A 55,568-nucleotide genomic window follows, 5' to 3' on the forward strand; every position below is an offset into this window, starting at 1 on the left:
TTCTCGAGGACCTGCGTTACGGCGTGCACTACATGTTCGCCAACGACAACAGCGTGATCGATAACATAACGCGCCGCACCCGTACCGGCTTCGCGCTGATGCAGAGCCGCAAGCTGGTGGTGATCGGCAACCGCTCCGAACAGGATCAGAACTACGGCATCCTGATGAACTACATCACCTACTCGACGCTGAAGAACAACTTCGTCAGCGACGTGCAGCGTGGCGATACCGGTGGCGACAGCATGATCAGCGGCGGCGAAGGCAAGGCGCTGTTCATCTACAACTCGCTGTTCAACACCATCGAGAACAACCACTTCGAGCACAGCAACCTGGGTATTCACCTGACCGCAGGCTCGGAGGACAACAAGATCAGCGCCAATGCCTTCGTCGGCAACGAGCAACAGGTCAAGTACGTCGCCACCCGCACCCAGGAATGGTCCGTGGACGGGCGCGGCAACTACTGGAGCGACTACCTGGGCTGGGATCGCAACGAGGATGGCCTGGGCGACGTGCCCTACGAGCCCAACGACAACGTTGACCGCCTGCTGTGGATGTATCCACAGGTTCGGCTGCTGATGAACAGCCCCAGCATCGAGGTGTTGCGTTGGGCACAGCGCGCCTTCCCGGTGGTCAAGTCGCCGGGGGTGCAGGACAGCCATCCGTTGATGCATCTGCCGACCCAGAAATTGATGAACACCACGCAGGAGCCGTCCTCATGAATGCGGTAGAGATCCAGGGCGTCAGCCAGCGTTACGGCAGCATGACGGTGCTGCACGACTTGAACCTGACCCTCGGCGAGGGCGAGGTGCTGGGCCTGTTCGGCCACAACGGCGCCGGCAAGACCACCAGCATGAAGCTGATCCTCGGCCTGCTGCAGGCCAGCGAGGGGCAGGTGCGGGTGCTCGGCCGCGATCCGCGCACCACCGACGTGCGTCGCCAGATGGGTTATCTGCCGGAGAACGTGACCTTCTACCCGCAGTTGACCGGCCGCGAAACCCTGCGTCATTTCGCCCGGCTGAAGAGCACGCCGCTGGGGCAGGTCGACGATCTGCTCGAGCAGGTCGGTCTGGCTCATGCTGCAGACCGGCGGGTGAAAACCTATTCCAAGGGCATGCGCCAGCGTCTCGGCCTGGCCCAGGCAGTGCTCGGCCAGCCGCGCCTGCTGCTGCTCGACGAGCCGACGGTCGGTCTCGACCCGATCGCCACGCAGGAGCTGTATCTGCTGATCGACCGCCTGCGCCAGGGCGGCACCAGCGTCATCCTCTGCTCCCACGTGCTGCCGGGTGTCGAGTCGCACATCAACCGTGCGGCGATTCTCGCCAAGGGTCGCCTGCAGGCGGTGGGCAGCCTGGCCCAGCTGCGTGCCGAAGCCGGCCTGCCGGTGCGCATCCGTGCCAGCGGCATAGGCAGCAGCGAGCACTGGCGCCAGCGCTGGAGCGACGCGGGTCATAGTGCCCGCACGCTGAGCGAAACCAGCATCGAAGTGGTAGCGGTCAACGGCCACAAGCTGGTGCTGCTGCGCGAACTGCTCGGCGAAGGCGAGCCGGAGGACATCGAGATCCACCAGCCCTCGCTGGAAGACCTGTACCGCTATTACATGGAACGCGCCGGCGATGTGCGCACCCAGGAGGTCCGAGCATGAACCAGATCTGGAATATCGCCCGCAAGGAACTCAGCGACGGCCTGCGCAACCGCTGGCTGCTCGCCATCAGCCTGCTGTTTGCCGTACTCGCGGTGGGCATCGCCTGGCTGGGCGCCGCGGCGTCCGGGCAGCTGGGATTCACCTCGATCCCGGCGACCATCGCCAGCCTGGCCAGCCTGGCCACCTTCCTGATGCCGCTAATCGCGCTGCTGTTGGCCTATGACGCGATCGTCGGCGAGGACGAAGGCGGCACGCTGATGCTGCTGCTGACCTATCCGCTCGGCCGTGGACAGATCCTGCTCGGCAAATTTGTCGGCCACGGACTGATCCTCGCCCTGGCGGTGCTGATCGGCTTCGGCTGCGCCGCGCTGGCGATTGCCCTGCTGGTCGACGATATCGAACTGGGCCTGCTGCTCTGGGCGTTCGGCCGCTTCATGATCTCCTCGACGCTGCTCGGCTGGGTGTTCCTCGCCCTGGCCTACGTGCTCAGCAGCAAGGTCAGCGAGAAGTCCAGTGCGGCCGGGTTGGCGCTGGGCGTCTGGTTCCTCTTCGTGCTGGTCTTCGATCTCGTGCTGCTGGCGCTGCTGGTGCTCAGCGAGGGCAAGTTCAGTCCCGAGCTGCTGCCCTGGCTGCTGCTGCTCAACCCCACGGACATCTATCGCCTGATCAACCTGTCGGGCTTCGAGGGCGCCGGCAGCGCGATGGGCGTGTTGTCGCTGGGCAGCGATCTGCCGGTTCCCGGCGCGGTGCTCTGGCTGTGCCTGCTGGCCTGGGTCGGCGCCTCGCTGTTGCTGGCCTACGGCATGTTCCGTCGGCGTCTGACGTGATCCCAACGTACAAGGAGTCTCCTATGAATCGGCTTTATCATCACGGTATTCGCGCGCTGTTGCTGCTGGCCCTGGGCCTGGGGCTGGCCGCCTGCGGTGAAAAGGAGGAGGTCAAGCAGGCGCTCGATCCGGTGGCCTTCCACGAAAATGACGAATGCCATGTATGCGGCATGGTCATCAGCGATTTCCCAGGGCCGAAAGGCCAGGCGGTGGAGAAGGGGGGCGTGAAGAAATTCTGTTCCACCGCCGAGATGCTCGGCTGGTGGCTGCAGCCCGAGAACAAGCTGCTCGATGCGAAGCTGTACGTACACGACATGGGCAAGAGCCAGTGGGAACACCCGGACGACGCGCATCTGATTGACGCGACCAGCGCCTATTACGTGATCGGCACTTCGCTCAAGGGGGCGATGGGTGCATCGCTGGCGAGCTTCTCCGACGAGGCGGCCGCGCAGAAACTCGCGGCCGAGCATGGCGGTCGCGTGCTGCGCTTCGAGCAGATCGACCAGGCCTTGCTGCAGGAGGCTGCGAGCATGCAGCACGGGGCGATGCATGATGAACACGCACCAGCGCAACACGACAACGCACACGCCGGTCACTGACCGCGTCAATCCAACGAGGTGAGTTAGTTATGGGTATCAGCATCTGGCAACTCCTGATCATCCTCCTGATCGTCGTCATGCTGTTTGGCACCAAGCGCCTGCGTGGCCTGGGCGCGGATCTGGGCAGTGCGATCAGCGGGTTCCGCAAATCCATCAGCGACACTGAGAGCGCCTCGTCGACCGAGGCGATCAAGCAGGACGCCAATCGGGTCTGACGCCAGGGCGTCCAGATCCGGCATCGCCTGGCCTGCATCGGGCCAGGCGATTCCCCCGCTACCCCGCAGCAACTGCGGGTCTTCGCGGCGCCGCGCACCGCTTTCGCGGTGTTCGCCTGCGCAAATTCGCCGTCGCGCCGCGATTTCTCTTCGATATCCCGTTCCGCCTGCAACGCTGCCAATCTCAGTCCCGGCGCTGCGGGGATTTCTGACCGTCCGGGAAAAAGCTGATTGCAATCAAGTCTGTCGAGGGCTTCTAACCTGTAGAAAGTAACCCTGGCTCCCGATGTCGTGGGAGCACACATGGTTCCGGTCAGCTTGCACCATCCTGGCGCATCTGCCGGGCATGAGAACGATCTGGAGGCCTTCCGTGCAAGTTATCGATCGGCGAAAAGCCCTGAGTATCCCGCCCATCTGGAGGCTCGCGTTTCGCCCATTCTTTCTCGCCGGCAGCGTCTACGCGCTGCTGGCAGTTCCGCTCTGGGTAGCCGCCTGGACCGGCTTCTGGCCAGGCTTGCAACCCACCGGCGGCTGGCTCGCCTGGCATCGCCACGAAATGCTGTTCGGCTTCGCGATGGCCATCGTTGCCGGTTTTCTGCTCACCGCCGTACAGACATGGACAGGCCAGGTCGCGCCGTCCGGCAACCGGCTGATGGCGCTGGCGCTAGTCTGGCTGGCGGCGCGTCTGGGCTGGCTGTTCGGTCTGCCGCTGGCGTTGCTGGTGCCGCTGGAACTGCTGTTTCCGCTCGCCGTCGCGCTGCTGATGGCGCAGATGCTCTGGGCGGTGCGGCAGAAGCGTAATTACCCGATCGTGGCGGTGCTGTCGTTGATGATCGCGGCCGACGTGCTGGTGCTGGTGGGGCTGCTGCAGGGCGATGACGGCCTGCAACGCCAGGGCGTGTGGGCCGGCCTGTGGCTGGTGGCTGCGCTGATGGCCCTGATCGGCGGACGGGTGATCCCGTTCTTTACCCAGCGCGGTCTGGGCTGGGTCGAGGCGATCAAGCCGTGGGTCTGGCTGGATGTCGCCTTGCTGGTCGGTACGGCGCTGATTGCGATCCTCTACGCGCTGGGACTGGGGTTGCAGGCGCATCCGCTGCTGGGGCTGCTGTTCGCCGCAGTCGGTGCTGGACACCTGCTGCGTCTGGCGCGCTGGTACGACAAAGGGATCTGGGGCGTCGCGCTGCTGTGGTCATTGCATCTGGCGATGCTCTGGCTGGTGGTGGCGGCGTTCGGCCTGGCGCTCTGGCATTTCGGCCTGCTGGTCAATGCCAGCCCGGCGTTGCACGCGCTGAGCGTCGGCTCCATGAGCGGCCTGATCCTGGCGATGATCGCACGGGTCACCTTGGGGCATACCGGCCGGCCGCTGCAGCCGCCGGCGGGAGTCGTCGCCGCCTTCGTGCTGTTCAACCTGGGCACGCTGGCGCGGGTGTTTCTCACGGCGGTCTGGCCCGTCGCCGGACTCTGGCTTGCGGCGCTTTGCTGGACGCTGGCCTTCCTCATCTATGCCTGGCGCTACGCACCGATGCTGGTGAGTGCACGGGTCGATGGCCATCCGGGCTGATTTCACCGGCGTCGGCGATTTCGCCGGCGCCACGGAGGACGGATCGAACGAGCGAAGGCCGTCTTTCCTTCTGAGGCACCAATCCGCTGTCGGCCGCCGTGCCGGCAGCCGTGGGCTCGGCCGCGCCGAGCAATGGAGTAAACGATGAAAAGCGAATTCCTCGATCGTCTGGCGGTGATCACCGGAGCCAGTTCCGGTATCGGTCTGGCGCTGTGCGCCGCGTTGCTGCAGCGCGGCGCGCGGGTACTGGCTATGTCGCGTACCCTGGGTGGGCTCGAGCCGCTGCTACAGTCCTATCCCGATCAGTTGGTCTGGCTGCAGGGCGACGTGACCCATGCCGACGATCTGCAGGCATTGAGCCGGCGGGCCGCGGAAATGGGACCGGTGAGCTATCTGGTGCCCAATGCCGGCATCGCCGAACTGGCCTGCGGGCTCGACATGCCGGCGTTCGACCGGCAGTGGGCGGTCAACGGTGCCGGTGCGCTGAATACCCTGAATGCTCTGCGCGGCGAGCTGGCCAAGCCGGCCTCGGTGGTCTTCATCGGCACCTTCCTCACCCGTTCGGCCTTCCCGGGGCTGGCGGCCTATATCGCCAGCAAGGCGGCACTGGGCGCGCAGGCGCGGACCCTGGCCGTGGAGTTCGCGCCGTTGGATGTGCGCATCAACATGGTTTCGCCCGGGCCGACCGCGACCGCGATCTGGGGCAGCCTCGGGCTGACCGACGAGCAGCTCGACGAGGTCGCCGAAAGCGTCACCAAGCGCCTGCTGCCGGGGCATTTCCTCGAGTCCTCGGCCGTTGCCAACGTGATCCTGTTCCAGCTCTCGCAGGGCGCGCGTGGCGTTTATGGTCAGGATTGGGTGGTCGACAACGGCTACACCGTCAGCTGAAGGGGTGACCCTATGTGGTTCAAGAACAAGGCAGCGCTACGCCTGCAGCAGGAGCTGGACGCACTGCGCGCCAGCCATGCCGAGCAGGCCACGCGCATCGCCGGGCTGGAGCAACAGCTGCAGCAGGCCGAAACCGCCAGCCGGAGTGGCCAGCGCCAGCTCGACTATTACCGCGGCGTGTCCGCCAGCCTGACGCGCTTCAGTGTGTCGGTTGCGAACCTGAGCGAATCCTTCGAGTTCCTCACCGGCCAGCTGGGCGAGAACAAGGGGCGCGCCGGTGAAGTTGCAGCGGCAGCGCTGAGCAACCAGAAGCACTTCGGCGAGCTGCAGGGCCGCGCCGCGGAGATGGAAAGCGGTCTGGACCTGGCGTCGCGCAAGGTCGATACCCTGGCTGAGCGCTCGCAGGAGATCAATGGCATCGTTGATCTGATCAGCGGCATCGCCAGCCAGACCAACCTGCTGGCGCTCAACGCGGCCATCGAGGCGGCGCGTGCCGGCGAGGCGGGGCGCGGCTTTGCGGTGGTCGCCGGGGAAATCCGCAGCCTGGCGGAAAAAACCGCGCTGGCGACCGACGACATCGTGCGCAAGATCGGCGAGGTGCAGGCCGAGATTCGCAACGTGCACGACTACATCCAGCTGCAGGGCACTCATGCGCAGGGCTTCAGTCGTACCACCGAGGATGCGGTCGGGGCGATGCGCACCCTGCATCAGCTGGCCGGCGCGATGCGCGAGAGCAGTTCGGCGGCTTCGCTGCGCGCCGGGGTCGAGCTGGCCAACCTCGACGAGCTGTCGCTGAAGTTCGTGGTCTACAACCACCTGCTCGGCGAGCGCTCGCAGCAGGCGCCACAACTGCCCGGCGAGCGCGATTGCCGCTTCGGACGCTGGTATTACGGCGAGGGCAATCGGGACATCCAGGCGCTGGACTGTTTCGCCCAGATCGAGCGGCCACATACCGCGGTGCACGCGCAGGGGCAGGCAGCGATCGATGCATTCGGGCAGGACTCGCTAGAGAACGCGCTGCGCCATCTGGAGCGGATGGAGGAGGCCAACCTGGAGGTGATGCGCATCGTCAACGCCGTGATCGAGCAATACGAGCGAAGCGTAACGCGGGCTGCCTGAATCCGCCGAGGCGTTGCGAAGCACGATAGGTCAGTCGTAAAAATGACCAAACGCATGTTTGTGCAATTTTATTGCACTCTCCCTGCAATACTATTCGTTAGAGATTATTCAACTGCCCGCTGACAATGCGCAGGCATTCCGTCTGCGCGACTCACCGTCGCGTCCGAACATGAACCGATCCCTGGAGGAGCGGCGAGTGAGTACGGTGTGCCGGTCCGTCGACCATTGGAAGTGTTGCGCCTGCAGATTTCTATGCTCGTTCACCGGTGCCCGTGCTGGCCCGCCCAGCGAGCATGAGCGAACAGCACAACCCTGAAGCGATCGCCTACAACTACCACGTGGTGCGGCAATTCACCCTGATGACCCTGTTTTGGGGCGTAATCGGCATGGGTCTTGGGGTGTTCATCGCGGCGCAACTGGTGTGGCCACAGTTGAACTTCGATCTGCCGTGGACCAGCTTTGGGCGGTTGCGGCCCATCCATACCAATCTGGTGATCTTCGCCTTCGGCGGCGGCGCGCTGTTCGCCTCGTCGTTCTACATCGTGCAGCGTACCAGTCACGCCCGGCTGATTTCCGATCGGCTGGCCAGCGTGGTGTTCTGGGGCTGGCAGGCCGCCTGCGTGGCGATGCCGGTCACCTACGCGCTGGGCTACACGACATCCAAGGAATACGCCGAGATGGAGTGGCCGATCGCGCTGTGGGTCACGCTGATCTGGGTGCTCTACGCCTACCTGTTCTTCGGCACCATCGCACGCCGCCGGATCGGCCACATCTATGTCGGCAACTGGTTCTTCGGTGCGTTCATCATCGTCACCGGCATGGTGCACATCATCAACCACGCGCTGATTCCGGTGAGCCTGCTCAAGTCCTATTCGCTGTACTCCGGCGCGACCGACGCCATGGTGCAGTGGTGGTACGGCCACAGCGTGGTGGGCTTCATCCTCTCGGTGGGCTTTCTCGGCATGATGTATTACTTCGTGCCCAAGCAGGCGGGGCGCCCGATCTATTCCTACCGGCTGTCGATCGTGCACTTCTGGGCGATCATCTCCATCTACATCTGGGCCGGCCCGCACCATCTGCACTACACCGCACTGCCGGACTGGGCGCAGAGCCTGGGCATGGCGATGTCCATCATCCTGCTCGCACCGAGCTGGGGCGGCATGATCAACGGCATGATGACCCTGTCGGGCGCCTGGCATAAGTTGCGCACCGATCCGATCCTGCGCTTTCTGGTGGTGTCGCTGGCCTTCTACGGCATGTCCACCTTCGAGGGCCCGATGATGGCGATCAAGACCGTCAACGCTCTGTCGCACTACACCGATTGGACCATCGGCCACGTGCACGCCGGTGCGCTCGGTTGGGTGGCGATGATCTCCATCGGCTCGCTGTACCACCTGATTCCGCGGCTCTGGGGCCGTGAGCAGATGTACAGCGTCGGTCTGATCAACGCGCACTTCTGGCTGGCGACCATCGGCACCGTGCTCTACATCGCCTCGATGTGGGTCAACGGCATTACCCAGGGTCTGATGTGGCGCGCGGTCAACGAGGACGGCACGCTCACCTACTCCTTCGTCGAGGCACTGGAAGCCAGCCATCCCGGTTACCTGGTACGCATGACCGGCGGCGCGATCTTCGCCGCGGGCATGTTGCTGATGGCGTTCAATACCTGGCTGACCGTTCGCGCAGCGCGCGAAGAGCCACTGACCGGCGTGTCGCCGCTGACCGTGGCCGGCTGATCGCCTCACCGTTTTCCTCACCTGTCCAAGGACGGACTTTTTATTCGCGCGCCCTCGCGGCGCCTCCCCCGATCGATCCGCCAAGCAGTAAACATGCACGACTCCCTCAGCCTGTGGTTCCGCTCGTTCATCCCCGCCCCCCTGAATGCTTCTCCGAAGGAATGGCTGCGCGCCGCCTTCGGCATCGCCCTGGTCATGCCGCTGGTGTTCTGCGCCGGTTACTGGACCGTCGGCACGCCGCTGACCCTGCAGATCATGGGGCCGGCCGGGGCGTCGGCGGTGCTGGTGTTCGTCGCCTCGTCCAGCCCGTTCGCCCAGCCGTGGGCACTGCTGGCTGGCAATGTGGTCGCCGCGCTGATCGGTATCGGGCTGGGCATGAGCGGCCTGCCGAGTGTGCTTTCGCTGGCGCTGGCGGCCTGTCTGTCGCTGATCTGCCTGTTTTCCCTGCGCTGTCTGCATCCGCCGAGCATCGCGCTGTCGCTGGTGGCGGCGGTCGGCGGCGCGGAGGTGCATCAGCTGGGGTTCGTCCTGATCGGCCCGGTGCTGTTCTATTCGTTGCTGCTGGTGGCGGTTGCGCTGGTCTACAACAACCTCACCGGGCATCCCTATCCGAAGCCGCGGCTGAGTCGCGAGAACGTCCATCACACCCATGACCTGCCGCCCAGCGAGCGCATGAGCTTCACCCATGACGACGTCGACCAGGCGTTGCGGGAGTTCGGCGAGTATGTCGACGTCACCCGCGACGATCTCGAACGCTTGATCAAGCAGACCGAGAAGCACGCGCTGCGCCGCAGCATGGGGGAGATCACCGCGGCGCACGTGATGTCGCGCGATTTGCGCTGGCACACCCCGGATACCTTCATCGAACAGGCGTGGCAGACGCTGCAGGCACATCGGCTGCGCTCGCTGCCGGTGGTGGAGGGCGACGATCATCGACTGGTCGGCATCGTGACGCAGGTGGATCTGCTCAAGCACTTCCACCCGCAGCCGGGGCGGCTCAGCTTCGGCCAGTTGAACTTCCTGCGCGGCACCAAGCTGCGTGCCATCATGACGTCGCCCGTGGTGTCGGTGACGGCCGATACGCACATGGTCGAGCTGGTCTATCTGCTCTCCGACCGCGGCCTGCACTGCCTGCCGGTGATCGATGCGCAGCAGCGGCTGATCGGCATGATCACCCAGACTGACCTGATCGCCGCGCTGTACCGTAACTGGCTCAAGCATCTGCCGGACTGAGCCGGCGCGCCATCAGATCTCGTAGTACCAGCGCGACCAGTCGAAGTCGTCGCGGGCCACTTCGCGCAGCAGCTCGATGGCCCTGGCCAGCGCTGGCGACTCGCTGGCGCGGGCGTGGACCAGATAGATCGGGTAGGAAAACTCCGGCGCCTGCTCCACTCGCTTGAGAACGCCGCTCTCCAGGTAGCGCTGGACCACGCGGGTGCGGAAGTAGCCACGCCCGCCGCACTGCACCAGATACTGTAGCGCCAGCGGGCCGAGGCCGAACGACAGCGCGGCGCGGGTGTACTCGGGCAACGCCTGGTTGTGCTGCTTGCGGAACGCCGGGCCCCAGTCGACATACAGGTAGGGTGTGGGGTTTTCTGCCTGCACCACCTGGATCAGCTTTTCCTCCAGCAGTTGTTCGATCTGCAGGCCCGGCCAGTATTCCGGCTGGTGCACCAGTGCGGCATCGAGCACGCCGAGGTCGAGCTTCTTCTGCAGCTCCTCGCCACTGCCGACCTCCAGCCGCACCGCATGGCTCGGCAGGCTCTGACGCAGGCGCTGGACCCACGCCAGCATCAGCGGATTGCACAGACTCACTTCGGAACCGAGGGTCAGCAGCTTGCCGCCGCCCTGCGACAGCGGCAGGTCGCGCCGCGCGGCTTCCCAGGTCTGCACCAGTTGGTTGGCGTAGGCGACGAAGCGCTCACCGTCGTCGGTCAGCCGCGCGCCGGCGCGGTTGCGCACGAACAGGCGGCAGCCCAGCTGGCTTTCGAGATTGTGCACCCGCGCGGTCACCGCCGTCTGGGTGATATGCATGCGTTCGGCGGCACCGATGAAGCTGCCGCTGCGGATGATCTCAAGAAAGGTACGGGCAAGATCGATATCCACTAACGCGCCTTCAGTGCAAGAAAAATGATTCGACTGAAGATTGTATAGCGGTCGTGGTGAATTGTGGTTGCTACGTTAGGCTATCAGCCCAAAGTGCCGCTCCGCGTGGGAGCGGCCGGGGGGTTAGTGCGAGGTGCCTTCGGCGAATTCGATCTTGTTGCCGACGTTGTACTTGCCGGATGGCTTGTTCATCGGCAGGCGCTTGATCTCTTTCAGCGTGTTGGCGTCGTAGACGATCAGGGCGCCGTCCCTGTCCCAGACACTGAGCAGGGCGTAGCGACCGTCGTTGGTGAATTCAACGTGGGCAGCGATCTTGCCGGGCATCGGCCGCAGGGTATGGGCGACTTCCAGGCGCTGCTTGTCGATCAGATGCACGACATCGTTGTTCGGGCCGAAGAACACATCGGTCCACGCGTAGGGCGAGTTCTGCTGGCTACGCATGAAGAAGCCCGGACCCTGGGTGGGAATTTCCTTGATCAGTTTCCAGGTTTCCAGATCGAGCACCGAGATCAGCCCCTTGCTGATGTTCGGCGTGGCGAACACCCACTTGCCGTCGCGCTTCCAGTAGATGCCCGAGCCCAGGTGCGGCATGCCCGGCAGCGGGATGTCGGTGACCACCCGGCCGCTGTCCAGCTCGATCACCTGGCCGCCGTGGGCCTGACGCGACGTCGCCAGCAGATGGCTGTAGTCGGGCGTGAAGGAGAAGTCGTCGAGGAAATCCCGGGCCTTGATCCGCCGCGGCTCGAAGGTCGGCTCGCCGGCATAGGACAGCTCCCAGGCTTCCTTCACGTCCTTCAGGGCGACCACGAAGCTGTTGCGCGGCGGCGCGGTGTAGACGGCGCTGACCCGCGACGGGGTGCCGTCCTCGGCGACGGCCGGGATGTGCTTGACCAGCGACAGGTCGCGCGCGTCGAGCAGCACCAGATTGCCCGGCAGGTAGTTGCCCACCAGCACCCAGCGGCCGTCGTTGCTGACGGCCAGGTTGCGGGTGTTCAGTCCGGCGCGTACCTCGGCGATCTTGGTCAGGTTGTGCAGGTCGTACTTGCTGATCCAGCCATCACGCGAGGCGAAGTAGACGAAGCGGCCGTCCGGCGAGAACTTCGGCCCGCCATGCAGGGCGAAATGCGACTGGAAGCGTGTCAGCGGCTCGAAGCGGTCGCCGTCGAGGATGGTCACGTGGTGGTCGCCGGCTTCCACCACGACGAACAGGTTCAGCGGATCGGCGCCGTGCTGCGGGGTAGTGGGCAGGTTGGCCAGGTCGGCGAGCATGCGGTGGCTGGCACGGATGTCGGCGTCGCTCCAGCTCGGCGGGGTGGCCGGCGGCTGGTAGAGATAGGTCACCAGACTGGCGATCTGGGTCTCGTCCAGCACACTGGAAAATGCCGCCATCTGGCTGGCCGGGCGCCCGTCGCGAATCACCTTGTGCGCTTCGGCCGGCTTGATCCGCCCGAGGCTTTCCGGCAGTAGGGCCGGGCCGGCGCCGCCGAGGCGGTTGGCACCGTGGCAGCTCTGGCAATGTTGTTCGTACAGGGCCTGGGCCGCATCTGGGGCTTCGGCGGCGGCGGCCCGCGGCACGGCCAGGTCGAGTGCGACGAAGGTGGCGGCCGGCAGCGCGGCCGCCAGCAGCAGGGCAGGAATCAGCCGCATACGGCCTCCGATTCGCGAGGAGTTTCACTGCGCAGGCGCGCCGGGTATTCGACCTGCTGGCCGTCGAACAGGCCGACCACCTGACCGATCACCGTCAGGGTCGGCGGCGTCAGGTGCTTTTCATCGGCCATGCTCGGCAGTTGCTTGAGCGTGCAGCGCACCACCTGCTGGTCCTGGCGAGTACCGTTGCCGATCAGCGCTGCGGGGGTATCCAGCGGCAGGCCCGCGGCGATCAGATTGCGCGAGATTTCGCCAAGGCTGGCCAGCCCCATGTAGAACACCAGGGTTTGCTTGCCTTCGGCCAGGGCGCTCCAGGGCAGGCGCAGTTCGCCGTTTTCCTGCAGATGGCCGGTGATGAACTGGCATGAATGGGCGACATCGCGGTGAGTCAGCGGAATGCCGGCATAGGCACTGCAGCCTGCAGCGGCGGTGATGCCGGGCACCACCTGGCAGTCGATGCCGCGCTCGAGCAGGTACTCCAGCTCCTCGGCGCCACGGCCGAAGATGAACGGATCGCCGCCCTTCAGGCGCACCACGCGCTTGTTCTGCAGCGCCAGTTCGGCCAGCAGTGCGTTGATTTCCGGCTGCGGCAAGCTGTGGTAGCCGCTGGTCTTGCCGACGTAGTGACGGCTGCAGGTGGCGGGCAGCAGGGCCAGCAGGCCGTCGCTGACCAGACGGTCGTAGACCACCGCATCGGCCTGTTGCAGCAGGCTCCAGGCGCGCAGGGTGAGCAGGCCGGGATCGCCCGGGCCGGCACCGACCAGGGCGACTTCGCCGGGGGCGAACGCGGCGCTCAGCGAGGCGGGTAGCGTGATTGGCTGGTCCATGGGCTCTCCTGAAAATTCTCATCGGGCTGCGGTGTGGCGCTACGCGGCACTTGCCGGCCGCTGTAGTGGATCAAAGGGCGATGCTGGGAATGCGCTGCGGCGTCGGTAGGCCGATCTCTTCATCGGTCAGGTAGCAGCCGGGGTCTTCGGCCCACAGGTTGCCCTCGGCCCAGGCGCGGGTGCGGGTATTGCCGTTGCAGATTGACAGCCAGCGGCAATCGGCGCAGCGGCCTTCGACGGCGCGCGGATGCTGGCGTAGCTGCTGCAGCAGCGGTTGCGGGTTGTCCAGCCAGATGTCGCGGAAGCTCTGCTTGCGCACGTTGCCGACGGTGTGCTGCCACCAGTAGGTGTCCGGGTGCACGTCGCCGATGTTGTCGATGTTGGCGATGCCGCTGCCGGAAGCGTTGCCGCCCCAGGCGCGCAGCATGCCTTCGAGACGCGCGGCGTGCTGCGGCAGATTGGCTTCGACCCACTGCAGCAACAGGATGGCATCGGCATCGTTGTTGCCGCTGACGAAATCGGTCTCGCGGCCGTTCTGCACATCGTCCCAGGCCTGCTCGAACAGCTGACGCATGGCGTCGCGGGTCATCTGATGATGGGCGTCGGCCTTGCGGCTGCGCTTGCCGCGACCGCTGTAGTTGAGGTGCGAGAGGTAGAACTTCTGCACATCGTGTGCGCGCATCAGCTCCAGGATGGCCGGCAGTTGCGGGTAGTTGTTCTGCGTCAGCGTGGTGCGCAGGCCGACGCGGATGTCGTGTTTCCGGCACAGGTCGATGGCATGCATGGAGGCGGCGAAGCTGCCCTTGAGCTGGCGCCAGTCGTCGTGCACGGCTTCCAGACCGTCGATGCTGATGCCGACGTAGTCGTAGCGGGCGGCGACGATCTGTTCGATGTTGCGCTCGTCGATCAGCGTGCCGTTGGTCGACAGCGCGACGAAGAAGCCCTTGTCACGCGCGTAGTCGGACAGCTCGAAGATATCCTTGCGCAGCAGTGGCTCGCCACCGGAGAGGATCAGCACGCGCACGCCGGCGGCATGCAAGTCGTCGATCACCTTGAGCGCTTCGGCGGTTTCCAGTTCGTCGCGAAACTCGCTGTCGGCGGAGGTGGCGTAGCAGTGCTTGCAGGTCAGGTTGCAGCGGCGCAGCAGATTCCAGATCACCACCGGCGGGCGCGCGCCTGTCGCGCTACGGGCACCGAGTACGGGAGTGGTCGGCCGGGCCAGGGCGCGCAGGTAATGGCTGATTCTCAACATGAGCGTTTCTCCTCGGGGAGCGCGGGGCTCCGTGGGCACGCCACCCGCGGTGACCTGCCTCGATGGGGTGCAGGATCAACGAGCGCCCGGAGCCTATCCTTGACGAGAAACAATAAAAGACCGGATATGCCGCCACCGCGCCAGAGCGGCGCGACGTGCGGTTGGGAAGAGCGGAGGGCAGGGCCTGGCGCCGGCGCTGTCGCCGGCGCGCAGGGGGCTGTGGCTAGTTGCCGCGCAGCATCAGCAGGATGACGATCAGTGCGATCAGCAGCGGCCAGGCGAGCAGCAGCAGGCGCCACAGGCGCGGCGCGTGGCGCAGCTCCATGAAGCCTTCGGTGATCAGCCAGGCCTTGCCCAGCGCCACCAGCAGAATGGTGCCGCCGAGCAGCAGGGTCGAACCGGCGCTGCCGAGCAGCACGGTGGTGATGGAGAGCAGGGCCAGTCCCAGCCAGCAGCCAACCAGGACTTTTGAAGCGGACATGGCTACCTCGTCAGTTCAGTACGTACACCAGCGGGAACAGCAACACCCAGACCAGATCGACCATGTGCCAGTAGAGCACGCCGGATTCCATCCCACCGTGGTGTTGCGGTGAGTAGGCGCGGCGCCGGCAGCGCTCGGCCATCCAGCCGAGGATCACCATGCCCAGCAGCACGTGCAGGAAATGGAAGCCGGTGAGGATCCAGTAAAGGGTGAAGAAGCGGTTGTGTTCGAGCCCCAGGCCGAGCGAGGCCAGATGCCCGTACTCGTTCAGCTTGAGCACCACATAGACGCAGGATGACAGCAGCGCGGCGAGCAGCAGCAGGCCGGCGCGGCCCTGGCGGTCGGCGCGCACCTGCTCGACCGCCAGCGCGGCGAACAGCCCCGAGGTCAGCAGGCTGAGCGTCAGCGCCAGGCCGATGGAGCTGTCCAGCGCCTGCCGGCTTTCGGCGAACATCGCCGGATCGAGCAGCTGGGTCACGGCGAAGGCGACGATCAGCAGGGCGAACACGGTCAGCTCGGCGAGGATGAAGAACCACATCGCCAGGTCGCCCGGCAGCCGCCGAACCGGGCGCGTGAGCACCTCAGCCGAAGTGGACATCGACGACCTCCATCAGCGCGGCGACGGTTTGCGGGTCGTCCGACAGCGGCTCGGCGAGACAGGCCAGGCAGGCCTGACGCGGCGTCATGCCGGAGCGGATCATGCGGGCGGTGAAGATCAGCAGACGGGTGGAGGCGACTTCCTCCAGGTCGTGCTGCTCGAGCCGGCGCAGTGCCTGGCCGAGCTTGACCACCTGCGCGGCGAGCGCGGCATCGACCTGGGCCTCGTTGGCGACGATGCGCTCTTCCTCGGCCTGCGGCGGATAGTCGAAGCGCATGGCGACGAAGCGCTGGCGGGTACTGGGCTTCATGCCCTTGAGCAGATTCTGGTAACCGGGGTTGTACGACACCACCAGCATGAAGCCCGGCGGGGCCTTGAGCGCCTCGCCGGTGCGTTCGATGAACAGCTCGCGGCGGTCGTCGGCCAGCGGGTGCAGCACCACGGCGGTGTCCTGGCGTGCCTCGACCACTTCATCGAGGTAGCAGATGCCGCCTTCACGCACTGCCCGGGTCAGCGGGCCGTCCTGCCACCAGGTGCCTTGCGCGCCGATCAGGTGACGGCCGACGAGGTCGGCGGCGGAGAGGTCGTCATGGCAGGCCACGGTATACAGCGGCAATCCCAGACGATGCGCCATGTGCTGCACGAAGCGGGTCTTGCCGCAACCGGTCGGTCCCTTGATCAGCACGGGCATGCCGTGTTGCCAGGCCTGCTCGAACAACGCCTGTTCGTTGCCCAGGGGCTGGTAGAACGGCGCGTCGGGAGTGTCGGCAACTACGGTCAGTCTTTCTGGCGCATTCACGGGCAATACCTCACTGCGGTAGTCGGTTAATCACGAACGACAAACTACCGCTCGCATCGCTGCCCCTCAAGGCATCCGCCGGCAAAGCTTGATCGCGGTCAAGCCCTGCTCGAATTGGTCGCCGCCGGTCAGGCATTTGCTACTCGCAGCGCCAAATGCCGGGCTATCGTCGCCCCCGCGACAAGGCGTCACGCCTAGGGGGTGTCGGGGGGTCTCTTGATTGCCGTCAAGCGCTCGGCGATTTGGGCTCTCCTAGGATGCAACCGCACCAATTAATCACCGGAATTGCCGCACCGCCGTCACTTAGCAGGAATCGCATGAGGCGATTCAGAGGAGAAAACGTATGCGCAAACCACTACTGGCCGGACTTGTCGCCGGCTTTTCGCTGCTCGCTCTGGGCGTAGCCCAGGCGCAAGACACAGCAGAAGACAAAGCCCAGGCCGCTTATAAGAGCCAGGCATCGACCGTCGACCCAGCCAGTGCGCAGGTCGTGCGTTCTCCGGGCGCGCCGGATTTGAGCGCCGGTGAGTTCGAGCAGGCCAAGGAAATCTACTTCCAGCGCTGCGCCGGCTGCCACGGCGTGCTGCGCAAAGGCGCCACCGGCAAGCCGCTGACCCCGGACATCACCCAGGAGCGCGGTCAGGCTTATCTGGAAGCGCTGATCACCTACGGTTCGCCGGCGGGCATGCCCAACTGGGGCACCTCGAACGCGCTGACCAAGGACCAGATCACCTTGATGGCCAAGTACATCCAGCACACCCCGCCGACCCCGCCGGAGTGGGGCATGGCCGAGATGAAGAATTCCTGGAAGGTCCTGGTCAAGCCGGAAGATCGTCCGAAGAAGCAGATGAACGATCTCGACCTGCCGAACCTGTTCTCCGTCACCCTGCGTGACGACGGCAAGATCGCGCTGATCGACGGCGAAACCAAGAAGATCGTCAAGACCATCGACACCGGCTACGCCGTGCACATTTCGCGCATGTCGGCCTCCGGCCGCTACCTGCTGGTGATCGGTCGTGACGCCAAGATCGACATGATCGACCTGTGGGCCAAGGAGCCGACCAAGGTCGCCGAGATCAAGGTAGGTATCGAGGCTCGTTCGGTCGAGACTTCCAAGTACAAGGGCTACGAGGACAAGTACGTCATCGCCGGCGACTACTGGCCGCCGCAGTTCACCATCATGGACGGCGAGACCCTGCAGCCGCTGCAGATCGTCTCCACCCGTGGCATGACTGTGGACAAGCAGGAATACCACCCGGAACCGCGCGTTGCGGCGATCATCGCCTCGCACGAGCATCCCGAGTTCATCGTCAACGTCAAGGAAACCGGCAAGATCCTGCTGGTCAACTACAAGGACATCGACAACCTCACCACCACCAGCATCAACGCCGCGCCGTTCCTGCATGACGGTGGCTGGGACAGCACGCACCGCTACTTCATGACGGCCGCCAACAACTCCAACAAGGTTGCGGTGGTCGACTCCAAGGAGCGCAAGCTGAGCGCGCTGGTAGAAGTCGGCAAGATTCCGCACCCGGGTCGTGGCGCCAACTTCAATCACCCGAAATATGGTCCGGTCTGGGCCACCAGCCACCTGGGCGACGAGAGCATCTCGCTGATCGGTACCGATCCGAAGAATCATCCGCAGTACGCGTGGAAGCACGTCGACACCCTGAAGGGGCAGGGCGGTGGTTCGCTGTTCATCAAGACCCATCCGAAGTCCAAGCACCTGTACCTGGATACCACCTTCCACCCGGATGCCAAGGTCAGCCAGTCGGCCGCGGTGTTCGACATCAGCAACCTGGAAGCGGGCTTCAAGGTTCTGCCGATCGGCGAGTGGGCCGGTCTGAAGGACGGTGCCAAGCGCGTCGTGCAGCCTGAGTACAACGAGGCCGGCGACGAGGTGTGGTTCTCGGTGTGGAGTGGTCAGGAGGAGGAGTCGGCCATCGTGGTGGTTGACGACAAGACCCTGAAACTCAAAACAGTGATCAAGGACAAAAGGTTGATTACCCCAACCGGTAAATTTAACGTCCACAACACTCAGTACGACGTTTACTGAGTTTAGCCCCGGGGGCGGGCCTCAAGATCCGCCCCTTCTTTAGCCTTGAGGAAGTACTCATGAAGAAAGTTCTGCTCCCGCTGCTCGCCCTTGGCGGCGCTCTGGCCCTGCAGCCAGCGCTGGCCCAGGACGGCGAAGCGCTGTTCAAGAGCAAGCCCTGCGCGGCCTGCCACAGCGTCGACGCCAAACTGGTCGGCCCGGCCCTGAAGGAAGTGGCAGCGAAGAATGCCGGCGTTGATGGCGCCGTCGATACGCTGGCCGCCAGCATCAAGAACGGCAGCCAGGGCAAGTGGGGTCCGATCCCGATGCCGCCAAATGCCGTGACCGAAGAAGAAGCCAAGGCCCTGGCTACCTGGGTCCTGAGTCTCAAGTAACACCTCTGGAGGACGCCATGACCCGCTCCCGACACGCAGTATCACGTTTGGGGCTGACCCTGGCGTCCCTCCTCCTGATTCCTGCGGCCCTGGCCGCGGCGCCCGCCGCCGAACGCCAGGCGCAACTCGAGCATCTGCTCCTGCAGGACTGTGGCTCCTGCCACGGCCTGCGCATGACCGGCGGCCTCGGCCCGGCGCTGACTCGCGACGCGCTTGCCGGCAAGCCCCGTGACAGCCTGATCGCCACCGTCACCCACGGTCGCCCCGGTACCGCCATGCCCGGCTGGAAGGCCCTGCTCGACGAGCAGGACATCGCCTGGTTGGTCGATCTGCTTCTGCAAGGATATCCAAAGCCATGAACCGTCCGTCTTTGCTGCTGGCCGCGGCCTGCCTGTTGCTTGGCGCCTGCGCGCAACAACCGCTGCGTGGCAGCGGCGATCTCGGCGTGATCGTCGAGCGTGCCACCGGCAGCCTGCAAATCATCGAGAGCAGCGGGCAGACCCGCCTGGCGCGGGTCGAGGGTTTGGGCGATCTGTCACACGCCTCGGTGGTGTTTTCACGCGATCAGCGCTTCGCCTACGTGTTCGGCCGCGACGGCGGGCTGACCAAGGTCGACCTGCTCGAACAGCGCATCGACAAGCGTGTGGTGCAGGCTGGCAACAGCATCGGCGGCGCGATCAGCCAGGACGGTACGCTGATCGCCGTCGGCAACTACGAGCCGGGTGGCGTCAAGGTATTCGACGCCCAGACGCTCGAACTGGTCGCCGACATTCCGGCCACGCCGCTGGCCGATGGCAGCCGCAATTCGCGCGTGGTCGGCGTCACCGACGTACCCGGCAAGCGTTTCATCTACAGCCTGTTCGATACCAACGAGACCTGGCTGCTGGATTTCAGTCAGGGCAACACCCCGCAGATCACGCGTTTCGACAATATCGGCAAACAACCCTACGACGCCTTGCTGACGCCCGAAGGCCGCTATTACATCGCTGGCCTGTTCGGTGAAGACGGCATGGGCAAGATCGATCTGTGGCACCCGGAGAAGGGCGTCGAGCGCATTCTCGATGGTTACGGTCGCGGCCAGGAAAAACTACCGGTCTACAAGATGCCGCATCTGGAAGGTTGGACCGTCGCCGGTAACCAGACCTTCGTCCCGGCCATCGGCCAGCACCGCGTGCTGGTGATGGATTCGCAGAACTGGAAGCAGACCGACGCCATCGATGTCGCCGGTCAGCCGGTGTTCGTCATGGCGCGGCCCGACGCGCGGCAGATCTGGGTCAACTTCGCCCACCCGGACAACCACCGGATTCAGGTCATCGACAGCGAAACGCACAAGCTCATCGCCGACCTCGAGCCGGGACCCGCGGTGCTGCACATGGAATTCACCGCGCGCGGTGACCAGCTCTGGCTGTCGGTGCGCGACGGCAACGAAGTCCAGGTGTGGGACCCGTACCGCCTGCAACTGCTCAAGCGCCTGCCGGCCGAAAGCCCGAGCGGCATCTTCTTCAGCAGTCGCGCGCACGAAACGGGGTTGTGACCATGATGATCGACGATCTCAGCCGCCGCCTGATCGACCGCTATCAGCACGGCATGCCCTTGTGCGCCGAACCCTATCGCGCGATGGCCGACGAGCTGGGTTGCGCCGAAAGCGAGGTGCTGGCGCGCCTGGAACAACTGCAGGAGTTCGGCGGCCTGTCGCGGATCGGTCCGGTGTTCGAGCACAGCCGTGCCGGCGCCAGCACCCTGGTTGCGCTGGCCGTGCCGCAAGCGCGGCTGGAACAGGTTGCCGCGCGCATCAGCGCCTTTCCCGAGGTTAACCACAACTATCTGCGCGAGCACCACTACAACCTGTGGTTCGTGCTGACCGGCCCGGACCGCCCGCATCTCGATCGCCTGCTGGCCGAGATCGAGGCCGATACCGGCCTGGTGCCGCTCGACCTGCCGATGCTGCATGCCTACCGCATCGATCTCGGCTTTCCGTTGGGAGAACCGTCATGAGCATTGCGCTGAACGATCTGCAGGCGATGCACCTGCGCCGTCTGCTGGAGGCCGGCCTGCCGCTGGCGGCACGGCCCTATCGGCAGCTCGCCGAGCAGATCGGCAGCAGCGAGGAGCAGGTGCTCGATCAGGTCCGGCTCTGGCAGGAGGACGGCTTGTTCCGCCGCGTCGGGCTGGTGCTCAAGCATCGCGCGCTGGGTTTTCGGGCCAACGCCATGCTGGTGCTGGACATCCCCGATGCCGAAGTCGATGAGGTCGGGCGCCGGCTCGGCCAGGCCGTTGGTGTCAATCTCTGCTACCAGCGCCCGCGGCGGTTGCCGCAGTGGCCGTACAACCTGTTCTGCATGGTTCACGGGCGTGAGCGCGAGCAGGTCTGCCAGCTGATCGAGACACTGCTCGCCGAGCATGGCCTCAGCGAGGTGCCGCACCAGTTGCTGTTCAGCACCCGCGCCTACAAGCAGTGCGGCGGCCGTTATGCCCCGCCGCTGGCCAGAGAGGCTGCGCATGGATGACTTCGACCGCCAGCTGATCAACCGCCTGCAGCATGGTCTGCCACTCGTGCGGCGGCCGTGGCAGGCGCTGGCCGAGGAGCTCGGGAGCAGCTCCGAGGTGCTGCGCGCGCGCGTGCAGGCGTTGCTGGACGACGGTACGCTGACCCGCTTCGGTCCCATGTTCGATATCGAGCGCTTGGGCGGCGCTTTCACTCTCGCGGCTTTGTCCGTTCCGGAGGAGCGCTTCGACGAGGTGGCGGCGATTCTTGACGCCATGCCGGAGGTCGCACACAACTACCGGCGCGAGCACGCGTGGAACATGTGGTTCGTGCTCGGCTGCGCGACCCCGGAGGGGATCGCCGAAACCATTGCGCGGATCGAGGCGCAGACTGGCTTGCCGGTGCTCAACCTGCCGAAGGAGGAGACCTACCATGTCGGATTGCACTTCCCCGTTTGACGCCCAGTTGCATCGGCGTTTGGTCGAGCTCACCGAGGCCGGGTTGCCGCTGGTCGACGATCCCTGGGCCTGGCTGGCCGATGAGCTGGGGCTGGAGGTGGATGCGACGCTCGCCTTGCTGCAGCGCCTGCAGGCGGGCGGAGCGATCCGTCGGATCGCTGCCGTGCCCAACCACTACCGGCTGGGTTACCGGCACAACGGCATGACCGTCTGGGACGTCGACGATGCCCAGATGGCCCGCCTCGGCCCGCTGATCGGTTCCCAAGCCTTCGTTAGTCACTGCTATCGGCGGCCACGCCGCGACGGTTGGCGCTACAACCTCTTCGCGATGGTGCACGGGCGCGACGCGCGCGACATCGACGCCTATCGCAACCAGATCCGAGCGCTGCTCGGCGAAGCCTGCCGGGCGGACGAAATGCTGGTGTCCAGCCGTATTCTGAAGAAGACCGGCCTGCGCGTGGCCGCTCAGCGCGGCGCCTGAACGTCGGGCTTAGGCGGGTACTCCTGCTGCCTGCCGCTCTGGCATCGGAGCTGGCGCATTTTTGCGCAGGCGCCGGTGATTTTCCCTTCGCGTAATGCCCGACTGTTGTGTTCAGGTTTTTCTTGATTGCCATCAAGCAGGTTTCGATAGGCGCCTTCTTAAACTGGCCACGCCAAGCCATGAGGAGGCGACCATGTCCGAGACCTTCACCAAGGGGATGGCCAGGAATATTTACTTCGGGGGAAGCGTGTTCTTCTTCCTGGTATTCCTAGGCCTGACCTATCACACAGAACAGACCTTTCCCGAGCGAACCAACGAGTCGGAAATCACCGAAGCGGTGGTGCGCGGCAAGGCGGTCTGGGAAAACAACAACTGCATCGGCTGTCACAGCCTGCTTGGTGAAGGCGCCTACTTCGCGCCGGAGCTGGGCAACGTGTTCGTCCGTCGCGGTGGCGATGAGGCCTTCAAGCCTTTCCTGCACGCCTGGATGAAGGCTCAGCCCCTTGGGGCACCGGGTCGTCGCGCCATGCCGCAGTTCAACCTGACCGAACAGCAAGTGGACGATATGGCGGAGTTCCTCAAGTGGACTTCGAAGATCGATACCAACAACTGGCCGCCAAACAAGGAAGGTTGAGTTGATGAACGTCTTTGTTTCCGAATCCTTAGGAGGGCTACGAGATGGGCATCATTAACCCGCATCTCAAATTCCAATCGCAGGCTGTTGCCAAACCTTACTTCGTGTTTGCGCTGATGCTGTTCGTCGGCCAGATTCTGTTCGGTCTGATCATGGGTCTGCAGTATGTGGTGGGTGACTTCCTGTTCCCGCTGCTGCCGTTCAACGTGGCCCGTATGGTCCACACTAACCTGTTGATCGTCTGGCTGCTGTTCGGCTTCATGGGCGCGGCCTACTACCTCATTCCCGAGGAAGCGGATCGCGAACTGCACAGTCCCAAACTGGCCATCATCCTGTTCTGGGTGTTTGCCGCGGCGGGCGTGCTGACGATTCTCGGCTACCTGTTCGTGCCCTACGCCGGTCTGGCGGAGCTGACTCACAACGAACTGCTGCCGACGATGGGACGCGAGTTCCTCGAACAACCGACGATTACCAAGATCGGTATCGTGGTGGTGGCCCTGGGCTTCCTCTACAACATCGGTATGACCATGCTCAAAGGTCGCAAGACCGTGGTCAGCACGGTCATGATGACCGGCCTGATCGGCCTGGCGGTGTTCTTCCTGTTCTCCTTCTACAACCCGGAAAACCTGGCGCGCGACAAGTACTACTGGTGGTTCGTGGTGCACCTGTGGGTGGAAGGCGTGTGGGAACTGATCATGGGTTCGATGCTGGCCTTCGTCCTGATCAAGATCACCGGCGTTGACCGTGAAGTGGTCGAGAAGTGGCTGTACGTGATCATCGCCATGGCTCTGATCACCGGCATCATCGGTACTGGTCACCACTTCTTCTGGATCGGTGCGCCGACCGTGTGGCTGTGGCTGGGCTCGATCTTCTCCGCTCTGGAACCGCTGCCATTCTTCGCCATGGTGCTGTTCGCCTTCAACATGGTGAACCGTCGTCGCCGGGAGCACCCGAACCGTGCCGCCGCGATCTGGGCAATGGGCACTACTGTGACGGCGTTCCTTGGTGCCGGCGTGTGGGGCTTCCTGCACACCCTGGCTCCGGTGAACTACTACACCCACGGTTCGCAGCTCACTGCCGCTCACGGTCACCTGGCGTTCTACGGTGCCTACGCGATGATCATCATGACCATGATCAGCTACGCCATGCCGCGCCTGCGTGGCCTCGGTGAAGCGCCGGACGCTCGTGCGCAGACCGTGGAGATCTGGGGCTTCTGGCTGATGACCATCTCGATGGTGCTGATCACCCTGTTCCTCACCGCCGCAGGCGTGGTCCAGGTCTGGCTGCAACGCATCCCGGCAGATGGCGCCGCCATGTCGTTCATGAACACTACTGACCAGCTGGCCATCTTCTTCTGGCTGCGCCTGATCGCTGGCGTGTTCTTCCTGATCGGCCTGGTCTGCTACCTGTACAGCTTCAAGCAGCGTGGCCGGGTAACGGTCGCCTCGGCAGCCGCCACCGCGGCCTGAGGCGAAGCGTAGTGATGATCGACGGCCCGGCTGGTACTAGCGGGCCGTTTCGCTTTTCAAATGCCTGTACGGAGTAACCCGCCATGGCCTTTACCATCGAAGTGGAAGAGTGGGTCGGCAGTGTCTGGCACCGCTTCATCACCCGCCGCGCCAGCCCGGACTTCCCCGAGGCGTGCGTCGAGCTGGAAAGCATGCAGCGCTCGTTGGCCCTGCTGTTTCGCGCGATGGGCGGGGCCAGCGGCGTCGGTGTCGAAGCTGCCGCAGCGCGGGACATGCTGCTGCGGCGCAACCTGCTGCAACAGGTCGCCGGTACCTGCAAACAGTTGCCGGTGGCCTGGTGTGATCGCAACAACCTTCGGCTTCCGCAAAGCCTCTCGGTGTACCCCGAGGCCGCGCTGAACCAGGATCTCTACCGCTGGCTGGCGCTGCTCGCAGCGCAGGCCGGCGAGATGCGCCACTGGGCGCGTGACAACCAGCGCTGGACTCAACAGTTGCTGGAACAATTTCCCGCCATGCGCCCACGCTATCAGCGGCTGGTCGACGCGCACCTGCTGCTGCGCCCAGACCCGAGCCAGCTGCCCAAGGCCGAGGCCGCGCTGGAGCTGGCGCTGTGTCAGGCATTGCGCGAGCCCGGCAGCGTCAGCCAGTTCCCGCGCAGCGAGCGCGCGCCCTGGCCGCTGCCGTTGTGGCTGTACCCGGCGGAAAACCTCGGCGAGCCGCAAGCCGCCGACCGTGGCGAGGACGGCGAGGGCAATCTGGAAACCCCGCCGGGCGGTGAAGCGCGTCAGCGCAAGCGCGCCAAGCGCGTCGAGGAAAGCACCAGCAAGGGCGGGCTGCTGCTGTTCCGCCTGGAAAATCTGTTCAGCTGGTCCGAACACGTCGAATTGGATCGCTGTGGCGACGATACCGAGGACCTGGACGCCGCGCGCGTCGCCGAGGACCTCGACGAGTTGGCGCTGTCGCGCCAGCGCATGCGTCAGGGCGGCGGACTCAAGCTCGACCTGGACTTGCCGGCGGCGGATTTCGATGACGTGCCGCTGGGTGAGGGCATCAAGCTGCCCGAGTGGGATTACCGCAAGCAGGCCCTGCAGAAGGACTTCGTCAACCTGCAGATGATGCTGCCGCGTGGCTCGGAGGCCAAACCGCTGCCGCTGCATCTGGCGCCGCTGGCACGTCGCCTGCGTCGGCAGTTCGAGCACCTGCGCAATGACCGGCAGTGGCTGCGTCAGCAACCGCAGGGCTCGGAGCTGGATTTGCAGGCCTGGCTGGACTTCCACGTCGAGCGGCAGAACGGCCAGTGTGCCGAGCGTGGGCTGTTCATGGAGCAGCGGCAGAATCGTCGCGACCTGGCCTGTCTGCTGTTGGCCGACCTGTCGATGTCCACCGATGCGCACCTGGACAACGAGCACCGGGTGATCGACGTGATCACCGACAGCCTGCTGCTGTTCGGCGAGGCGCTGTCGGCAGTCGGTGACCCGTTCGCGCTCTACGGCTTTTCCTCGCTGCGTCGCCAGCAGGTGCGCATGCAGGAACTCAAGAGCTTCCGCCAGCCCTATGGTGACGAGACCCGCGGCCGCATCCAGGCGCTCAAGCCCGGCTATTACACCCGCATGGGCGCCGCCATCCGCCAGGCCACCGAGCTGCTCGGTGCCTGCAAGCAGCGGCGCAAGCTGTTGCTGCTGGTCACGGACGGCAAGCCCAACGACCTCGATCTCTATGAAGGCCGCTATGGCGTCGAGGATACCCGCCAGGCGGTGATGGAGGCGCGCAGGCAGGGCCTGCTGCCGTTCTGCATCACCATCGACCGCGAGGCTGGCGACTACCTGCCATATATGTTCGGTGCCAACGGCTACACGCTGATCAAGGAGCCGCAGCAGCTGCCGTTCCGCCTGCCGCAGCTGTACAAGCAGCTGACCCAGCCGTAGCCGCGCAGCACACGGGGCTCATCCGAGGTGAAAACGACAGAGCCGGGCGTAGCCCGGCTCTGTCGTTGCGGCGGCGGGCGTCAGAACGCCAGGTTGGCGGACAGCCAGAGCCGCCGCCCCTCGGGGATGTAGCCGGAGGTCGAGCGGGTGCTGTGGCTGTACTCGCTGACGTAGTCCAGGCCGTTGCTGCCGATGTAGGCGTCGCTGCGCAGGAAGTCCTTGTCGAGCAGGTTGTAGATGGCGGCCTGCAGGGTCAGGTTCTGGCTGGCGCGATAACTGGCGCCGAGGTGGAACAGGCTGTACGCGCCCAGTTCGTTGCCGACCTGATCGTAGACCGCCGCATCGTCACCGCTGAGCGTCGAGCGGGCGTCGAGGAAGCGCAGGGTCTCGCTGCGATATTCGTACGCCAGCCAAGTCTTCAGGCGGTCGGTGGCCTGCCAGTTCAGGCGTGCATTGAGCATGTGGTCGGGCGTGTTGGTCAGTGGCCGGCCCTTGTTGTCGCCACTCTTCTGCTCGCTCTCGGTATAGGTGTAGTTGGCGTTGATCCACCAGGCGTCGGCCAGCGGAATGCGGGTCGCCAGTTCGATGCCCTGGGTCTTCGCTTCGCCGACGTTGACCTGCTGGCTGTAGACGCTCTGGCCGGTGCCGACCAGCCACTGACAGCCGCCGGCACCGGGCGTGGTGGCGCAGTTGACGTCCGGGCCGGACATGATCTTGTCCTTGAACTCGGTGTAGAACAGCGTGCCGTTGGCGTTGAAGCCGGCGAGATTGTCGTAGTACAGGCCGAATTCGTAGCTGGTGGATTGCTCCGGGTCGAGGTCGGGATTGCCGAGGGTCAGGGTGCGGCCCTGGCGCGTCACGCCGTTGATGCCGTCATGCAGGTCGTTGATCGCCGGTGCGCGGTAGCCCTTGCTTACGCCGCCCTTCATGGTCCAGTTGTCGTTGGTGTTCCACACCAGATAGGTGCGCGGCGTGATCTGCCCGCCGAAATCCTCGTGGTCGTCGTAGCGCGCGCCGACGGTGAGGGCGAGGTCGTCGCGGATGCGCCACTCGTTCTCGGCGAACAGCGCCCAGGTGGTCTGCTCGAAGGTGTCCAGCGCGATGCCGTCGTCCAGCTCGGCCTCCCACCACTGGCCACCGAGCGTCAGCAGGTTGGCCTCGCCGAGCGGCATCACCAGCTTGCTGTCGAACACCAGGTTGGTGGCCTTCAGTTCGCGATCGGACCCGGCGATCACCCCGGGCAGTACGGCATTGGTGGGGTTGCCGAGAGTACCAGGGTTGGTACGGCCAATGGTTTCGGTGGTGTTGCGCATCAGGCTCGAATCCAGCGTGCCGAAGGCGAAGCGCCCGGTGTGCGCCAGCGTCGCCGATTCGCGCTCGAAACGCAGTTCGTCGCGGTAGCCCCAGGCGCTGGTGGATGCGGTGGTGCAGTCGTCCTGATCGAGCCCGTCCAGGCTGCCGAGCTGGCAGTTGTCGTTGCCATAGGTCTGGATCGAGCGATCCAGGTCCAGGGAAATGTCGTGATCCTGGTTGGGGGTGAAGGCCAGCCGGCCGCCGGCGCTCCAGTTCTCGGCTTCCACCGGCGACGGGCCGCGGGTACTCAGTGGCAGGTGTGAATCGGAGAATTCCAGGCTGGCGCTCTCGCGGTCGTAGAAACTGCCGCGCAGCGCCAGGCCCAGCTTGTCGTCGATCAGCGGGCCGCTGCTGTAGAAGTTGATCTTCGAGCTATCGCCGTAGTCGCTGTGCTCCTGCACGGTATGCTCGACGCCAACCGACGAGGCCCATTCCTTGCCGACCTTGCGGGTGATGATGTTGACCACCCCGCCGAGCGCATCGGAGCCGTACAGAGTGGACATCGGACCGCGGATGACCTCGATCCGCTCGATCGCCGAGGGCGGCGGCATGAAGCTGGTGGAGGTTTCACCGAAGCCGTTGGGCGCAACGTCGCCGGGAGCATTCTGGCGGCGGCCGTCGATGAGGATCAGTGTGTATTCGCTGGGCATGCCGCGGATGCTGATGTTCAGTCCGCCGGTCTTGCCGGTGTTGCCATGCACGTCCACGCCTTCAACGTCCTGCAGTGCTTCGGCGATGCTGCTGAAGCGCTTTTCCTGCAGTTCTTCCCGAGTGATCACGCTGATGCTCGCTGGCGCCTCGGTGATCTTCTGCTCGAAGCCGGTGGCGCTGACAACCATGCTGTCCAGCGTGACCGGAGAAGACTGGGCCATGACACCAAGGCTGCTGCCGAGCAGGGCGGCGGCGAGGGCGGTACGGGCAAAGGGAACGGACATGCGAACTCCTATCGATGCGCAGTGCAATTTTGCGGCGCATGATAATTACTCGCAGTTGATATGTTTCATCATTCGCGCCTGAGAAGTTCTCTCTTAAGCGCTCTTGCACGCTACAAGCCGCGCGACACGCGGGCTTGCAGCGTTGTAAGAAATTGTTGCGGCGGCTCGGCGGTGCGCTTGCGTCAGGGCAGCTGCACTTCAATCGTGCCATCGGCCGTGACGCTGATCTCGCGGGTGCCGGCTTCGATCTCTGGCGTGGGCATGGCGTCCCGGCTGAACTTCATCGACGCGCTGCGCATCTCCGGCTGGTAACCACCGCCACTGCCGAGGTTCAGGTTGACCAGACGATAGCCCGAGCCGCCCAGCGCTTCGGTAGCCAGCTGGGCGCGGGCGCGAAAGGCCGCCACGGCATCCTTGAGCAGTGCATCCTCGTTCTGCTTGCGGATCGGATCGGACACGCTGAAGTGCATGTCGCCCATCTTCAGGCTCTTCATCAGCTCGCCGGTCAGCTGCGACAGCGCCGCGAAATCGCCGCTCTCCAGGCGTAGCTCGGCTCGCTCGCGCCAGCCGACGATCCGCTGGCCCTTGTCGTCATAGACCGGGTAGCTGCTGCGGCTGCCCTGACTGACGATCACGCCCTTGGCCTGGCGGGCCTGCCGCAGCGCCTGATTCAGCGAGTGGGTAGTCTGCGCGGCAAGCTGGGCTGGATCCTCATGCTGTGCTTCGCTGTAGAGGGTGACGTGCATGCGGTCGTGCGCCACTTCGCTGCTGACTTCGGCGCGCAGCGAGACCTGGTTGTAGCGTGGCTCCGTGGCGCCGGCCGGCAGGCTGGCGCAGCCGGCGAGAACGGCCAGCAGAACGGTGGTGCGAGAAATGGGGTAGTACATGAAGGCTCCTGGGCTTGAACGCCGGCAATCGCGACGGCAGGCGGAAACTTTAACCGTGACGAACGCTCCGTGCAGCGAATCTCTGCGTCGCGTTGCCGCATGGAGATTGTCCGACGGGTGGCTTGGTTATACTCGGCGCATCTTTGGAGACTCCATGTACGCATCCGTTCAGCTGCTTTCGGCCAGCCGTCAGAACCTTCGGCTTCTGATTCTGATACGTGTCCTCGTGCTGGCTGCGCAGGCCGGTGCGGTGGGGCTCGCCTATGCGACCCAGGTGTTGACGCTGCCGTGGGTGGCGCTGGGCATCACGCTCGCGATCTCCGGCTTGGTGTGTCTTGGCGCGGCACTGCGCCTGCGTGGCCCCTGGCCGGTGACCGAGCTGGAATATGCCGTGCATCTGGGCTTCGATCTGCTGATCCACAGCGCATTGCTGTATTACTCGGGGGGCTCGACCAACCCCTTCGTCTCCTACTATCTGGTACCGCTGACCATCGCCGCCGCGACGCTGCCGTGGCTGTATACCCTGGCGCTGGCCGGGCTCGCGCTGGCGGGTTACACGCTGATGCTGGTGTGGTACGACCCGATCACCCTGCCGTCGGTGGAGCGCGCGACGCTGCTGGTCTATGGCATGTGGCTGAGCTTCGCACTGGCTGCCGCGTTGATCACGTTCTTCGTTGCGCGCATGGGCGAACAGTTGCGCAGACAGGCGCAATTGCAGGCCCAACGCCGCGAGGAAAGCTTGCGCGATCAGCAGCTGCTGGCCGTCGCCACCCAGGCCGCCGGCGCCGCGCACGAGCTCGGCACGCCGCTGGCGACCATGAGCGTGCTGCTCAAGGAGCTGCGCCAGGAGTACAAGGAGCCGCAGCTGAACGAAGACCTCGGGCTGCTGCAGTCGCAGGTACAGCTGTGCAAGGAGAGCCTGCGTCAGCTGGTGCGCGCCGCCGAAGCCGACCGGCGTCAGGCGATCGTCGAGCAGACGGCGCGTGAATGGGTCGATGCGGTGCTGCAGCGCTGGCATCTGATGCGTCCGGAGGCGACCTATCGCTTCCAGTGTGTCGGTCGTGGCAGCGCACCGCGCCTGATGCCGCCGGCCGACCTCAGCCAGTCGTTGCTCAACCTGCTGAACAATGCCACCGACGCCAGCCCCGAGGATCTGGACATCCGTCTGGACTGGGATGCGCAATGGATCAAACTGACCATCCGCGATCATGGCGCCGGGGTTCCCCTGGCCATTGCCGAGCAGATCGGCCGCCCCTTCATCACCACCAAAGGCAAGGGCTTCGGTCTCGGCCTGTTCCTCAGCCAGGCCAGCGTGACGCGCGCCGGCGGAACGGTGAAGCTCTACAATCACGAAGAAGGTGGCACACTTACCGAACTGCGCCTGCCGCATGGTTCGGTACGCGCCTGATCTGATCGTGACCCCATTGCGAGGAATGCATACATGACCGACGAGTTGCAGCACGAGGGCGAAGAACAACCCCACCTGCTACTGGTAGATGACGATCCTACGTTCACTCGCGTGATGGCCCGGGCCATGAGCCGTCGCGGCCTACGGGTGAGCATCGCCGGCTCGGCTGACGAGGGGCTGGCACTGGCCCGCCAGGACATCCCGGATTACGCCGTGCTCGACCTGAAGATGGAAGGCGATTCGGGGCTGGTGCTGCTGCCCAAACTGCTCGAACTCGACGCCGAGATGCGCGTGCTGATCCTCACGGGTTACTCGAGCATCGCCACCGCGGTAGAGGCGATCAAGCGCGGTGCCTGCAACTACCTGTGCAAGCCGGCCGATGCCGACGACGTGCTGGCCGCACTGCTGTCGCAGCATGCCGATCTCGACAGTCTGGTGCCGGAAAACCCGATGTCGGTCGACCGCCTGCAGTGGGAACACATCCAGCGCGTGCTCAACGAGCATGACGGCAACATCTCGGCGACGGCGCGCGCCCTCGGCATGCATCGCCGTACTCTGCAGCGCAAGCTGCAGAAGCGTCCGGTCCGGCGTTAAAACCGGCCGCGACGCGGCAGCACTGCTGTCGAAGCTCCAGTTCCCGACGCGGAAGCGTTTACCATAGGCGGCCTCTTCACCAACGAGTCCGCCCATGTTCCCTGTCGTCGTCCAGACCCTGAGCGTCACCGCCCCGGTATTCGCCATGCTGTTTCTTGGCGTGGTGCTCCGGCGCGTCGGCTGGATCGATGCAGCGTTCGTCAACACAGCCTCGGCGTTGGTGTTCAAGGGCACCATGCCGACCCTGATGTTCATCTCGATCCTCAAGGCCGACCTGAACACCGCCCTGCAGCCGGCCTTGCTCGGCTACTTCGTGCTGGCGACCATCGCCACGTTCGCCTTGGCCTGGGGTTGGGCAATCTGGCGCTGTCCGCGGGTGGAGCGCGGAGTCTATGTGCAGGGCGCGTTTCGCGGTAACAACGGCATCGTCGGCTTGGCACTGGCAGCCAGCCTGTACGGCGACTACGGCCTGTCCGCCGGCAGTGTGCTGGCGGGCGTGGTGATCCTGCTCTACAACAGCCTGTCGGCGTTGATCCTGGCACTCTACAGCGCAGGTGCGCGGCCCGATGCGCGCGCGATTCTCATCAGCATCGCGCGCAACCCGCTGATCATCGGGGTCGTTTCGGCCATTCCGTTCGCCTACTGGCAGGTCGCATTGCCGGGCTGGCTGATGACGTCCGGTCAGTACTTCGCGCAGATGACGCTGCCATTGGCACTGATCTGTATTGGCGCGACGTTGTCGCTGGCGGCGTTACGCGACAGTAGCGGGATCGCCCTGAGTTCGAGCCTGATGAAAATGGTCTGGCTGCCGCTTATGGCTACGCTCGGCGCCTGGGCATGCGGATTCCGGGGGGCCGAATTGGGCATCCTGTTCCTCTATTTCGCCAGCCCGACGGCGGCGGCGAGCTTCGTGATGGCGCGCGCGGTTGATGCCAACCATCAGCTGGCTGCCACCATCATCGTCATCACCACTCTGATGGCCGCCCTGAGCATCAATGCCGGCCTGTTCCTGCTCGGCGGGCTCGGCTGGATCTAGCGCGACAGCGCGTGACGCCGTGATCGTGATCGAACAGGTGGCGATCGCGCTAATCGCCCAACAGAGCGCAGAACATTATCGTGGCGTTGTTGCCGGCGCTTGCGCCAGCACCGCTGGCGGGCGCAGCGGCCGGGCGGCAGCGGTTCAGCGCTGCAGCTTCCAGGCGCGAGCGCCGATCACCAGCAGCGTGATCAGGGTCAGCGGCAGAACGAACCACAGCATGGCCTGACTGAACATGGCCAGCCCCGGTGCGTCGGTGCTGTGCATGATCAGCCAGGAGGTGTAGATCACGTAATAGGCGAAGAATAGCGCGCCTTCCCAGCGGCGAATGCAGTAGCCGGCGAAGAAGATCGGCAGGCACGCGGCCGCCACGGCGATCATCACCGGGTAGTCGAAGGCGATGGCGTTGCCCGAGACGCCGATGGGCGTCGGCGAAACCAGCGAGGCGAGGCCGAGCACCGCCAGCAGGTTGAAGATGTTGCTGCCGACCACGTTGCCCACGGCGATATCGCGCTCGCCCTTGATGGCGGCGATGACCGAAGTGGCGACCTCCGGTAGCGAGGTGCCGGCGGCAATGATGGTCAGGCCGATCACCAACTCGGACAGCCCTAGCGCCTTGGCCAGCGTGACCGCCGCGTCCACCAGCAGGCTGGAGCCCTGCACCAGCAGCACCAGACCAATGGCGATGAACAGCAGATGGCGCAGGCTGGCGAAGCGTCCGGCCGGTTCGTGCAGGCCGTATTCGTCTTCAAATTCCTGATTCTCGTTGTTGCGCGACTTCAGGCTGCTGACGATCAGGAAGCCGGTGTACGTCAGAACTCCGCCGAACAGCAGCACGCCATCCAGGCGCCCGTACTGCTGGTCCATCGCGAGAAACCAGGCCAGCAGGCTGGCGCCGATCATGATCGGCACGTCGAAACGGATCAGCTGGCGCGACACCAGCATCGGGGTGATCAGCGCCGAGAGGCCGAGGATGAATAGCACGTTGAAGATGTTGCTGCCGATCACGTTGCCCACCGCGATATCGCCCTGACCGGACACCGTCGATTGCACGCTGACCGCCATCTCCGGCGCGCTGGTGCCGAAGGCCACGACCGTCAGGCCGATGATCAGCGGCGAAATCCCGAACTGCGCGGCCAGCCGCGCCGCGCCGCGCACCAGCAATTCGGCGCCGGCAACCAGCAGCACCAGGCCGGCGAACAGGTAGACGAAGGTCATCAGGGTCACGGAACACACTCCATAGGTGGAAAGGCGGTTAGCGCTGCCGGCGCCAGGCGCGCATGGCGATCAACGCCAGCGTAACGGCAGTCAGGGGGAAGGCAAACCAGAGCATGGCGACGCGCAGGCGTTCAAGGTCGCCCAGGCCGGTGGCGAACATCACCAGATACAGGCTGTAGGCCAGGTAGTAGGCCACGAACAGCAGCCCTTCCCAGCGATTGATGCGATAGCCGGAGAAGAAGATCGGCAGGCAGGCAACGAATACCGCGAGCATTACCGGGAAATCGAATGCCAGTGCATTCGGTGAGATCGACAGGCCGTCGCCCGCCAGCGCGGCACTGGCGCCCAGCACCAGCAGCAGATTGAAGATGCAGCTGCCCACCACATTGCCGACCGCGATGTCTCGCTCGCCCTTGAACGCCGCCAGCAGCGAGGTCGCCAGTTCCGGCAGCGAGGTGCCGACTGCGACGACGGTCAGACCGATCACCAGCTCGGAAAGACCGAAGGCGCGCGCCAGCTCCACCGCGCCGACGATCAGCAGATGAGCGCCGGCCACCAGCAAGCCGATGCCAACGATCACCCGCAGCAGTTGCACGGGCCAGGCCCCGGGCTGCGAATGGAATACCGCGACGAACTCATCGGGACCGGCGCCGGGGCGCTGACGGCGAGCGGCACGAATGAGCAGCGCCGTATAAACAGCCAAGCAGGCGAGCAGCACAGCGCCTTCGCCGCGGCCGACACGACCGTCCCAGGCCAGCGTATAGACCAGCAGCCCCGCGCCGAGCATCAGCGGCACGTCCAGGCGGATCAGCTGGCGGGAAACCCGCAGCGGCGCGATCAGCGCGCAGAGTCCGAGGATCAACAGGATGTTGGCGATGTTGCTGCCGATCACGTTGCCGACCGCGATATCGCCGCTGCCGGCGAGTGCCGCCTCGAGGCTGACCGCGGTTTCCGGTGCGCTGGTTCCGAAGGCGACCACCGTCAGGCCGATTACCAGCGGCGGGATGCCGAGGCGCGCCGCCAGCTGCGTCGCGCCACGGACCAGACTGCCGGCTCCGAAGGTCAGCAGAATCAGGCCGGCAAGCAGATAGGCAAGGGTGAGCAATGTCATGTGGGTGGCGTGCAATGGGCCGGCGGCGGCGTGCTGGCGCCGCGAAGATAGGGCCCGTAGCCGCGTGGCGCGCTCATTCGACGGTTTCGATCCGCACGGCCACCACGCCCCGCTCGATCATGCCGAGCTGCTGTGCGGCGGCGCGCGAGAGATCGATGATGCGGCCACGGCGAAACGGGCCTCGATCATTGATGCGCACCGTGACCTTGCGGCCGTTGGCCAGGTTGGTCACCTGCACTCGCGTGCCGAACGGCAGCGAGCGATGGGCGGCGACCAGCGCGTTCTGGTCGTGACGCTCGCCGCTGGCGGTTCGCTGGCCGTGGTGCATCCGCGCATAGTAGGACGCCTTGCCCTGCTGGCTGAAGCCGCGCTCCACCGGCGCCTGCGGAGCTGCCGGTGCGCGCTGTCGCTCGGCGCAGCCGGTGACTAACGCGAGCAACAGTAGCGGGGCAAGCAGGCGTACGAGGTGCATGAACGATCCGTTCCTTGAAGAATTCTGCCAGTCGCAACCGGGTGCTGGCGCGTCGCGCGCACCGATCGCGAGCGGCCGGCTCGACCAGACGGCGCTCCGCGCGCGGCCGGTCGGGAGAGCCAGCTGCGCGGGACTTAGCCTTCGAGTTTCTTCTTCAGCAGTTGGTTCACCTGGCCGGGGTTGGCCTTGCCCTTGGACGCCTTCATCGCCTGGCCGACGAAGAAGCCGAACATCTTGCCGCGCTTGGCTTCATCGCTGGCGCGGTACTGCTCGACCTGTTCCGCATTGGCCGCCAGCACTTCGTCGAGCATCGCCTCGATGGCGCCGCTGTCGGTAACCTGCTTGAGGCCCTTTTTCTCGATGACTTCGTCGGCATTCTCGCCTTCGCCGGCCGCGAGGGCTTCGAAGACCATTTTGGCGATCTTGCCGGAGATGGTGTCGTCCTTGATGCGCAGGATCAGACCGCCAAGCTGCGCGGCGGACACCGGCGACTGTTCGATCTCCAGGCCGTCCTTGTTGAGCAGGCTGGACAGCTCGCCCATCACCCAGTTGGCCGCCAGTTTGGCGTCACCGCAGACCTGTTGCACGGCCTCGAAGTAGTCGGCCAGTTCGCGACTGGCGGAGAGCACCGAGGCGTCATAGGTGGACAGGCCGAACTGGCTCTCGAAACGTGCGCGCTTCTCGCCCGGCAGTTCCGGCAGCTCGCCGCGCACCTGCTCGATGAAGCTCTCTTCCAGCACCACCGGCAGCAGATCGGGGCAGGGGAAGTAGCGGTAGTCGTTGGCTTCTTCCTTGCTGCGCATCGAACGGGTTTCGTCCTTATTCGGGTCGTACAGGCGAGTTTCCTGCACCACCTTGCCGCCGTCCTCGATCAGCTCGATCTGCCGCTGCACCTCGTGGTTGATGGCCTTCTCGATGAAGCGGAACGAGTTGACGTTCTTGATCTCGGCGCGGGTGCCGAACTCGATCTGGCCTTTCGGCCGCACCGACACGTTGCAGTCGCAGCGCAGCGAGCCTTCGGCCATGTTGCCGTCGCAGATGCCGAGATAACGCACCAGCGCGTGGATGGCCTTGACGTAAGCCACCGCCTCCTTGGCCGAGCGGATGTCCGGTTCGGAAACGATCTCCAGCAGCGGCGTGCCGGCGCGGTTGAGGTCGATCCCGCTCATGCCGTGGAAGTCTTCGTGCAGGCTCTTGCCGGCGTCCTCTTCCAGGTGGGCGCGGGTGATGCCGATGCGCTTGACCGTGCCGTCTTCCAGGGTGATGTCCAGATGGCCCTTGCCAACCACGGGATGATCCATCTGGCTGGTCTGGTAACCCTTGGGCAGGTCCGGATAGAAGTAGTTCTTGCGCGCGAACACGTTGGTGCGGCCCAGTTCGGCGTCGATCGCCAGGCCGAACTTCACCGCCATTCGCACGGCTTCTTCATTCAATACCGGCAGGGTGCCGGGCATGCCGAGATCGACCAGGCTCGCCTGGGTGTTCGGCTCGGCGCCGAAGGTAGTGGCGCTGCCGGAGAAGATCTTCGACTGGGTGCTGAGCTGGGCGTGGATTTCCAGCCCGATCACGGTTTCCCATTGCATGTGTATCGTCCTCAGAATCCGGCCGGAGTGCGGGTGTGCCAGTCGGCGACCTGCTGGTACTGGTGCGCCACGTTGAGCAGGCGCGCTTCCTGGAAGTACGGCGCCAACAGCTGCACGCCCACCGGCAGGCCGTCGATGAAGCCGGCCGGCATGGACAGGCCGGGGATGCCGGCGAGGTTGGCGGTGATGGTGTAGATATCTTCCAGGTAAGCCGAGACCGGATCGGCGTTCTTCTCACCGAGCTTCCAGGCCAGGTTCGGCGTGGTCGGGCCGAGAATCACGTCGACCTCGCCGAAGGCGCTGACGAAGTCGTTCTTGATCAGCCGGCGGATGCGCTGTGCCTTGAGGTAATAGGCGTCGTAGTAGCCGGCCGACAGCGCGTAGGTGCCGACCATGATGCGGCGTTTGACCTCGGCGCCGAAGCCTTCGCCGCGCGAGCGCTTGTACAGGTCTTCGAGGTTGACCGGGTTCTCGCAGCGATAGCCGAAGCGCACGCCGTCGAAACGCGACAGGTTGGAGCTGGCCTCGGCGGGCGCGATGACGTAATAGGCCGGAATCGCGTGCTGCAGGTTCGGTAGGCTGATGTCCTTGACCGTGGCGCCGAGCTTCTTCAGCTCTTCGACCACCGCCAGCACGGCATCGGCGATGCGGCTGTCGAGGCCTGCGCCGAAGTATTCCTTCGGCAGACCGATACGCAGGCCAGTCAGCGGCTGGCTCAGCGTCGCCAGGTAGTCGTCCACCGGCGCGTCGACGCAGGTCGAATCCTTCGGGTCGAAGCCGGCGATGGCGCCGAGCATCAGTGCGCAGTCTTCGGCGGTACGCGCCAACGGGCCGCCCTGATCGAGGCTGGATGCATAGGCGATCATGCCCCAACGCGAGACGCGACCGTAGGTCGGCTTGATGCCGGTGAGGTTGGTCAGCGCCGCCGGCTGGCGGATCGAGCCGCCGGTGTCGGTGCCGGTCGCGGCCGGAACCAAACCAGCGGCCACCGCAGCGGCCGAACCGCCGGAAGAACCGCCGGGCACGCGGGAAGTGTCCCAAGGGTTCTTCACCGCGCCGAAATGGCTGGATTCGTTGGCCGAGCCCATGGCGAACTCGTCCATGTTCAGCTTGCCGAGGCTGACCGCGCCGGCTGCGGCCAGCTTCGCGACCACGGTGGCGTCGTAGGGCGCCTGGAAGTTGTGTAGGATCTTCGACCCGCAGGTGGTCAGCACGCCCTCGGTGCAGAACAGATCCTTGTGCGCTATCGGTGCGCCGAGCAGGGCGCCGTTTTCGCCGGCGGCGCGGCGTGCGTCGGCAGCCTGCGCCTGGCTGCGCGCCCGCTCGGCGGTGACGGTGATGAAGCTGTTGAGCTGCGGGTCGAGCTGGGCGATGCGCGCCAGCAGGGCGTCGCTCAGTTCGACGGCAGAGAAGTCCTTGGCGGCCAGGCCGCGGGCAATTTGTGCCAGAGTCAGTCGATGCATCACTCGATCACCTTGGGAACCAGATAGAGACCGTTTTCCACGGCCGGGGCTATGGCCTGGTACTCGTCGCGGTGGTTGGTTTCGGTCACCTGATCGGCGCGCAGGCGCTGGGTGGCTTCCAGCGGATGGGCCAGCGGCTCGACGCCGGTGGTGTCGACGGCCTGCATGCGGTCGATCAGGCCGAGGATGTTGTTGAGGGTCTCGGTGGTGCGCGGCAGATCGCCTTCATCCAGACCCAGGCGGGCCAGGTGAGCGATCTTTTCCACTTCGCAGCGTTCAAGCGCCATCGCAGGTCTCCAGCGGAAAACGAATCGGGTTGCCATCCGTCGGCCGGCCGACGGAACGCTGGCGGCATGAGCCGCGGCAAGAGGGGGCTTCGAGCCCGGAAAAGCGGTTGATCTTACATGCACAGGGCGCTTCCCGGTAGCGCGTCTGCAGCGCCGAGCATGGCGACGATGGCCTGCCAATTGCGCGCAATGGTGCACGTCTGGCGGCTGTGGGGCGGATTCGCGCCTTGCCCTAACTTGGCACCATTGTTAGAGTTTGCGGCACTTTTTTCCCCACGCGTTTGCCCCAGGGCCCTTTCCCAATGTTCAAGAAACTGCGTGGCATGTTTTCCAGTGATCTGTCGATCGACCTGGGCACTGCCAATACCCTCATCTATGTGCGCGATCGCGGCATCGTTCTCGACGAGCCCTCGGTAGTCGCTATCCGCAGCCACGGCAACCAGAAAAGCGTGGTGGCCGTAGGCACCGAGGCCAAGCGCATGCTCGGCCGCACCCCGGGCAACATTTCCGCGATTCGGCCGATGAAGGATGGCGTGATCGCCGATTTCAGCGTCTGCGAGAAGATGCTGCAGTACTTCATCAATAAGGTGCACGAGAACAGCTTCCTGCAGCCCAGCCCGCGTGTATTGATCTGCGTGCCGTGCAAATCGACCCAGGTCGAGCGCCGGGCGATCCGCGAGTCTGCATTGGGCGCCGGCGCGCGTGAAGTCTTCCTGATCGAAGAGCCGATGGCGGCTGCGATCGGCGCCGGTCTGCCGGTGGACGAGGCGCGTGGCTCGATGGTCGTCGACATTGGAGGCGGTACCACCGAGATTGCATTGATTTCCCTCAACGGCGTGGTCTACGCCGAGTCGGTGCGGGTTGGCGGCGATCGCTTCGATGAGGCCATCGTTACATACGTACGCCGCAACTACGGCAGCCTGATCGGCGAATCGACCGCCGAGCGTATCAAGCAGGAAATCGGCACCGCCTTCCCGGGTGGCGAGATCCGCGAGGTTGACGTACGTGGCCGCAACCTGGCCGAGGGCGTGCCGCGCAGCTTCACGCTGAACTCCAACGAAGTGCTCGAGGCGCTGCAGGAGTCGCTGGCGACCATCGTCCAGGCGGTCAAGAGCGCGCTGGAGCAGTCGCCGCCGGAGCTGGCTTCTGATATCGCCGAGCGTGGTTTGGTGCTGACCGGTGGCGGTGCACTGCTGCGTGATCTCGACAAGCTGTTGTCGCAGGAAACCGGCCTGCCGGTGATCGTTGCCGAGGAGCCGCTGACCTGCGTGGCGCGTGGTGGCGGTCGTGCGCTGGAAATGATGGATCGTCACGCCATGGACCTGCTCTCCACCGAGTGAGCCATAGGCGGCAGTAACCGATGCGGCGAGCCGAAGGCCGAGCCCGACTCTGCTTTCGGCTCGCCGCGTTCAGTTTGTAGCAGGTAGTTTCGAGGGCTTCACGATCAAACCGCTATTTGCCAAGGGACCTTCGCTCGGCGTGCGCCTGCTGGTGTTCGCCGTGCTCTGTGTCGCGCTGATGGTGGTGGATGCACGTTTCGATTCCCTCAAACCCGTGCGTAGCCAGATGGGGCTGGTGCTGACCCCGTTCTACTGGCTGGCCGATCTGCCGGTGCGTGCTTGGAAGGGCGCCACCGAGCAGATCAGCAGCAGCAGCAGCTTGGTCGCGGAGAACGAGAAGCTCAAGGCCGAGGCGCTGCTGCTGCAACGCCGCCTGCAGAAGTTGGCGACGCTCACCGAGCAGAACGTGCGGCTGCGTGAGTTGCTCAATTCCGCGGCGCTGGTCGACGACAGGGTGATAGTTGCCGAGCTGATCGGACTGGACCCCAATCCGTTTACCCACCGGATCCTGATCGACAAGGGCAGCCAGGACGGTGTCTTCGTCGGCCAGCCGGTACTCGATGCCAATGGTCTGATGGGGCAAGTGGTGGAAGTGATGCCGTATGCGGCGCGGGTGCTGTTGCTGACCGACGTTACGCATAGCATTCCGGTGCAGGTGAATCGTAACGGCCTGCGCGCGATCGCGGCCGGCACTGGCGATTCGGAGTATCTGGAGCTGCGCCATGTCGCCGAAACGGCGGATATAAAGGAAGGTGATCTGCTGGTCAGTTCCGGCCTCGGCCAGCGCTTCCCCAGCGGCTACCCGGTGGCGCAGGTGAAGGAAGTGGTGCGCGACTCGGGACAACCCTTCGCCATCGTCCGCGCGGTGCCCACCGCCATGCTCAATCGCAGTCGCTACCTGTTGCTGGTTTTCAGTGACTCGCGCAGCCCCGAGGAGCGTGCCGCTGCGGCTGCCGAGGCGCAGGCCAGCGCCGATCGTCAGGCGGCCGAGCGTGCCGAGAAGACCGCCGATCAGTCCGAGGTTAAAGCGCAAGCCGCGCCGGCCGGCGACAGCCAGCCTGCCGTGCCAGCGGAACCGAGTGCCGATGAGGTGCGGCCATGATTGCCGGGCGTGCGCACAACGGCTGGGTAATCTGGCTGTCGCTGCTGGTGGCCCTGCTGCTCAGCATCGCGCCGATGCCGGCGAGCACCGAGCTGGCTCGGCCGCTTTGGCTCGGCCTGGTGATTGCGTTCTGGTCGCTGGCATTGCCGCATCGCGGTGGCATGGGGCTGGCATTCGTCTTTGGTCTGATGCTGGATGTGCTGGCCGGTACACTGCTCGGGCAGAACGGCCTGCCGCTGATCCTGATCGCCTTCCTCGTGCTGAGCCTGCAGCAACGGCTGCGTATGTTCCCGCTGTGGCAGCAGAGCATGGTGTTGCTGGTCGTTCTCGGATTGGCGCAGCTGGTGCAGTTGTGGCTGAACACCCTGACCGGCAATCGGCCGCCGACGCTCATCTTCCTCGTACCGGTGCCCATCAGCGCCTTGCTCTGGCCCTGGATTTTCGTCGTGCTGCACTGGCTGCGTCGTCGTTTCGACGTCAACTGAGCCCGGCACAGTAACCTTCCGCCGCCGCGGCATTCGGGCAGGCGTTCGACCAAGGCCCGCATTGAACCCCGCTTGGTTTTCTGAAATCATGCCGCCTTCATGGCGCTGGGCCATCATTTGCGTATGGTCCAGGGCTACTTCGATACGGCGCAGACAGAACGCGGGCGAGTGGCTATGGATGCTGAGGTTTTGGTGAGTTCCCGCAGAATGCGGTCGTGGCTGGCAGGCGGCGGCGCCCTGGCGATCCTGCTGCTGGTCGGGGGCGGCTATAGCCAGGCCGAAAGCGCCGCACCGACCGCTACGGGCTCCGCCTTGCAGTCATCTGTCGGTACGGCGCAGGCCGAGATGACGCGTGAGGAGCAGCTGAACCGCAAGCAGCGCGAGCTGGAGGCGGCCGGGCAGGAGAAGCAGCAGCTGCAGGAGCGGCTTCGTAGCGAGAAGGGCTCGCTGGATTCCGCCCTGCTGCAGCTTGCCAGCGCCAAGTCGCTGATCCACCAGGAGATCGAAGACTTCCTCAAACAACCAGCCGGCCAGGAACGCCTGGACGGACTGCTTGCCGACTACCGACGTGGCTCTGAGGCTGAGCAGGCCGCGCGGCAGCGCGTGCAGGCGGCCGAAGAGGAGTTGGGGCGGCAGCATCTGAAATACGCTCAGCTCACCCGTGAAGTGGAGCGCCTGACCGCGCTGCTGGCGTCCGAGGCGCGCGAGCGCAACGCCAAGAAGGTTCAGGCCATTGCCAGACGCCTGGAACGTACCCTGCATTTCAACGAGTCGGTGTCGTTCCGCTGTTCGACCAGCAAGAGCATGGCGGCCTGCCTGGCCGAGCATCGCAACGACAGCCGCATGTCGCAGTGGGTGCAGGAGCGTTACCAGCGCGTGTTGGGTGAGGAGCTGCGCGACGAGATCGACAGCCTGCAGCTGGATCCGAACTGGTATTCCTACCGCGCCAGGGCAGATTTCTCCGAAGCGAGCATGAACCTGGATGGCACGGTCAGTGCCGAAGTGACCATCGAGGCGGCGATCAAGCCGAAGAAGGTCATGCCCTGCGCCATCCTCGGCGTGAGCAGCGAACTGTGCGATGCGCGCAGCTATTCGCTGATCGTGCGCAGCAACCGCTTCAACGATCAGGTGCGTATCAACGACCAGGTTCACGGCGCGACGCCGGTGTCGTTGATCCTCGAGAGCGGCGAGTACGATGTGCAGGTGACGCATGAAGGCGTCACCCAGACGCGCAAGCTGTCGCTGGACGACGATCGCGTCGTCAATTTCCGCTTCTGATTTTCGCGCGCCCGGCCGATTCCGGCCGGGCCATTCGCTTCCCTGATACCGGCGCGTGTGCGACCCTTTCCTGCATTTCTCGACAGGGTCCGCAATGAGCAGCTTGTATCTCGCCTCGGCGTCGCCGCGACGTCGTGAACTCCTGCAACAGATCGGTGTGCCGTTTTCCCTCCTGGCGGTGAGCGTCGACGAGACGCCGCTGCCCGACGAGGCGGCCGAGGACTACGTCCGGCGCGTGGCGCTGGACAAGGCCCGCGCCGGGCTTGCCGTCCTGCCTGACGCGAATGCCTGCGTGCTTGCCGCCGATACCAGCGTGGTGCTGGATCAGCGCATTCTCGGCAAACCGGCGGATCGGGCCGATGGACTGGCCATGCTGGCCGCGCTGTCCGGGCGCAGCCATCGCGTGCTGACCGCCATTGTGCTGGCGAACCGATGCGCCTGCGAGGTGCGCCTGGTCGACAGCGAGGTCGAGTTTCGCTCCATCGATGCGTCGGAGGCGCAAGCCTACTGGGACAGTGGTGAGCCGCGAGACAAGGCGGGCGGCTATGCCATTCAAGGTTGGGGGGCGGTGTTCGTCAGCCAGCTGCACGGCAGCTATTCGGCGGTGGTTGGCCTGCCATTGTGCGAAACGGCGCAGCTGCTCGACCGCTTCGGATTGCCGCGCTGGAGCAAAAGCGCCGGTTAGAGCCTGTGGCTGCGGCGTTTATGTCGTTAGAATCGGCGCAGACCTGACAGCTGCGGCTGCTTCAAATCCGCTTTTCGGCCGAGAAAAACGACAATGAGCGAAGAGATCCTGATGAACATCACCCCCATGGAATCGCGGGTCGCGGTGGTGGAGAACGGCGTCCTGCAGGAGGTGCACGTCGAGCGCACCCAGCGCCGCGGCATTGTCGGCAACATCTACAAGGGCAAGGTGGTGCGGGTGCTGCCGGGCATGCAGGCGGCGTTCGTCGATATCGGCCTGGATCGCGCGGCGTTCATCCACGCTTCGGAGATTTCAGCGCGCGAAGGCAACGCCGTCGAACCGATCAGTGCCCTGGTGCACGACGGCCAGAGCCTGGTGGTGCAAGTCACCAAGGACCCGATCGGCACCAAGGGCGCGCGGCTGACCACGCAGCTATCGATTCCGTCGCGCTACCTGGTCTACATGCCGCGCACCAGCCACGTCGGCATCTCCCTGCGGATCGAGGAGGAGGCCGAACGCGAACGGCTCAAGCAAATCGTCGCCGAATGCGTTGCCGCCGAAGGGATCGAAGAGGCCGGCGGGTTCATTCTGCGCACGGCTGCCGAGGGGGCCGGGCGCGACGAGATTCTCATGGATATCCGCTACCTGCGCCGGCTGTGGGAACAGATCGCCGGGCAGATGAAGACCGCCACGGCGCCTTCGCTGATCTACGAGGACCTGACGCTGGCGATGCGCACGCTGCGCGATCTGGTCAACCCGCGCATCGAGAAGATCCGCATCGATTCGCGGGAGAACTTTCAGAAGGTCAGCCAGTTCGTTGGCGAGCTGATGCCCGAGCTGCGCGATCGTCTCGAACACTACCCGGGCGAACGGCCGATCTTCGACCTCTACGGCGTCGAGGATGAGATCCAGAAGGCGCTGGAGCGCAAGGTGATGCTCAAGTCCGGCGGCTACCTGATCATCGACCCGGCCGAGGCGATGACCACCATCGACGTCAATACCGGCGCCTTCGTGGGCCATCGGACGCTGGAAGAAACCATCTTCAAGACCAATCTGGAGTCCGCTACGGCGATCGCCCGCCAGCTGCGTCTGCGCAATATCGGCGGCATCATCATCATCGACTTCATCGACATGGAAGACGAGGAGCATCGTCGCCAAGTGCTGCGTACGCTGGAAAAACAGCTCGAACGCGACCACGCCAAGACCAACATCATCGGTATCACCGAGCTCGGCCTGGTACAGATGACCCGCAAGCGCACCCGCGAAAGTCTTGAGCAGGTGCTTTGCGAGCCCTGCGCCAGCTGCCAGGGGCGCGGCAAGCTGAAGACCCCGGAAACCGTCTGCTACGAGATCTTTCGCGAGATTCTGCGTGAGGCCCGTGCCTACCAGCCGGAAGGTTATCGGGTGCTGGCCAATCAGAAGGTCATCGACCGGCTGCTCGACGAGGAATCGGGCAACGTCGCCGATCTGGAAAGCTTCATCGGCCGCTCGATCAAGTTCCAGGTCGAGAGCATGTATTCGCAGGAACAGTACGACGTGGTGCTGCTCTGAGCCGAATGCACGTCAGGCCTGAGCCGCGGAGCGCTGCCGGATGAATCGCCTCGCCCGTTTTCTCGCCGTGCTGCTGCGCCAGTCGCTGTCGATTGCGGCGCTGGGGCTGGTCGTCGCGGCGCTGTATGTCAGCCTGGGCCGGCAACTGGTGCCGCTGGTCGCCGAATATCGTCTGCAGGCGCAAGACAAAGCCGCCGAGCTGCTGGCAATGCCGGTCCAGCTGGGACGCCTCGAAGGGCGCTGGCAAGGCCTGGCGCCGCAGCTGCTGGCGCACGATGTGCTGCTGGGCGAGGGCGCGGCGGCGATGCACCTGGAGCGACTGGTGGTGGTGCCGGATATCGCGGCCAGCCTATGGGCGCGCGAGTTACGCCTGGCGACGCTGCGTTTCGAGGGTGTGCGCCTGAGTCTGACGCAGGATGCCGATGGCCGTTGGCGAGTCGAAGGACTGCCGGCGCAAGACGAGCATTCGCCCTCCGATCCCGCCAAGCTCCTGCGCTCGCTGCAGAAGATTCGCGCGCTGGTGCTGCTCGACAGCCAGCTGACCGTGGAGCCCTTTGGTGAGGCGCCACTGACGCTGACTTACGCCAATCTCAGCCTGCAAAGCGATGGCGGAAACCTGCGCCTGGACGGGCGCACTGTATTGCCCGATGGCCAGCCGCTGGCGCTGCAGGCTCGGGCGCAGGTGCAGCCCGAGCGCTGGCGGCAGGCAGCGCTCGACGTATATCTGAGCCTGCCGCAGAGCGACTGGGCGGCCTGGCTGCCGAAGAAGCTGACCGCCGACTGGCGGCTCGACCGCGTGCGGGCTGGTGGCGAGGCTTGGCTCAGCTGGCGGCAGGAGCACCTCGCGCGAGCGGTGCTGCGCCTGGATGCGCCGCGGGTCGAAGCGGCTTATGGCGAACGCCCGGTGCAAGGGCTCGACGATCTGGCTTTGACCGCCTATGCCGAGCGCACCGAGCGTGGCTATCGGCTGCTGATCGATGAGCTCGCCTTCAATCTGGGCGACGCGCGCTGGGGCGAGGCGCGCCTGCTTGTCGAGCACGACGAACACAGCAACAGTTGGCAGCTGCAGGCCGATCGTCTGGGAATCGCGCCGCTGGCGACCCTGACGCAAGCGCTGGCGCCATTGCCGGAAAGCGCCGCGCAGATTCTTGTCGACCTCGCGCCACGCGGTACGCTGCGTGCGCTGCAGGCCCACTATCGCCCCGGATTGACCGGCGCCGAGCGACTGCAGTTCGCTGCGCAGCTCGATCAGGTGACGATCGGCGCGCACCACTGGATCCCCGCGGCCGAACATGTCAGCGGCAGCATCCAAGGCGATCTCGCTGGCGGCGAGGTGCGCATCGACAGCCAGGATTTCGCCCTGCATCTGGCGCCACTGTTCCCCCAGCCTTGGCGTTACCGCCAGGCGCAGGGGCGGCTGCGCTGGAGCCTGGATGAGCAGGCCTTCACCCTGGTGGCGCCCTATCTGAGGCTGGACGGCGAGGAAGGTCAGCTGGCCGGTGACTTCCTCATCCGTCTGAATCGAGACCCGGCCGTCGAGGACTACATGGACCTGCGCGTCGGCCTCACGCAGGGCGATGCGCGCTACACGGAGAAATACCTGCCGACCCGTTCGCCGGCGCTGAGTCCGGCGCTCAGCGAATGGCTGCACACGGCAATTCGCGGCGGCGCCATCGAACAGGGCTATTTCCAGTACCAGGGCAGTCTGCACAAGGACGCCGTCGACGGCGCGCGCAGCATTAGCCTGTATTTCAAGGTGCGCGATGCCGAGCTGGCCTATCAGCCGGGCTGGCCCGCGCTGCGCGAAGGGCGTGGCGAGGTGCTGATCGAGGACAGTGGCGTGCGCGTGCGGCTCGCCGAGGGCCGCATTCTCGACAGCCGCGTGCAGAACGCCACGGCCGAAATTCCGCATGCCGCCCCTGGACAGAAGCCGCGTCTGGCGATCAACGGACAATTGCAGAGCAGTGTCGGTGACGGACTGAAGATCCTGCGCGAGGCGCCGCTAGGTGCCGCCGAAATTTTCGCCGGCTGGCAGGGCGAGGGTGAGCTGGACGGCTCGCTGGCGCTGCTGATCCCACTGGCCAAGGGCGAGCCGCCACACGTCCTGGTCGATTTCGCCAGCCGCGCGGCGACGCTGCGCATGGCCAGTCCCGAGCTGGACTTCGCCCAGCTCTCCGGGCAGTTCCGCTATGACACCGATGCCGGCTTCAGCGCCCGCGACATCCGCGCGCAGCTGTTCGGGCGGTCAGTGCGGGGCAGTGCCGTGGCGACCGGCGACCGGCGCAATCCGGCGACGCGCATCGAAGCGCAGGGCGATATCGCCCTGCAGCGTCTGGCGTCCTGGCTGGGGCTGCCGCGACCGCTGCCCGCCAGCGGCGAACTGCCCTATCAGCTACGTCTGGATCTGGCCGGCGCGGATAGCCGCCTGCAGCTCGACTCTTCGCTGGCCGGGCTGGCCATCGAGCTGCCGGCACCCTTCGGCAAGCCGGCTGGCGAACGGCGCGACACCACCCTGCGCATGACGCTGCAGGGCGCCGAGCGTCGCTACGCCGTGCAGCATGGCGAGCTCGCGTCCCTGAACTTCGCGGCGCCGGCGAGCGACTGGCAGGCCGGGCGTGGTGAATTGCGGCTCGGCTCCGGCGCGGCGGCACTGCCGACAGCGCGCGGTCTGCGCGTGCGCGGGCGGCTGGAGCAGCTCGACTGGCAGGCGTGGCAGAGCGTGCGCGAGCGCTATCTGCCGGCCGGCGGTGGCGCGACGACGGTTCCGCTGCTGCGCGAAGCACAGCTGGATATCGGCCGTTTCGATGGTTTCGGTACGCGCATCGACGCGCTTGCTGTCGGACTGCGCCGTACGACCGAGGCCTGGACGCTCAACCTGGGCAGCGATCTGATCAGCGGGGCGGTACAGCTACCGGATGCCGAGGGCGCGCCGCTCGTGGCGGATCTGCAGCGTCTGCGCCTGCCAGTCGCCGAATCCGCTACCGAGCCGGCGCAGCGTAGCGATCCGTTGGCCGATGTCGATCCGACGCGTCTGCCGGCGATGGACATCACCGTCGCCGAGGTGGTGCAGGGCGAGGCGCCGCTGGGTCGCTGGGCGCTGAAGATGCGCCCGGTAGCCAATGGCGTGGCGTTCTCGGCGTTGGATCTGAATCTGAAAGGCTTGCGCATCGAGGGCGCCGGCGAGTGGCGCGCCGGGCGCAGCGCGTTCAAGGGGCGGCTGTCCGGTGGCAACCTGGCGGATGTGCTGTTGGCGTGGGGCTTTGCACCCTCGACCACCAGCGAGCGTTTCCGCATGGATGTCGATGGCAGCTGGCCGGGTTCGCCGGCCTGGTTCGGCCTGGCGCGCTTCTCCGGGAACATGCAGCCGCGGCTGCGCAATGGCCAGTTTGTCGAGGTCGAAGGGAGCGCGCAGGCGTTGCGGGTATTCGGTCTACTCAATTTCAACTCGATCGGTCGCCGGCTACGCCTGGATTTCTCCGATCTGTTCGGCAAGGGGCTGAGTTACGACCGCATGGGCGGCGAGCTGCAGGCCAGCGACGGAATCTACCGCACCCGCGAGCCGATCACCGTGACCGGGCCATCGAGCAATCTTGAGCTCAATGGCACGCTGGACATGGTGAATGATCGCATCGATGCGAAACTGCTGGTCACGCTACCGGTGAGCAACAACCTGCCGCTGGCAGCGTTGATTGTCGGCGCGCCGGCGGTCGGCGGTGCGTTGTTCGTGGTCGATAAGTTGCTGGGCGACAAGGTTGCCCGGTTCGCCAGCGTTCAGTACAACGTCGAGGGTCCCTGGCAATCGCCGCAGATCAGCTTCGACAAGCCATTCGAGAAGCCCAATTGAGGTGGCTGCGCGTTAGCGTTGCCAACGGTTCTTTCTTTGCATTATCGGTGTTCATTCCATGTCGCTCGCGGTCATTCAGATGGTCAGCCAGGCCGATGTCGAGGCCAACCTGCGCAGCGCGCGGGCTCTGCTCGAACAGGCCGCGGCAGCCGGTGCGCGGCTTGCGGTGCTGCCGGAAAACTTCGCGGCGATGGGCCGTAGCGATCTGCCGACGCTCGGCCGTGCCGAGGCGGCAGGCGAGGGGCCGATCCTGCCGTGGTTGAAACAGACCGCGCGCGACCTCAGGTTATGGATCGTGGCCGGAACGCTACCGTTGCCGCCGGACGATCACCCGCAGGCGCGACCGCACGCCTGTTCGCTTTTGTTCGACGAGCATGGGCAGCGGGTCGCGCGTTACGACAAGCTGCACCTGTTCGATGTGGACGTCGCGGATACTCGCGGTCGCTACCGTGAGTCGGACGACTACGCGCCGGGCGATGCGCTGGTGGTGGTCGATACGCCGCTCGGGCGGCTGGGGATGACGGTCTGTTACGACCTGCGCTTTCCCGAGCTGTACACGGCGCTGCGGCTGGCCGGTGCCGAGCTGATCAGCGCGCCTTCGGCGTTCACCGCGGTGACCGGCGCGGCGCACTGGCAAACGCTGGTGCGCGCCCGGGCCATCGAGACGCAGTGCTATATGCTGGCTGCGGCGCAGGGTGGTGCTCATCCCGGCGGCCGGCTGACCCACGGTCATTCGTCTATCGTTGACCCTTGGGGGCGCATTCTGTGCGAGCAGGCCGATGGCGAGGCTGCATTGACGGCCCGGCGCGACGCCGCGGAGCAATTGGCCATTCGCCAGCGCATGCCGCTGACCGGCCACCGACGATTTGAAGTGCCGTGCCTGGTCACGGCGAGTTTGGAGTGACTATGAGTGAACTGCTGTTGCCCGCCGTCGAGCGGCTTCTGACCCCCGGCGGCCTGGGCATTGATGACCTGCCTGTGCTGCTGGCGGAACTCGCCGGGCCGGGTATCGACGCGGCCGATCTGTATTTTCAGGACCAGGTCAGCGAGTCCTGGGTGCTGGAGGATGGCATCGTCAAGGAGGGCGGCTTCCACCTGGAGCAGGGCGTTGGTGTTCGCGCGTTGTCCGGCGAGAAGACCGGCTTCGCCTACAGCAATGCGATCACCGCCGAGGCGCTGCGCCAGGCGGCGCAGGCAGCTCGTTCGATTGCCCGTAGCGGCCAACAGGGCAGCGTGCAGGTGCTGTCGCGGGCGGCCTTTGCGTCGCTGTACAGCCAGGATAATCCACTGGACGGGTTGAGCCGGGCGGAAAAGGTCGAGCTGCTCAAGCGCATCGATGTCGCCACGCGAGCGCTCGACCCGCGCATCAAGCAGGTTACGGTGAGTCTGGCCGGCGTCTGGGAACACATTCTGGTTGCCGGTATGGATGGCGGCATGGCGGCCGATGTCAGGCCGCTGGTGCGTTTCAACGTCAGCGTGATCGTCGAACAGAACGGTCGCCGCGAGCGGGGCGGTCAGGGCGGCGGCGGACGGCTGGGTTATCAGTATTTCCTCAGCGAGGACCGCGCGATGGGCTATGCGCGCGAAGCGTTGCGCCAGGCACTGGTCAATCTCGAGGCGCAACCGGCACCTGCCGGCAGCCTGCCGGTGGTGCTCGGCCCGGGCTGGTCCGGTGTGCTGCTGCACGAGGCAGTCGGCCACGGACTGGAGGGAGACTTCAACCGCAAGGGCAGTTCGGCTTACAGCGGGCGTATCGGTCAGCAGGTGGCCTCGAAGCTGTGCACCATCGTCGACGACGGTACCCTGGCCGATCGGCGCGGCTCGCTTAGCGTGGATGACGAGGGCACGCCGACGCAGTGCACCACGCTGATCGAGAACGGCGTGCTCAAGGGTTACATCCAGGACAAGCTGAATGCGCGCCTGATGGGTGTGGCGCCCACCGGTAACGGCCGGCGCGAGTCCTATGCGCACCTGCCGATGCCGCGCATGACCAACACTTACATGCTGGCCGGCGAGAGCGATCCCGAAGAGATCATCCGTTCGGTCAAGCGCGGCCTCTACTGCGCCAGCCTCGGTGGCGGCCAAGTGGATATCACCAGCGGCAAGTTCGTGTTCTCCACCAGCGAGGCCTATCTGATCGAAGATGGACGGATCACGGCACCGGTCAAGGGCGCGACGCTGATCGGCAACGGCCCGGAGGTGATGACGCGGGTGTCGATGGTCGGTAACGATCTGGCGCTGGACAGCGGCGTCGGCACCTGTGGCAAGGATGGCCAGTCGGTGCCTGTGGGTGTCGGTCAGCCGACGTTGAAGATCGACGAGATCACCGTTGGCGGAACGGGCGCCTGAAGCCGCTTGAGGCGGCTGGACGGCGCGTGGCCTGGCTTATTTCAGCCCGCGCTTGGTTTCATCAAGGTCGCGGATGTATTTGAAGATCTTGCGGCTCGCCGCCGGCGGTTTGTTGTGCGCGGCCTCATGCTGGGCATGGCGGATCAGGCCGCGCAGGTGCTGGCGGTCGGTGTCGGGGTAATCGGTGACGAAGGCTTCCAGCGTTTCATCGTTGCCGGCGATCAGACGATCGCGCCAGCGCTCCAGGGCATGAAAGCGTTCGTTGTACTGGCGGGTGGAGGCGTCGAGTTGGTCGACCAGCGCCAGGATGGCGTCGATGTCCTGTCCACGCATCAGCTTGCCGATGTATTGGATGTGGCGTTTGCGGGCGATGTGTGCGGTGTGTTTAGGCGCATCGGCGAGCGCCTTGCGCAGCGCGTCGCTCAACGGCAGGCGCTCGATCAGGTCGGGCTTGAGTGTGGTCAGGCGTTCGCCCAGTTCCTGCAGCGCGTGCAGCTCGCGCTTGACCTGGGATTTGCTCTTCTCGTCGAAAACGCCGTCGTCGGAGTATTCAGGCATGGGGATGGTCCATTGGGAAATGCCGCCATGATAACAGCAGCCTTGCCGGGCCGGTTCTGCCGTCGGCGGGCTGAGTCACGATCGAATGCGGGGCTTGGGAGTTCTTATGAGTGAAGTAGAAGGCATCGGTCCGCAGGTTGAGCCGGGCTTGCGCGAGAAAGTCGAGCGCATCATCGAGGAAGCGCGTCGGCAGGGCGCCAGCGCCAGTGAGGTGTCGGTGTCGATGGAGCAGGGACTGTCGACCGCCGTGCGCCAGGGCGAAGTTGAAACCGTCGAGTTCAATCGCGATCAGGGCTTCGGCATTACGCTCTATGTCGGCCAGCGCAAGGGTTCCGCGAGCACCACTGGCAGCGGCGACGCAGCCATCCGCGAAACAGTGGCTGCCGCGCTGGCGATTGCGCGGCATGCGTCCGAGGACGAGTTTGCCGGACTTGCCGACGCTGCGCTGATGGCGCGCGAGCTTCCGGACCTGGACCTGTTCCATCCCTGGTCGGTTTCCCCTGAACAGGCGATCGAAACGGCGCTGCGCTGCGAAGAGGCGGCGTTCGCAGTCGATCCGCGCATCCGCAATGCTGACGGTACCAGCGTCAATACCCATCAGGGGTGCCGTGCCTACGGCAACAGCAACGGCTTCATCGGCAGCTACTGCAGCACGCGCCACAGCCTGAGTTGCGTGATGATTGCCGAGCATGCTGGGCAGATGCAGCGCGACTACTACTACGATGTCAGCCGTCGCGCCGATACATTGGCCGATCCGCTGAACATCGGGCGCCGTGCCGCGGAGCGTGCGGTCAGACGCCTGGGCGCGCGGCCGGTGCCAACTTGCGAGGTGCCGGTGCTATTTTCGGCCGATCTGGCGACCGGACTGTTCGGTCACTTTCTCGCCGCGATCTCCGGCAGCAATCTCTACCGCAAGGCGTCCTATTTGGAGAACGCCCTGGGGCAGACGCTTTTCCCCGAGTGGCTGAGCCTGGACGAGCGGCCGCACCTTGCGCAGGCGCTGGGCAGTGCGTCCTATGATGGCGATGGCCTGGCGACCTATGCCAAGCCCTTCGTGGAAAACGGTCAGCTGATTTCCTATGTGCTGGGAACCTATTCCGGACGCAAGCTGGGTCTGCCGAGCACCGCCAACGCGGGCGGCGTGCATAACCTGTTCGTCAGCCACGGCGAGGAAGACCAGGCCGCGCTGCTGCGGCGGATGGGGCGTGGCCTGCTGGTGACCGAGCTGATGGGGCAGGGGCTGAATCTGGTGACCGGTGATTATTCGCGTGGTGCCGGTGGCTACTGGGTGGAGAACGGCGAAATCCAGTTCCCGGTACAGGAGGTCACCATCGCCGGCAACCTGCGCGACATGTTCCGCCAGATCGTTGCCGTCGGCTGTGATACCGAGACTCGCAGCAATATCCGTACGGGCTCGGTGCTGATCGAGCGGATGACGGTCGCAGGGAAATAAACAGGGTGCCACGGTTGCCCTGACGAATGAGGGGGCGGAACGGCGAGTAGGAATAATCCTGCTCGCCGGGGCGCAAGGCCTATTCGCCTTCCTCGAAATAATCTTCGATCAGTGCGACCAGTGCGCCCAGGGCTGCCTCGTCTTCCTCGCCCTCGGTCTGTAGATGCAGGGCAGTGCCCTTGCTGGCAGCCAGCATCATGACCGCCATGATGTTCTTGCCATCTACCAGGGTGTCGGGGCAGCGTCCGACGCGAATGCTGCATGGATAACGGTTGGCTACGCCGACGAACTTGGCGGCCGCGCGGGCGTGCAGGCCGAGCTTGTTGATGATGGTGACGTCGCGGGCGGGCATGGGGTTGTTCGTCCTAGGCTAGGTCGCGGTGGCGAACCTGCAGATTCTTCAAAGGCGCCTTGAGCGCCTGGCCCAGGCGTTCGGCCAGGTAAACGGAACGGTGATGGCCGCCGGTGCAGCCGATGGCGACCGTGACGTAGGCGCGATTGCTGGCAGCGAAACGGGGCAGCCACTTGCTCAAGTAGCCGTGAATATCCTGGAACATCTCGTCAACATCCGGCTGCGCGGACAGGTAGTCGATGACCGGCTGATCGAGACCGGAATAGTCACGCAGCTCGGCCTTCCAGTAAGGGTTCGGCAGGCAGCGCACGTCGAACACCAGATCCGCATCTACCGGCATACCACGCTTGAAACCGAACGACTCGATGAGAAAGGCGGTGCCGGGCTCGGGTTGGTTGAGCAGGCGCAGTTTGAGCGTGTCGCGCAGCTGATAGAGATTCAGGTGCGTAGTGTCGATCTTGAGGTCGGCGTGGTCGATGATCGATGCAAGCAGCAACTCCTCATCGCGGATCGCCTCAGCTAGCGAGCGCTTGTCGTTGGTCAGCGGGTGGCGCCGACGGGTCTCCGAGAAACGCTTGAGCAGGGTTTCGTCATCGGCATCGAGGTAAATCACGTCGCAGTGGATATGTCGGGAGCGTACTTCGTCGAGCAGTTCGGGGAAGCGCTTGAGCTGACTCGGCAAGTTGCGTGCATCGATGGACACGGCGACCTGCGGCTGCAGCAGCTCGGTGTGAAGCAGGGCGCGTTCGGCCAGCTCCGGTAGCAGGCCGGCCGGGAGGTTGTCGATACAGTAGAAGCCGTTGTCCTCCAGCACGTCGAGGGCGGTGCTTTTTCCCGATCCGGAGCGGCCGCTGACGATGATCAGGCGCATCTACTGGCCGTTTTGCACATCGACCACAACCTGATAAAGGTCGTCGTTGGTGGGGGCCTGGCGCAGGCGTTGGCGGACGTCTTCGCGGTCGAGCATGCTGGCAATCTGGCGCAGCAGTTCGAGATGTTCATCCGTCGCCGCTTGCGGTACCAGCAAAACGAACAACAGATCGACCGGCGCACCATCGATGGCGTCGAAGTCCACCGGTGCCTCCAGGCGCAGCACAGCGCTGAGCGGCGAATTGCAGCCCGCCATGCGGCAGTGCGGAATGGCGATGCCATTGCCGAAACCGGTGGAACCGAGTTTTTCGCGGGCGATCAGGCTTTCGAAGATCGCCTGAGCATCGAGGTCGGGCAGGTCCTGCGCGATCACCTTGGCGATCTGCTCGAGGACGCGTTTCTTGCTGCCGCCTGGGACGTTCACCAGGGAACGCCCAGGGGTCAGGATGGATTCCAGTCGGATCATGATGCGAGTCAGCGAGCCACTACGCCCTGGGTGTGGTCGAGCTGCTTTTCCTTGTGCTTGATCAGCTGGCGATCGAGCTTGTCGACCAGCAGATCGATGGCGGCATACATATCTTCGTGCTCGGCATTGGCCACCACTTCGCGGCCGGCGATGTGCAGCGTGCCCTCGGCCTTCTGCTTGAGCTTTTCGACCTGCAGGATCACCTGGATGCTGATGATGCGATCGAAGTGGCGGGACAGCCGCTCGAATTTCTCCTCGACATAGCTACGCAGGGCGTCAGTCACTTCCAGATGAAGACCGCTGATGTTGATTTGCATACTGCTTCTCCTAATTGCCTGCTGCGAAGGTGGCCGGTACAGAACCTGCCGCCGAAACATTCAACCTGGCCGCACTATAGCCGCTTGCGCTCGCTTGAGGGAGCGATACCAAGCGATTCACGGTATTTGGCGATGGTACGACGGGCAACCTGGATGCCCTGTGCCTCCAGTAAACCAGCGATCTTACTGTCGCTCAATGGCTTTTTGGGGTTTTCCGCAGCGACCAACTTCTTGATGATCGCGCGGATAGCGGTGGAGGAGCACTCGCCGCCTTCGGCCGTACTGACGTGGCTGGAGAAGAAGTATTTCAGCTCATAAATACCCCGTGGCGTGTGCATGTATTTCTGCGTGGTCACGCGCGAGATGGTCGATTCGTGCATGCCTACCGCCTC

The 55,568-nt window shown here is 65.0% G+C and carries 55 protein-coding genes and 1 pseudogene (2 of these 56 cut by a window edge); 35 read left to right on the plus strand and 21 right to left on the minus strand.

Going from position 1 to position 55,568, the window contains the following annotated elements; translation table 11 throughout:
- The 11 genes and pseudogenes from HU825_RS08910 to HU825_RS08955 all read left to right on the plus strand — a co-directional run.
- Window positions 1-719: the 3' portion of a nitrous oxide reductase family maturation protein NosD gene (locus tag HU825_RS08910; protein WP_431978455.1), read on the plus strand. It extends 592 nt beyond the left edge of the window; the window shows 719 of its 1,311 coding nt (coding positions 593-1,311); the start codon falls outside the window, past its left edge; the stop codon is at window positions 717-719.
- A complete protein-coding gene (locus tag HU825_RS08915; protein ID WP_234303333.1) occupies window positions 716-1,642 on the plus strand; it encodes an ABC transporter ATP-binding protein in 927 nt (308 codons plus the stop codon). Before HU825_RS08910 ends, HU825_RS08915 begins: the two co-directional genes overlap by 4 nt.
- Window positions 1,639-2,469, plus strand: coding sequence for an ABC transporter permease (locus HU825_RS08920; RefSeq protein ID WP_138300011.1), 831 nt, complete (start codon window positions 1,639-1,641; stop codon window positions 2,467-2,469). The genes HU825_RS08915 and HU825_RS08920 overlap by 4 nt, the downstream gene beginning before the upstream one ends.
- Before the next feature lie 23 nt (window positions 2,470-2,492).
- Complete coding sequence (locus HU825_RS08925; protein ID WP_138299303.1) at window positions 2,493-3,068, plus strand: nitrous oxide reductase accessory protein NosL; 576 nt, start codon at window positions 2,493-2,495, stop codon at window positions 3,066-3,068.
- Window positions 3,069-3,097: 29 nt separating this feature from the next.
- The gene (gene tatA, locus HU825_RS08930) at window positions 3,098-3,283 is read left to right on the plus strand and encodes a twin-arginine translocase TatA/TatE family subunit (RefSeq protein ID WP_043295752.1); all 186 of its coding nucleotides are present in this window, start codon (window positions 3,098-3,100) and stop codon (window positions 3,281-3,283) included.
- Window positions 3,284-3,653: 370 nt separating this feature from the next.
- Entirely contained in the window at window positions 3,654-4,844 is a 1,191-nt protein-coding gene (locus HU825_RS08935) for an NnrS family protein (protein ID WP_043295753.1), read from the plus strand.
- A gap of 144 nt (window positions 4,845-4,988) precedes the next feature.
- Window positions 4,989-5,732 (plus strand): SDR family NAD(P)-dependent oxidoreductase, encoded by a 744-nt coding sequence (locus HU825_RS08940; RefSeq protein WP_043295754.1) that lies wholly within the window; start codon window positions 4,989-4,991, stop codon window positions 5,730-5,732.
- A 384-nt stretch (window positions 5,733-6,116) separates the two neighbouring features.
- A pseudogene (locus HU825_RS18870) lies at window positions 6,117-6,386 on the plus strand (methyl-accepting chemotaxis protein); the annotation flags it as partial.
- 69 nt (window positions 6,387-6,455) lie between these two features.
- Complete coding sequence (locus HU825_RS18875) at window positions 6,456-6,851, plus strand: CZB domain-containing protein (protein ID WP_431978471.1); 396 nt, start codon at window positions 6,456-6,458, stop codon at window positions 6,849-6,851.
- A 293-nt stretch (window positions 6,852-7,144) separates the two neighbouring features.
- On the plus strand, window positions 7,145-8,587 hold the full coding sequence (ccoN, locus tag HU825_RS08950; RefSeq protein ID WP_234303334.1) for a cytochrome-c oxidase, cbb3-type subunit I: 1,443 nt from the start codon (window positions 7,145-7,147) through the stop codon (window positions 8,585-8,587).
- Between the two features lie 93 nt (window positions 8,588-8,680).
- On the plus strand, window positions 8,681-9,820 hold the full coding sequence (locus HU825_RS08955) for an HPP family protein (RefSeq protein ID WP_234303335.1): 1,140 nt from the start codon (window positions 8,681-8,683) through the stop codon (window positions 9,818-9,820).
- A 12-nt stretch (window positions 9,821-9,832) separates the two neighbouring features.
- Here the strand turns inward: HU825_RS08955 and HU825_RS08960 are convergent, their stop codons facing one another.
- The 7 genes from HU825_RS08960 to HU825_RS08990 form a co-directional block, all read right to left on the minus strand.
- On the minus strand, window positions 9,833-10,693 hold the full coding sequence (locus tag HU825_RS08960) for a LysR family transcriptional regulator (RefSeq protein ID WP_008567001.1): 861 nt from the start codon (window positions 10,691-10,693) through the stop codon (window positions 9,833-9,835).
- A gap of 123 nt (window positions 10,694-10,816) precedes the next feature.
- Window positions 10,817-12,340: a nitrite reductase gene (locus HU825_RS08965; protein WP_234303336.1), complete on the minus strand. Its 1,524-nt coding sequence runs from the start codon at window positions 12,338-12,340 to the stop codon at window positions 10,817-10,819.
- Window positions 12,331-13,167, minus strand: coding sequence for a uroporphyrinogen-III C-methyltransferase (gene cobA / locus HU825_RS08970; RefSeq protein WP_054093549.1), 837 nt, complete (start codon window positions 13,165-13,167; stop codon window positions 12,331-12,333). The genes HU825_RS08965 and cobA overlap by 10 nt, the downstream gene beginning before the upstream one ends.
- 70 nt (window positions 13,168-13,237) lie before the next feature.
- Window positions 13,238-14,419, minus strand: coding sequence for a heme d1 biosynthesis radical SAM protein NirJ (nirJ, locus tag HU825_RS08975; protein ID WP_234303337.1), 1,182 nt, complete (start codon window positions 14,417-14,419; stop codon window positions 13,238-13,240).
- A 223-nt stretch (window positions 14,420-14,642) separates the two neighbouring features.
- Window positions 14,643-14,900, minus strand: a complete 258-nt coding sequence (locus tag HU825_RS08980; RefSeq protein ID WP_003287403.1) for a cytochrome C oxidase subunit IV family protein — start codon at window positions 14,898-14,900, stop codon at window positions 14,643-14,645.
- Between the two features lie 10 nt (window positions 14,901-14,910).
- Window positions 14,911-15,498 (minus strand): cytochrome c oxidase subunit 3, encoded by a 588-nt coding sequence (locus tag HU825_RS08985; protein ID WP_003287401.1) that lies wholly within the window; start codon window positions 15,496-15,498, stop codon window positions 14,911-14,913.
- Complete coding sequence (locus tag HU825_RS08990; protein ID WP_178099735.1) at window positions 15,482-16,279, minus strand: CbbQ/NirQ/NorQ/GpvN family protein; 798 nt, start codon at window positions 16,277-16,279, stop codon at window positions 15,482-15,484. Before HU825_RS08990 ends, HU825_RS08985 begins: the two co-directional genes overlap by 17 nt.
- 361 nt (window positions 16,280-16,640) lie before the next feature.
- On the opposite strand from HU825_RS08990, the gene nirS reads away from it, so the two are divergent.
- The 11 genes from nirS (at window position 16,641) to HU825_RS09045 (ending at window position 26,179) form a co-directional block, all read left to right on the plus strand.
- Window positions 16,641-18,353 (plus strand): nitrite reductase, encoded by a 1,713-nt coding sequence (gene nirS, locus HU825_RS08995; protein WP_054093553.1) that lies wholly within the window; start codon window positions 16,641-16,643, stop codon window positions 18,351-18,353.
- A 59-nt stretch (window positions 18,354-18,412) separates the two neighbouring features.
- Window positions 18,413-18,727 (plus strand): c-type cytochrome, encoded by a 315-nt coding sequence (locus HU825_RS09000; protein WP_003287397.1) that lies wholly within the window; start codon window positions 18,413-18,415, stop codon window positions 18,725-18,727.
- Window positions 18,728-18,744: 17 nt separating this feature from the next.
- On the plus strand, window positions 18,745-19,086 hold the full coding sequence (locus tag HU825_RS09005; protein ID WP_054093554.1) for a c-type cytochrome: 342 nt from the start codon (window positions 18,745-18,747) through the stop codon (window positions 19,084-19,086).
- The gene (locus HU825_RS09010) at window positions 19,083-20,261 is read left to right on the plus strand and encodes a cytochrome D1 domain-containing protein (RefSeq protein ID WP_138299310.1); all 1,179 of its coding nucleotides are present in this window, start codon (window positions 19,083-19,085) and stop codon (window positions 20,259-20,261) included. The genes HU825_RS09005 and HU825_RS09010 overlap by 4 nt, the downstream gene beginning before the upstream one ends.
- A 2-nt stretch (window positions 20,262-20,263) precedes the next feature.
- The gene (locus HU825_RS09015) at window positions 20,264-20,722 is read left to right on the plus strand and encodes an Lrp/AsnC family transcriptional regulator (RefSeq protein WP_043295767.1); all 459 of its coding nucleotides are present in this window, start codon (window positions 20,264-20,266) and stop codon (window positions 20,720-20,722) included.
- The gene (gene ahbB / locus HU825_RS09020) at window positions 20,719-21,234 is read left to right on the plus strand and encodes a siroheme decarboxylase subunit beta (protein ID WP_156716286.1); all 516 of its coding nucleotides are present in this window, start codon (window positions 20,719-20,721) and stop codon (window positions 21,232-21,234) included. The genes HU825_RS09015 and ahbB (HU825_RS09020) overlap by 4 nt, the downstream gene beginning before the upstream one ends.
- A complete protein-coding gene (locus HU825_RS09025) occupies window positions 21,227-21,670 on the plus strand; it encodes an Lrp/AsnC family transcriptional regulator (RefSeq protein ID WP_234303338.1) in 444 nt (147 codons plus the stop codon). The genes ahbB (HU825_RS09020) and HU825_RS09025 overlap by 8 nt, the downstream gene beginning before the upstream one ends.
- Window positions 21,645-22,151 carry a siroheme decarboxylase subunit beta gene (gene ahbB / locus HU825_RS09030; protein ID WP_234303339.1) on the plus strand — a complete coding sequence of 169 codons (507 nt, stop codon included), beginning with the start codon at window positions 21,645-21,647 and terminating at the stop codon, window positions 22,149-22,151. Before HU825_RS09025 ends, ahbB (HU825_RS09030) begins: the two co-directional genes overlap by 26 nt.
- A 193-nt stretch (window positions 22,152-22,344) precedes the next feature.
- Window positions 22,345-22,785 carry a c-type cytochrome gene (locus HU825_RS09035; protein WP_043295771.1) on the plus strand — a complete coding sequence of 147 codons (441 nt, stop codon included), beginning with the start codon at window positions 22,345-22,347 and terminating at the stop codon, window positions 22,783-22,785.
- 44 nt (window positions 22,786-22,829) lie between these two features.
- The gene (locus HU825_RS09040; protein ID WP_234303340.1) at window positions 22,830-24,254 is read left to right on the plus strand and encodes a cbb3-type cytochrome c oxidase subunit I; all 1,425 of its coding nucleotides are present in this window, start codon (window positions 22,830-22,832) and stop codon (window positions 24,252-24,254) included.
- Between the two features lie 83 nt (window positions 24,255-24,337).
- Complete coding sequence (locus HU825_RS09045; protein WP_138299311.1) at window positions 24,338-26,179, plus strand: nitric oxide reductase activation protein NorD; 1,842 nt, start codon at window positions 24,338-24,340, stop codon at window positions 26,177-26,179.
- A gap of 80 nt (window positions 26,180-26,259) precedes the next feature.
- Here HU825_RS09045 and HU825_RS09050 read toward each other — a convergent pair whose 3' ends face one another.
- Together HU825_RS09050 and HU825_RS09055 are read right to left on the minus strand one after the other, a co-directional pair.
- Window positions 26,260-28,467 (minus strand): TonB-dependent receptor domain-containing protein, encoded by a 2,208-nt coding sequence (locus HU825_RS09050; RefSeq protein ID WP_234303341.1) that lies wholly within the window; start codon window positions 28,465-28,467, stop codon window positions 26,260-26,262.
- A gap of 182 nt (window positions 28,468-28,649) precedes the next feature.
- Window positions 28,650-29,354 carry an SIMPL domain-containing protein gene (locus tag HU825_RS09055; RefSeq protein ID WP_234303342.1) on the minus strand — a complete coding sequence of 235 codons (705 nt, stop codon included), beginning with the start codon at window positions 29,352-29,354 and terminating at the stop codon, window positions 28,650-28,652.
- Between the two features lie 154 nt (window positions 29,355-29,508).
- Between HU825_RS09055 and HU825_RS09060 the strand changes: the two genes are divergently transcribed.
- The 3 genes from HU825_RS09060 (at window position 29,509) to HU825_RS09070 (ending at window position 32,392) form a co-directional block, all read left to right on the plus strand.
- The gene (locus HU825_RS09060; protein ID WP_043295776.1) at window positions 29,509-30,762 is read left to right on the plus strand and encodes an ATP-binding protein; all 1,254 of its coding nucleotides are present in this window, start codon (window positions 29,509-29,511) and stop codon (window positions 30,760-30,762) included.
- Window positions 30,763-30,795: 33 nt separating this feature from the next.
- Entirely contained in the window at window positions 30,796-31,356 is a 561-nt protein-coding gene (locus HU825_RS09065) for a response regulator transcription factor (RefSeq protein WP_003287379.1), read from the plus strand.
- A gap of 94 nt (window positions 31,357-31,450) precedes the next feature.
- Window positions 31,451-32,392 (plus strand): AEC family transporter, encoded by a 942-nt coding sequence (locus HU825_RS09070; protein ID WP_234303343.1) that lies wholly within the window; start codon window positions 31,451-31,453, stop codon window positions 32,390-32,392.
- Between the two features lie 144 nt (window positions 32,393-32,536).
- Here the strand turns inward: HU825_RS09070 and HU825_RS09075 are convergent, their stop codons facing one another.
- The 6 genes from HU825_RS09075 to gatC form a co-directional block, all read right to left on the minus strand.
- A complete protein-coding gene (locus tag HU825_RS09075) occupies window positions 32,537-33,619 on the minus strand; it encodes a calcium/sodium antiporter (protein ID WP_043295778.1) in 1,083 nt (360 codons plus the stop codon).
- Window positions 33,620-33,647: 28 nt separating this feature from the next.
- Entirely contained in the window at window positions 33,648-34,721 is a 1,074-nt protein-coding gene (locus HU825_RS09080) for a calcium/sodium antiporter (protein WP_234303344.1), read from the minus strand.
- Between the two features lie 73 nt (window positions 34,722-34,794).
- The gene (locus HU825_RS09085) at window positions 34,795-35,193 is read right to left on the minus strand and encodes a septal ring lytic transglycosylase RlpA family protein (protein WP_054093563.1); all 399 of its coding nucleotides are present in this window, start codon (window positions 35,191-35,193) and stop codon (window positions 34,795-34,797) included.
- A 134-nt stretch (window positions 35,194-35,327) separates the two neighbouring features.
- On the minus strand, window positions 35,328-36,776 hold the full coding sequence (gene gatB, locus HU825_RS09090) for an Asp-tRNA(Asn)/Glu-tRNA(Gln) amidotransferase subunit GatB (RefSeq protein ID WP_234303345.1): 1,449 nt from the start codon (window positions 36,774-36,776) through the stop codon (window positions 35,328-35,330).
- Between the two features lie 11 nt (window positions 36,777-36,787).
- A complete protein-coding gene (gene gatA / locus HU825_RS09095; protein ID WP_234303346.1) occupies window positions 36,788-38,242 on the minus strand; it encodes an Asp-tRNA(Asn)/Glu-tRNA(Gln) amidotransferase subunit GatA in 1,455 nt (484 codons plus the stop codon).
- Window positions 38,239-38,526, minus strand: coding sequence for an Asp-tRNA(Asn)/Glu-tRNA(Gln) amidotransferase subunit GatC (gene gatC / locus HU825_RS09100; protein ID WP_054093566.1), 288 nt, complete (start codon window positions 38,524-38,526; stop codon window positions 38,239-38,241). Before gatC ends, gatA begins: the two co-directional genes overlap by 4 nt.
- A gap of 302 nt (window positions 38,527-38,828) precedes the next feature.
- On the opposite strand from gatC, the gene mreB reads away from it, so the two are divergent.
- The 9 genes from mreB (at window position 38,829) to tldD (ending at window position 51,160) form a co-directional block, all read left to right on the plus strand.
- Window positions 38,829-39,866 carry a rod shape-determining protein MreB gene (gene mreB, locus HU825_RS09105; protein ID WP_008567329.1) on the plus strand — a complete coding sequence of 346 codons (1,038 nt, stop codon included), beginning with the start codon at window positions 38,829-38,831 and terminating at the stop codon, window positions 39,864-39,866.
- 151 nt (window positions 39,867-40,017) lie between these two features.
- Window positions 40,018-40,968, plus strand: a complete 951-nt coding sequence (gene mreC, locus HU825_RS09110) for a rod shape-determining protein MreC (protein ID WP_431978472.1) — start codon at window positions 40,018-40,020, stop codon at window positions 40,966-40,968.
- Window positions 40,965-41,453 (plus strand): rod shape-determining protein MreD, encoded by a 489-nt coding sequence (gene mreD / locus HU825_RS09115; protein WP_008567325.1) that lies wholly within the window; start codon window positions 40,965-40,967, stop codon window positions 41,451-41,453. The genes mreC and mreD overlap by 4 nt, the downstream gene beginning before the upstream one ends.
- Window positions 41,454-41,660: 207 nt before the next feature.
- Window positions 41,661-42,731, plus strand: coding sequence for a PEGA domain-containing protein (locus HU825_RS09120; RefSeq protein WP_156716292.1), 1,071 nt, complete (start codon window positions 41,661-41,663; stop codon window positions 42,729-42,731).
- Between the two features lie 94 nt (window positions 42,732-42,825).
- Window positions 42,826-43,416 carry a Maf family protein gene (locus HU825_RS09125; protein ID WP_156716293.1) on the plus strand — a complete coding sequence of 197 codons (591 nt, stop codon included), beginning with the start codon at window positions 42,826-42,828 and terminating at the stop codon, window positions 43,414-43,416.
- 93 nt (window positions 43,417-43,509) lie between these two features.
- On the plus strand, window positions 43,510-44,967 hold the full coding sequence (rng, locus tag HU825_RS09130) for a ribonuclease G (protein WP_043295785.1): 1,458 nt from the start codon (window positions 43,510-43,512) through the stop codon (window positions 44,965-44,967).
- Between the two features lie 40 nt (window positions 44,968-45,007).
- The gene (locus tag HU825_RS09135; protein WP_234303347.1) at window positions 45,008-48,811 is read left to right on the plus strand and encodes a YhdP family protein; all 3,804 of its coding nucleotides are present in this window, start codon (window positions 45,008-45,010) and stop codon (window positions 48,809-48,811) included.
- Between the two features lie 58 nt (window positions 48,812-48,869).
- Complete coding sequence (locus tag HU825_RS09140) at window positions 48,870-49,715, plus strand: carbon-nitrogen hydrolase family protein (protein WP_077683681.1); 846 nt, start codon at window positions 48,870-48,872, stop codon at window positions 49,713-49,715.
- Window positions 49,716-49,717: 2 nt separating this feature from the next.
- A complete protein-coding gene (gene tldD, locus HU825_RS09145; protein ID WP_234303348.1) occupies window positions 49,718-51,160 on the plus strand; it encodes a metalloprotease TldD in 1,443 nt (480 codons plus the stop codon).
- Window positions 51,161-51,196: 36 nt separating this feature from the next.
- On the opposite strand, the gene yjgA is transcribed toward tldD, so the two are convergent.
- A complete protein-coding gene (gene yjgA, locus HU825_RS09150; RefSeq protein ID WP_054093572.1) occupies window positions 51,197-51,718 on the minus strand; it encodes a ribosome biogenesis factor YjgA in 522 nt (173 codons plus the stop codon).
- A 106-nt stretch (window positions 51,719-51,824) separates the two neighbouring features.
- Between yjgA and pmbA the strand changes: the two genes are divergently transcribed.
- The gene (pmbA, locus tag HU825_RS09155) at window positions 51,825-53,171 is read left to right on the plus strand and encodes a metalloprotease PmbA (protein WP_054093573.1); all 1,347 of its coding nucleotides are present in this window, start codon (window positions 51,825-51,827) and stop codon (window positions 53,169-53,171) included.
- 79 nt (window positions 53,172-53,250) lie between these two features.
- Here pmbA and HU825_RS09160 read toward each other — a convergent pair whose 3' ends face one another.
- The 5 genes from HU825_RS09160 to HU825_RS09180 all read right to left on the minus strand — a co-directional run.
- Window positions 53,251-53,523, minus strand: a complete 273-nt coding sequence (locus HU825_RS09160) for an HPr family phosphocarrier protein (protein ID WP_054093574.1) — start codon at window positions 53,521-53,523, stop codon at window positions 53,251-53,253.
- A gap of 13 nt (window positions 53,524-53,536) precedes the next feature.
- Complete coding sequence (gene rapZ, locus HU825_RS09165; RefSeq protein ID WP_043295792.1) at window positions 53,537-54,394, minus strand: RNase adapter RapZ; 858 nt, start codon at window positions 54,392-54,394, stop codon at window positions 53,537-53,539.
- A complete protein-coding gene (gene ptsN / locus HU825_RS09170) occupies window positions 54,395-54,859 on the minus strand; it encodes a PTS IIA-like nitrogen regulatory protein PtsN (protein WP_043295793.1) in 465 nt (154 codons plus the stop codon).
- 8 nt (window positions 54,860-54,867) lie between these two features.
- Window positions 54,868-55,176 carry a ribosome hibernation-promoting factor, HPF/YfiA family gene (gene hpf / locus HU825_RS09175; protein ID WP_008567313.1) on the minus strand — a complete coding sequence of 103 codons (309 nt, stop codon included), beginning with the start codon at window positions 55,174-55,176 and terminating at the stop codon, window positions 54,868-54,870.
- 74 nt (window positions 55,177-55,250) lie between these two features.
- Window positions 55,251-55,568, minus strand: the end of a protein-coding gene (locus HU825_RS09180; protein ID WP_043295794.1) for an RNA polymerase factor sigma-54. 1,188 nt of this gene lie beyond the right edge of the window; the window shows 318 of its 1,506 coding nt (coding positions 1,189-1,506); its start codon lies beyond the right edge, outside the window; it ends in the stop codon at window positions 55,251-55,253.

Source organism: Pseudomonas phenolilytica (genome assembly GCF_021432765.1).
GTDB classification, from domain to species: Bacteria; Pseudomonadota; Gammaproteobacteria; order Pseudomonadales; family Pseudomonadaceae; genus Stutzerimonas; species Stutzerimonas phenolilytica.

What these genes read in the sequence shown, in the direction of transcription:
- HU825_RS09125 (WP_156716293.1), top strand. Translation starts at nt 42,826, where the DNA reads ATGAGCAGCTTGTATCTCGCCTCGGCGTCGCCGCGACGTCGTGAACTC.
- HU825_RS09140 (WP_077683681.1), top strand. Translation starts at nt 48,870, where the DNA reads ATGTCGCTCGCGGTCATTCAGATGGTCAGCCAGGCCGATGTCGAGGCC.
- HU825_RS09000 (WP_003287397.1), top strand. Translation starts at nt 18,413, where the DNA reads ATGAAGAAAGTTCTGCTCCCGCTGCTCGCCCTTGGCGGCGCTCTGGCC.
- ahbB (WP_234303339.1), top strand. Translation starts at nt 21,645, where the DNA reads ATGTCGGATTGCACTTCCCCGTTTGACGCCCAGTTGCATCGGCGTTTG.
- HU825_RS09120 (WP_156716292.1), top strand. Translation starts at nt 41,661, where the DNA reads ATGCGGTCGTGGCTGGCAGGCGGCGGCGCCCTGGCGATCCTGCTGCTG.
- mreD (WP_008567325.1), top strand. Translation starts at nt 40,965, where the DNA reads ATGATTGCCGGGCGTGCGCACAACGGCTGGGTAATCTGGCTGTCGCTG.
- HU825_RS08940 (WP_043295754.1), top strand. Translation starts at nt 4,989, where the DNA reads ATGAAAAGCGAATTCCTCGATCGTCTGGCGGTGATCACCGGAGCCAGT.
- tatA (WP_043295752.1), top strand. Translation starts at nt 3,098, where the DNA reads ATGGGTATCAGCATCTGGCAACTCCTGATCATCCTCCTGATCGTCGTC.
- mreB (WP_008567329.1), top strand. Translation starts at nt 38,829, where the DNA reads ATGTTCAAGAAACTGCGTGGCATGTTTTCCAGTGATCTGTCGATCGAC.
- HU825_RS09060 (WP_043295776.1), top strand. Translation starts at nt 29,509, where the DNA reads ATGTACGCATCCGTTCAGCTGCTTTCGGCCAGCCGTCAGAACCTTCGG.
- HU825_RS08985 (WP_003287401.1), bottom strand. Translation starts at nt 15,498, where the DNA reads ATGTCCACTTCGGCTGAGGTGCTCACGCGCCCGGTTCGGCGGCTGCCG.
- HU825_RS09025 (WP_234303338.1), top strand. Translation starts at nt 21,227, where the DNA reads ATGGATGACTTCGACCGCCAGCTGATCAACCGCCTGCAGCATGGTCTG.
- HU825_RS09135 (WP_234303347.1), top strand. Translation starts at nt 45,008, where the DNA reads ATGAATCGCCTCGCCCGTTTTCTCGCCGTGCTGCTGCGCCAGTCGCTG.
- HU825_RS09065 (WP_003287379.1), top strand. Translation starts at nt 30,796, where the DNA reads ATGACCGACGAGTTGCAGCACGAGGGCGAAGAACAACCCCACCTGCTA.
- ahbB (WP_156716286.1), top strand. Translation starts at nt 20,719, where the DNA reads ATGAGCATTGCGCTGAACGATCTGCAGGCGATGCACCTGCGCCGTCTG.
- nirJ (WP_234303337.1), bottom strand. Translation starts at nt 14,419, where the DNA reads ATGTTGAGAATCAGCCATTACCTGCGCGCCCTGGCCCGGCCGACCACT.
- tldD (WP_234303348.1), top strand. Translation starts at nt 49,718, where the DNA reads ATGAGTGAACTGCTGTTGCCCGCCGTCGAGCGGCTTCTGACCCCCGGC.
- HU825_RS08925 (WP_138299303.1), top strand. Translation starts at nt 2,493, where the DNA reads ATGAATCGGCTTTATCATCACGGTATTCGCGCGCTGTTGCTGCTGGCC.
- HU825_RS09050 (WP_234303341.1), bottom strand. Translation starts at nt 28,467, where the DNA reads ATGTCCGTTCCCTTTGCCCGTACCGCCCTCGCCGCCGCCCTGCTCGGC.
- ptsN (WP_043295793.1), bottom strand. Translation starts at nt 54,859, where the DNA reads ATGATCCGACTGGAATCCATCCTGACCCCTGGGCGTTCCCTGGTGAAC.
- HU825_RS09015 (WP_043295767.1), top strand. Translation starts at nt 20,264, where the DNA reads ATGATGATCGACGATCTCAGCCGCCGCCTGATCGACCGCTATCAGCAC.
- gatC (WP_054093566.1), bottom strand. Translation starts at nt 38,526, where the DNA reads ATGGCGCTTGAACGCTGCGAAGTGGAAAAGATCGCTCACCTGGCCCGC.
- gatB (WP_234303345.1), bottom strand. Translation starts at nt 36,776, where the DNA reads ATGCAATGGGAAACCGTGATCGGGCTGGAAATCCACGCCCAGCTCAGC.
- HU825_RS09010 (WP_138299310.1), top strand. Translation starts at nt 19,083, where the DNA reads ATGAACCGTCCGTCTTTGCTGCTGGCCGCGGCCTGCCTGTTGCTTGGC.
- cobA (WP_054093549.1), bottom strand. Translation starts at nt 13,167, where the DNA reads ATGGACCAGCCAATCACGCTACCCGCCTCGCTGAGCGCCGCGTTCGCC.
- HU825_RS08915 (WP_234303333.1), top strand. Translation starts at nt 716, where the DNA reads ATGAATGCGGTAGAGATCCAGGGCGTCAGCCAGCGTTACGGCAGCATG.
- HU825_RS09055 (WP_234303342.1), bottom strand. Translation starts at nt 29,354, where the DNA reads ATGTACTACCCCATTTCTCGCACCACCGTTCTGCTGGCCGTTCTCGCC.
- yjgA (WP_054093572.1), bottom strand. Translation starts at nt 51,718, where the DNA reads ATGCCTGAATACTCCGACGACGGCGTTTTCGACGAGAAGAGCAAATCC.
- HU825_RS09045 (WP_138299311.1), top strand. Translation starts at nt 24,338, where the DNA reads ATGGCCTTTACCATCGAAGTGGAAGAGTGGGTCGGCAGTGTCTGGCAC.
- HU825_RS09160 (WP_054093574.1), bottom strand. Translation starts at nt 53,523, where the DNA reads ATGCCCGCCCGCGACGTCACCATCATCAACAAGCTCGGCCTGCACGCC.
- rng (WP_043295785.1), top strand. Translation starts at nt 43,510, where the DNA reads ATGAGCGAAGAGATCCTGATGAACATCACCCCCATGGAATCGCGGGTC.
- HU825_RS08955 (WP_234303335.1), top strand. Translation starts at nt 8,681, where the DNA reads ATGCACGACTCCCTCAGCCTGTGGTTCCGCTCGTTCATCCCCGCCCCC.
- HU825_RS09035 (WP_043295771.1), top strand. Translation starts at nt 22,345, where the DNA reads ATGTCCGAGACCTTCACCAAGGGGATGGCCAGGAATATTTACTTCGGG.
- HU825_RS09080 (WP_234303344.1), bottom strand. Translation starts at nt 34,721, where the DNA reads ATGACATTGCTCACCCTTGCCTATCTGCTTGCCGGCCTGATTCTGCTG.
- HU825_RS18875 (WP_431978471.1), top strand. Translation starts at nt 6,456, where the DNA reads ATGCGCGAGAGCAGTTCGGCGGCTTCGCTGCGCGCCGGGGTCGAGCTG.
- hpf (WP_008567313.1), bottom strand. Translation starts at nt 55,176, where the DNA reads ATGCAAATCAACATCAGCGGTCTTCATCTGGAAGTGACTGACGCCCTG.
- HU825_RS08980 (WP_003287403.1), bottom strand. Translation starts at nt 14,900, where the DNA reads ATGTCCGCTTCAAAAGTCCTGGTTGGCTGCTGGCTGGGACTGGCCCTG.
- HU825_RS09085 (WP_054093563.1), bottom strand. Translation starts at nt 35,193, where the DNA reads ATGCACCTCGTACGCCTGCTTGCCCCGCTACTGTTGCTCGCGTTAGTC.
- HU825_RS09070 (WP_234303343.1), top strand. Translation starts at nt 31,451, where the DNA reads ATGTTCCCTGTCGTCGTCCAGACCCTGAGCGTCACCGCCCCGGTATTC.
- HU825_RS09040 (WP_234303340.1), top strand. Translation starts at nt 22,830, where the DNA reads ATGGGCATCATTAACCCGCATCTCAAATTCCAATCGCAGGCTGTTGCC.
- pmbA (WP_054093573.1), top strand. Translation starts at nt 51,825, where the DNA reads ATGAGTGAAGTAGAAGGCATCGGTCCGCAGGTTGAGCCGGGCTTGCGC.
- nirS (WP_054093553.1), top strand. Translation starts at nt 16,641, where the DNA reads ATGCGCAAACCACTACTGGCCGGACTTGTCGCCGGCTTTTCGCTGCTC.
- rapZ (WP_043295792.1), bottom strand. Translation starts at nt 54,394, where the DNA reads ATGCGCCTGATCATCGTCAGCGGCCGCTCCGGATCGGGAAAAAGCACC.
- HU825_RS08920 (WP_138300011.1), top strand. Translation starts at nt 1,639, where the DNA reads ATGAACCAGATCTGGAATATCGCCCGCAAGGAACTCAGCGACGGCCTG.
- HU825_RS08965 (WP_234303336.1), bottom strand. Translation starts at nt 12,340, where the DNA reads ATGCGGCTGATTCCTGCCCTGCTGCTGGCGGCCGCGCTGCCGGCCGCC.
- HU825_RS09005 (WP_054093554.1), top strand. Translation starts at nt 18,745, where the DNA reads ATGACCCGCTCCCGACACGCAGTATCACGTTTGGGGCTGACCCTGGCG.
- ccoN (WP_234303334.1), top strand. Translation starts at nt 7,145, where the DNA reads ATGAGCGAACAGCACAACCCTGAAGCGATCGCCTACAACTACCACGTG.